General features: G+C 72.4%; 53 protein-coding genes and 5 tRNA genes (1 of these 58 only partly in view). 43 read left to right on the forward strand and 15 right to left on the reverse strand.

Annotation, left to right across the window (positions count from 1 at the left end; all coding sequences use genetic code 11):
* Positions 1-20: 20 nt before the first annotated feature.
* From ACIQVZ_RS08725 to ACIQVZ_RS08735, 3 genes are all read right to left on the reverse strand, one after another.
* A tRNA-Val gene (locus ACIQVZ_RS08725) sits at positions 21-92 on the reverse strand.
* A gap of 38 nt (positions 93-130) precedes the next feature.
* Positions 131-201 (reverse strand) — tRNA-Cys (locus ACIQVZ_RS08730).
* Positions 202-241: 40 nt separating this feature from the next.
* A tRNA-Gly gene (locus ACIQVZ_RS08735) sits at positions 242-314 on the reverse strand.
* Positions 315-622: 308 nt separating this feature from the next.
* On the opposite strand from ACIQVZ_RS08735, the gene ACIQVZ_RS08740 reads away from it, so the two are divergent.
* From ACIQVZ_RS08740 to ACIQVZ_RS08750, 3 genes are all read left to right on the forward strand, one after another.
* Entirely contained in the window at positions 623-1,684 is a 1,062-nt protein-coding gene (locus tag ACIQVZ_RS08740; RefSeq protein WP_402448229.1) for a chorismate-binding protein, read from the forward strand.
* A 38-nt stretch (positions 1,685-1,722) separates the two neighbouring features.
* Complete coding sequence (locus tag ACIQVZ_RS08745) at positions 1,723-2,553, forward strand: aminotransferase class IV (RefSeq protein ID WP_402448231.1); 831 nt, start codon at positions 1,723-1,725, stop codon at positions 2,551-2,553.
* A gap of 91 nt (positions 2,554-2,644) precedes the next feature.
* A complete protein-coding gene (locus ACIQVZ_RS08750; RefSeq protein ID WP_402448234.1) occupies positions 2,645-3,487 on the forward strand; it encodes a GNAT family N-acetyltransferase in 843 nt (280 codons plus the stop codon).
* 12 nt (positions 3,488-3,499) lie between these two features.
* On the opposite strand, the gene ACIQVZ_RS08755 is transcribed toward ACIQVZ_RS08750, so the two are convergent.
* The gene (locus tag ACIQVZ_RS08755) at positions 3,500-4,000 is read right to left on the reverse strand and encodes a DsbA family protein (protein ID WP_402448236.1); all 501 of its coding nucleotides are present in this window, start codon (positions 3,998-4,000) and stop codon (positions 3,500-3,502) included.
* Positions 4,001-4,110: 110 nt separating this feature from the next.
* On the opposite strand from ACIQVZ_RS08755, the gene ACIQVZ_RS08760 reads away from it, so the two are divergent.
* Entirely contained in the window at positions 4,111-4,575 is a 465-nt protein-coding gene (locus tag ACIQVZ_RS08760; protein WP_402448238.1) for a hypothetical protein, read from the forward strand.
* Positions 4,576-4,630: 55 nt separating this feature from the next.
* Here the strand turns inward: ACIQVZ_RS08760 and ACIQVZ_RS08765 are convergent, their stop codons facing one another.
* Positions 4,631-5,200, reverse strand: a complete 570-nt coding sequence (locus ACIQVZ_RS08765) for a CGNR zinc finger domain-containing protein (protein WP_063346822.1) — start codon at positions 5,198-5,200, stop codon at positions 4,631-4,633.
* 383 nt (positions 5,201-5,583) lie between these two features.
* Positions 5,584-5,997 carry an SsgA family sporulation/cell division regulator gene (locus tag ACIQVZ_RS08770; protein ID WP_030056266.1) on the reverse strand — a complete coding sequence of 138 codons (414 nt, stop codon included), beginning with the start codon at positions 5,995-5,997 and terminating at the stop codon, positions 5,584-5,586.
* Between the two features lie 195 nt (positions 5,998-6,192).
* Here ACIQVZ_RS08770 and ACIQVZ_RS08775 point away from each other — a divergent pair, with 195 nt between their 5' ends.
* From ACIQVZ_RS08775 to ACIQVZ_RS08785, 3 genes are all read left to right on the forward strand, one after another.
* On the forward strand, positions 6,193-6,630 hold the full coding sequence (locus ACIQVZ_RS08775; RefSeq protein ID WP_402448239.1) for a TIGR02611 family protein: 438 nt from the start codon (positions 6,193-6,195) through the stop codon (positions 6,628-6,630).
* 78 nt (positions 6,631-6,708) lie between these two features.
* A tRNA-Val gene (locus ACIQVZ_RS08780) sits at positions 6,709-6,780 on the forward strand.
* Positions 6,781-6,991: 211 nt separating this feature from the next.
* A tRNA-Val gene (locus ACIQVZ_RS08785) sits at positions 6,992-7,063 on the forward strand.
* A gap of 78 nt (positions 7,064-7,141) precedes the next feature.
* Here the strand turns inward: ACIQVZ_RS08785 and ACIQVZ_RS08790 are convergent.
* Positions 7,142-7,909 (reverse strand): 3'-5' exonuclease, encoded by a 768-nt coding sequence (locus tag ACIQVZ_RS08790; RefSeq protein ID WP_402448242.1) that lies wholly within the window; start codon positions 7,907-7,909, stop codon positions 7,142-7,144.
* A 151-nt stretch (positions 7,910-8,060) separates the two neighbouring features.
* On the opposite strand from ACIQVZ_RS08790, the gene ACIQVZ_RS08795 reads away from it, so the two are divergent.
* From ACIQVZ_RS08795 to ACIQVZ_RS08810, 4 genes are all read left to right on the forward strand, one after another.
* Complete coding sequence (locus ACIQVZ_RS08795; protein ID WP_350877896.1) at positions 8,061-8,615, forward strand: DUF4365 domain-containing protein; 555 nt, start codon at positions 8,061-8,063, stop codon at positions 8,613-8,615.
* A 44-nt stretch (positions 8,616-8,659) separates the two neighbouring features.
* Positions 8,660-9,859, forward strand: a complete 1,200-nt coding sequence (locus ACIQVZ_RS08800) for a hypothetical protein (RefSeq protein ID WP_402448245.1) — start codon at positions 8,660-8,662, stop codon at positions 9,857-9,859.
* 87 nt (positions 9,860-9,946) lie between these two features.
* Positions 9,947-11,926 carry a threonine--tRNA ligase gene (gene thrS, locus ACIQVZ_RS08805; RefSeq protein ID WP_402448248.1) on the forward strand — a complete coding sequence of 660 codons (1,980 nt, stop codon included), beginning with the start codon at positions 9,947-9,949 and terminating at the stop codon, positions 11,924-11,926.
* Positions 11,927-12,004: 78 nt separating this feature from the next.
* Positions 12,005-12,565 carry an HIT domain-containing protein gene (locus ACIQVZ_RS08810; protein ID WP_350877892.1) on the forward strand — a complete coding sequence of 187 codons (561 nt, stop codon included), beginning with the start codon at positions 12,005-12,007 and terminating at the stop codon, positions 12,563-12,565.
* Between the two features lie 69 nt (positions 12,566-12,634).
* On the opposite strand, the gene ACIQVZ_RS08815 is transcribed toward ACIQVZ_RS08810, so the two are convergent.
* Positions 12,635-14,275, reverse strand: coding sequence for a hypothetical protein (locus ACIQVZ_RS08815; RefSeq protein WP_402448251.1), 1,641 nt, complete (start codon positions 14,273-14,275; stop codon positions 12,635-12,637).
* A gap of 208 nt (positions 14,276-14,483) precedes the next feature.
* On the opposite strand from ACIQVZ_RS08815, the gene ACIQVZ_RS08820 reads away from it, so the two are divergent.
* Complete coding sequence (locus ACIQVZ_RS08820; RefSeq protein ID WP_402448252.1) at positions 14,484-14,909, forward strand: thiol-disulfide oxidoreductase DCC family protein; 426 nt, start codon at positions 14,484-14,486, stop codon at positions 14,907-14,909.
* On the opposite strand, the gene ACIQVZ_RS08825 is transcribed toward ACIQVZ_RS08820, so the two are convergent.
* A complete protein-coding gene (locus ACIQVZ_RS08825; RefSeq protein WP_402448254.1) occupies positions 14,897-16,945 on the reverse strand; it encodes an elongation factor G-like protein EF-G2 in 2,049 nt (682 codons plus the stop codon). The two genes, ACIQVZ_RS08820 and ACIQVZ_RS08825, sit on opposite strands and share 13 nt — an antisense overlap.
* Positions 16,946-17,200: 255 nt before the next feature.
* On the opposite strand from ACIQVZ_RS08825, the gene pgsA reads away from it, so the two are divergent.
* From pgsA to ACIQVZ_RS08905, 16 genes are all read left to right on the forward strand, one after another.
* Positions 17,201-17,848, forward strand: a complete 648-nt coding sequence (pgsA, locus tag ACIQVZ_RS08830; RefSeq protein ID WP_363583060.1) for a phosphatidylinositol phosphate synthase — start codon at positions 17,201-17,203, stop codon at positions 17,846-17,848.
* Positions 17,849-17,864: 16 nt separating this feature from the next.
* A complete protein-coding gene (locus tag ACIQVZ_RS08835) occupies positions 17,865-18,851 on the forward strand; it encodes a phosphatidylinositol mannoside acyltransferase (protein WP_350877887.1) in 987 nt (328 codons plus the stop codon).
* 40 nt (positions 18,852-18,891) lie between these two features.
* The gene (locus tag ACIQVZ_RS08840) at positions 18,892-20,076 is read left to right on the forward strand and encodes a glycosyltransferase family 4 protein (protein WP_350877886.1); all 1,185 of its coding nucleotides are present in this window, start codon (positions 18,892-18,894) and stop codon (positions 20,074-20,076) included.
* A gap of 84 nt (positions 20,077-20,160) precedes the next feature.
* Positions 20,161-20,526 (forward strand): 5-carboxymethyl-2-hydroxymuconate Delta-isomerase, encoded by a 366-nt coding sequence (locus tag ACIQVZ_RS08845; protein ID WP_402448258.1) that lies wholly within the window; start codon positions 20,161-20,163, stop codon positions 20,524-20,526.
* A gap of 74 nt (positions 20,527-20,600) precedes the next feature.
* Positions 20,601-21,101: a hypothetical protein gene (locus ACIQVZ_RS08850; RefSeq protein WP_063350972.1), complete on the forward strand. Its 501-nt coding sequence runs from the start codon at positions 20,601-20,603 to the stop codon at positions 21,099-21,101.
* 128 nt (positions 21,102-21,229) lie between these two features.
* On the forward strand, positions 21,230-22,141 hold the full coding sequence (gene pdxS, locus ACIQVZ_RS08855) for a pyridoxal 5'-phosphate synthase lyase subunit PdxS (RefSeq protein ID WP_350877884.1): 912 nt from the start codon (positions 21,230-21,232) through the stop codon (positions 22,139-22,141).
* Positions 22,142-22,232: 91 nt separating this feature from the next.
* The gene (gene pdxT / locus ACIQVZ_RS08860; protein ID WP_063350971.1) at positions 22,233-22,850 is read left to right on the forward strand and encodes a pyridoxal 5'-phosphate synthase glutaminase subunit PdxT; all 618 of its coding nucleotides are present in this window, start codon (positions 22,233-22,235) and stop codon (positions 22,848-22,850) included.
* An 80-nt stretch (positions 22,851-22,930) separates the two neighbouring features.
* Entirely contained in the window at positions 22,931-23,689 is a 759-nt protein-coding gene (locus ACIQVZ_RS08865) for a YebC/PmpR family DNA-binding transcriptional regulator (protein ID WP_350877883.1), read from the forward strand.
* Positions 23,690-23,855: 166 nt separating this feature from the next.
* Positions 23,856-24,398 carry a crossover junction endodeoxyribonuclease RuvC gene (gene ruvC / locus ACIQVZ_RS08870; protein ID WP_350877882.1) on the forward strand — a complete coding sequence of 181 codons (543 nt, stop codon included), beginning with the start codon at positions 23,856-23,858 and terminating at the stop codon, positions 24,396-24,398.
* A complete protein-coding gene (gene ruvA / locus ACIQVZ_RS08875) occupies positions 24,395-25,006 on the forward strand; it encodes a Holliday junction branch migration protein RuvA (RefSeq protein ID WP_402448262.1) in 612 nt (203 codons plus the stop codon). Before ruvC ends, ruvA begins: the two co-directional genes overlap by 4 nt.
* A 46-nt stretch (positions 25,007-25,052) precedes the next feature.
* Positions 25,053-26,129 (forward strand): Holliday junction branch migration DNA helicase RuvB, encoded by a 1,077-nt coding sequence (gene ruvB / locus ACIQVZ_RS08880; protein WP_402448265.1) that lies wholly within the window; start codon positions 25,053-25,055, stop codon positions 26,127-26,129.
* A gap of 259 nt (positions 26,130-26,388) precedes the next feature.
* Positions 26,389-26,811 (forward strand): preprotein translocase subunit YajC, encoded by a 423-nt coding sequence (yajC, locus tag ACIQVZ_RS08885; protein ID WP_350877879.1) that lies wholly within the window; start codon positions 26,389-26,391, stop codon positions 26,809-26,811.
* A gap of 147 nt (positions 26,812-26,958) precedes the next feature.
* Positions 26,959-28,749 (forward strand): protein translocase subunit SecD, encoded by a 1,791-nt coding sequence (secD, locus tag ACIQVZ_RS08890; protein WP_402448268.1) that lies wholly within the window; start codon positions 26,959-26,961, stop codon positions 28,747-28,749.
* 4 nt (positions 28,750-28,753) lie between these two features.
* On the forward strand, positions 28,754-29,851 hold the full coding sequence (secF, locus tag ACIQVZ_RS08895; protein ID WP_402448270.1) for a protein translocase subunit SecF: 1,098 nt from the start codon (positions 28,754-28,756) through the stop codon (positions 29,849-29,851).
* A 25-nt stretch (positions 29,852-29,876) separates the two neighbouring features.
* Complete coding sequence (locus tag ACIQVZ_RS08900) at positions 29,877-30,428, forward strand: adenine phosphoribosyltransferase (protein ID WP_402448272.1); 552 nt, start codon at positions 29,877-29,879, stop codon at positions 30,426-30,428.
* A gap of 157 nt (positions 30,429-30,585) precedes the next feature.
* Positions 30,586-33,036, forward strand: a complete 2,451-nt coding sequence (locus ACIQVZ_RS08905; RefSeq protein WP_402448274.1) for a RelA/SpoT family protein — start codon at positions 30,586-30,588, stop codon at positions 33,034-33,036.
* Positions 33,037-33,107: 71 nt separating this feature from the next.
* On the opposite strand, the gene ACIQVZ_RS08910 is transcribed toward ACIQVZ_RS08905, so the two are convergent.
* Together ACIQVZ_RS08910 and ACIQVZ_RS08915 are read right to left on the reverse strand one after the other, a co-directional pair.
* Complete coding sequence (locus tag ACIQVZ_RS08910; protein WP_350877875.1) at positions 33,108-34,337, reverse strand: DUF349 domain-containing protein; 1,230 nt, start codon at positions 34,335-34,337, stop codon at positions 33,108-33,110.
* A gap of 266 nt (positions 34,338-34,603) precedes the next feature.
* Positions 34,604-35,446: a peptidylprolyl isomerase gene (locus ACIQVZ_RS08915; protein ID WP_402448277.1), complete on the reverse strand. Its 843-nt coding sequence runs from the start codon at positions 35,444-35,446 to the stop codon at positions 34,604-34,606.
* Positions 35,447-35,720: 274 nt separating this feature from the next.
* Between ACIQVZ_RS08915 and ACIQVZ_RS08920 the strand changes: the two genes are divergently transcribed.
* The 4 genes from ACIQVZ_RS08920 to ACIQVZ_RS08935 all read left to right on the forward strand — a co-directional run bounded on the left by ACIQVZ_RS08920 (position 35,721) and on the right by ACIQVZ_RS08935 (position 40,082).
* Positions 35,721-36,428 carry an MBL fold metallo-hydrolase gene (locus ACIQVZ_RS08920; RefSeq protein ID WP_063346799.1) on the forward strand — a complete coding sequence of 236 codons (708 nt, stop codon included), beginning with the start codon at positions 35,721-35,723 and terminating at the stop codon, positions 36,426-36,428.
* Positions 36,429-36,439: 11 nt separating this feature from the next.
* Entirely contained in the window at positions 36,440-37,702 is a 1,263-nt protein-coding gene (gene hisS, locus ACIQVZ_RS08925) for a histidine--tRNA ligase (RefSeq protein ID WP_350877873.1), read from the forward strand.
* A complete protein-coding gene (gene aspS, locus ACIQVZ_RS08930; RefSeq protein WP_402448280.1) occupies positions 37,699-39,480 on the forward strand; it encodes an aspartate--tRNA ligase in 1,782 nt (593 codons plus the stop codon). The genes hisS and aspS overlap by 4 nt, the downstream gene beginning before the upstream one ends.
* Before the next feature lie 92 nt (positions 39,481-39,572).
* Positions 39,573-40,082, forward strand: coding sequence for a GNAT family N-acetyltransferase (locus tag ACIQVZ_RS08935; protein WP_402448282.1), 510 nt, complete (start codon positions 39,573-39,575; stop codon positions 40,080-40,082).
* Positions 40,083-40,086: 4 nt separating this feature from the next.
* Here the strand turns inward: ACIQVZ_RS08935 and ACIQVZ_RS08940 are convergent, their stop codons facing one another.
* Positions 40,087-41,091, reverse strand: a complete 1,005-nt coding sequence (locus ACIQVZ_RS08940; RefSeq protein ID WP_350877869.1) for a LysR family transcriptional regulator — start codon at positions 41,089-41,091, stop codon at positions 40,087-40,089.
* 209 nt (positions 41,092-41,300) lie between these two features.
* Between ACIQVZ_RS08940 and ppk2 the strand changes: the two genes are divergently transcribed.
* The 3 genes from ppk2 to rpsD all read left to right on the forward strand — a co-directional run bounded on the left by ppk2 (position 41,301) and on the right by rpsD (position 44,482).
* Complete coding sequence (ppk2, locus tag ACIQVZ_RS08945) at positions 41,301-42,134, forward strand: polyphosphate kinase 2 (protein WP_350877868.1); 834 nt, start codon at positions 41,301-41,303, stop codon at positions 42,132-42,134.
* A 59-nt stretch (positions 42,135-42,193) separates the two neighbouring features.
* Positions 42,194-43,543, forward strand: a complete 1,350-nt coding sequence (locus tag ACIQVZ_RS08950; protein WP_350877867.1) for a replication-associated recombination protein A — start codon at positions 42,194-42,196, stop codon at positions 43,541-43,543.
* Positions 43,544-43,867: 324 nt separating this feature from the next.
* On the forward strand, positions 43,868-44,482 hold the full coding sequence (gene rpsD / locus ACIQVZ_RS08955) for a 30S ribosomal protein S4 (RefSeq protein ID WP_063346792.1): 615 nt from the start codon (positions 43,868-43,870) through the stop codon (positions 44,480-44,482).
* 110 nt (positions 44,483-44,592) lie between these two features.
* Here rpsD and ACIQVZ_RS08960 read toward each other — a convergent pair whose 3' ends face one another.
* Together ACIQVZ_RS08960 and ACIQVZ_RS08965 are read right to left on the reverse strand one after the other, a co-directional pair.
* Positions 44,593-44,913: a tetratricopeptide repeat protein gene (locus ACIQVZ_RS08960; protein ID WP_371522589.1), complete on the reverse strand. Its 321-nt coding sequence runs from the start codon at positions 44,911-44,913 to the stop codon at positions 44,593-44,595.
* A gap of 56 nt (positions 44,914-44,969) precedes the next feature.
* Positions 44,970-47,207, reverse strand: coding sequence for an ATP-binding protein (locus ACIQVZ_RS08965; protein ID WP_402448286.1), 2,238 nt, complete (start codon positions 47,205-47,207; stop codon positions 44,970-44,972).
* A 252-nt stretch (positions 47,208-47,459) separates the two neighbouring features.
* Between ACIQVZ_RS08965 and ACIQVZ_RS08970 the strand changes: the two genes are divergently transcribed.
* The 5 genes from ACIQVZ_RS08970 to mltG (ACIQVZ_RS08990) all read left to right on the forward strand — a co-directional run bounded on the left by ACIQVZ_RS08970 (position 47,460) and on the right by mltG (ACIQVZ_RS08990) (position 52,901).
* Positions 47,460-47,939, forward strand: coding sequence for a DUF948 domain-containing protein (locus tag ACIQVZ_RS08970; RefSeq protein ID WP_063346789.1), 480 nt, complete (start codon positions 47,460-47,462; stop codon positions 47,937-47,939).
* Positions 47,940-47,943: 4 nt separating this feature from the next.
* Positions 47,944-48,387 carry a DUF6167 family protein gene (locus tag ACIQVZ_RS08975; RefSeq protein WP_350877864.1) on the forward strand — a complete coding sequence of 148 codons (444 nt, stop codon included), beginning with the start codon at positions 47,944-47,946 and terminating at the stop codon, positions 48,385-48,387.
* Positions 48,387-51,056: an alanine--tRNA ligase gene (alaS, locus tag ACIQVZ_RS08980; RefSeq protein ID WP_402448289.1), complete on the forward strand. Its 2,670-nt coding sequence runs from the start codon at positions 48,387-48,389 to the stop codon at positions 51,054-51,056. The genes ACIQVZ_RS08975 and alaS overlap by 1 nt, the downstream gene beginning before the upstream one ends.
* A gap of 17 nt (positions 51,057-51,073) precedes the next feature.
* Positions 51,074-51,544, forward strand: coding sequence for a Holliday junction resolvase RuvX (gene ruvX / locus ACIQVZ_RS08985; RefSeq protein WP_244293307.1), 471 nt, complete (start codon positions 51,074-51,076; stop codon positions 51,542-51,544).
* 94 nt (positions 51,545-51,638) lie between these two features.
* Entirely contained in the window at positions 51,639-52,901 is a 1,263-nt protein-coding gene (gene mltG, locus ACIQVZ_RS08990) for an endolytic transglycosylase MltG (protein WP_402448291.1), read from the forward strand.
* 160 nt (positions 52,902-53,061) lie between these two features.
* Here the strand turns inward: mltG (ACIQVZ_RS08990) and ACIQVZ_RS08995 are convergent, their stop codons facing one another.
* Positions 53,062-53,577 carry a hypothetical protein gene (locus ACIQVZ_RS08995; protein ID WP_402448292.1) on the reverse strand — a complete coding sequence of 172 codons (516 nt, stop codon included), beginning with the start codon at positions 53,575-53,577 and terminating at the stop codon, positions 53,062-53,064.
* On the opposite strand from ACIQVZ_RS08995, the gene mltG (ACIQVZ_RS09000) reads away from it, so the two are divergent.
* The 3 genes from mltG (ACIQVZ_RS09000) to aroC form a co-directional block, all read left to right on the forward strand.
* Entirely contained in the window at positions 53,539-55,047 is a 1,509-nt protein-coding gene (gene mltG, locus ACIQVZ_RS09000; RefSeq protein WP_402448295.1) for an endolytic transglycosylase MltG, read from the forward strand. The genes ACIQVZ_RS08995 and mltG (ACIQVZ_RS09000) overlap by 39 nt on opposite strands.
* A gap of 34 nt (positions 55,048-55,081) precedes the next feature.
* The gene (locus tag ACIQVZ_RS09005; protein WP_350877859.1) at positions 55,082-55,912 is read left to right on the forward strand and encodes a shikimate dehydrogenase; all 831 of its coding nucleotides are present in this window, start codon (positions 55,082-55,084) and stop codon (positions 55,910-55,912) included.
* A 209-nt stretch (positions 55,913-56,121) separates the two neighbouring features.
* A protein-coding gene (gene aroC / locus ACIQVZ_RS09010) for a chorismate synthase (protein ID WP_350877858.1) crosses the window boundary here: on the forward strand, positions 56,122-56,599 show its beginning. 707 nt of this gene lie beyond the right edge of the window; only the first 478 of its 1,185 coding nucleotides appear in the window; it begins with the start codon at positions 56,122-56,124; its stop codon lies off the right edge, out of view.

Consider the following 56,599-nt stretch of genomic DNA (forward strand, 5'->3'; position numbering starts at 1 on the left):
AGACCCCGAAGGATCCGACGTGCGCGATACTGGGATTGAACCAGTGACCCCTACCGTGTCAAGGTAGTGCTCTCCCGCTGAGCTAATCGCGCGGGGAGGTCTTCCGGTCGGAACCGGTCGAACCTCTCGGAGGTGGAGACGGGATTTGAACCCGTGTACACGGCTTTGCAGGCCGTTGCCTCGCCTCTCGGCCACTCCACCAGGCAACACACGAAGAACGATCTTACACTGTTCTCCATCGAGCGGACGACGAGATTCGAACTCGCGACCCTCACCTTGGCAAGGTGATGCTCTACCAACTGAGCCACGTCCGCCTGTCTCCCGGGACCTTCACCGCTTTTCTTCGGCTGCGCTCCCTGGCGACGTGTTGAACTCTAGCGGATTCCCGGGCCAGCTAAAAATCCGTTCCCGCAGCGTGCCGATGGGATGCCCGCCGAGAGCCTCCCCGCCGACCCCTCGGCCCGGCCACCGGCCGCCACCTGCGGCGCTTCCGGACGATCATCCGCAGGCCACCCGGCGCACACCCGCGCGACGCCGGGCGCTGTTCACACCCCCGCGCCGGGCGCGCACCCCCGACCTACACTTCAGGCACCGCCGCCCAGGACCACCGCGCAGGAGAACCGTGTCCGGCCCCACCGAACCCAGCACCCCCCTCGCCCGTTTCGGCGGCCGCCTGGCCATCGGGCTGCGCGACGTCACCTCGGACCCGGCCGCCCTGGACTCCACCGGCTACTGGGCCGTCGCCTACGACTTCGAGGGCCGGCTGACCTGCGCCCGCTTCGACGACGTCCGTCCCGCCCCCGCGCCGCCCTCGGGCGCCGGCTGGCGCGGACCGGAGGCCGGCGACTGGCGCAGCTCCCTGGACCGCTCCGCCTACACCGCGGGCGTACGCCGCATCCGCGAGCACATTGCCGCCGGCGAGGTCTACCAGGCGAACCTCTGCCGCGTGCTGTCCGCACCGCTGCCCGACCCGGCCCGCAGCGACGTCGACGCCCTCACCGGCCTCCTCGCCCACGGCAACCCCGCCCCCTACGCCGGCACCATCCGCCTGCCCGGCCACGGCGTCGAGATCGCCACCGCCTCGCCCGAGCTGTACCTGCGCCGCACCGGCCGCACCGTCTCCTCCGGCCCGATCAAGGGCACCGGCCGCACCGAGGACGACCTCCTCGACAAGGACCACGCCGAGAACGTGATGATCGTGGACCTGGTCCGCAACGACCTCGGGCAGGTCTGCGCGACCGGCAGCGTCACCGTCCCCGACCTGTGCGCCGTCGAGAAGCACCCCGGCCTGGTCCACCTGGTGTCCACCGTCGAGGGCACCCTGCGCGAGGGCGCCGGCTGGCCCGAGCTGCTCGCCGCCACCTTCCCGCCCGGCTCCGTCACCGGCGCCCCCAAGTCCAGCGCCCTGCGGATCATCGACGCCCTGGAGACCGCCCCGCGCGGCCCGTACTGCGGCGCCGTCGGCTGGGTCGACGCCGACCGCGGCGAGGGCGAACTCGCCGTCGGCATCCGCACCTTCTGGCTCGACCGGACCGACCCCGAGGCGCCCGTGCTGCGCTTCGGCACCGGCGCCGGCATCACCTGGGGCTCCGACCCCGACCGTGAGTGGGCGGAAACCGAACTGAAGGCCGCCCGCCTGGTCGCGATAGCGTCGGGCAGCGACACCGACCCGACGGGCGCGTGAACCGCCCCGCCCCCACCCCGCCCTAGGAGCAGCCCTCGATGCAGAACCCGACCACGAGCTGGGTCAACGGGGCGCTCGTCGACTCCGCCGACGCCGCCGTCTCGGTCCTCGACCACGGACTCACCACCGGCGACGGGGTGTTCGAGACCATGAAGGCCACCGACGGCCGGGCCTTCGCCGTCACCCGGCACCTCGACCGGCTCACCCGCTCCGCCCGCGGCCTCGGCCTGCCCGACCCGGACCACGACCTGGTCCGCGAGGCCTGCGCCCAGGTCCTCGCCGCCAACCCGGCCCCGCTCGGCCGCCTGCGCGTCACCTACACCGGCGGCACCTCACCGCTCGGCTCCGAGCGCGGCACCGCCGGCCCCACCCTCGTCGTCGCCCTCGGCGCGATCAACCGCCGCCCCGACGAGACCGCCGCCGCCGTCGTCCCGTGGCGCCGCAACGAGCACAGCGCCGTCGCCGGCCTCAAGACCACCTCGTACGCCGAGAACGTCGTCGCCCTGGCCGCCGCCCACCGCGCCGGCGCCTCGGAGGCCCTGTTCGCCAACACCGCCAGCCTGCTCTGCGAGGGCACCGGCTCCAACGTCTTCGTCGTCCTCGGCGGCCGCCTGCTCACCCCCACCCTCGGCTCCGGCTGCCTGGCCGGCATCACTCGCCGACTGGTCATCGACTGGTGCGGCGCCGAGGAGACCGACCTGCCGCTCAGCGCCCTCCAGGACGCCGACGAGGTCTTCCTCACCTCCACCACCCGTGACGTCCAGGCCGTGACCAGGGTGGACGACCGCGAACTGCCCGGCATCGGTCCCGTCACCGCCAAGGCCATGGCCGTCTTCGCCGAACGCAGCGGCGACGACCTCGACCCGTGATCCCCGTCCGCCCACGGAAGGGGCCGCCGCACCGGCGGCGCACCGCGGCAACCGGGGCATAGCGGCCCGGGCGCGGGGAATGGACCACCACATGACCACGACGCTGCGCCCCGAGGGCCCGGAGACACCCACCGACGCCGGCGGCCGCACCAGGCGCTGGCAGATCTGCGCCAACGGCCGCCAGATCGGCGCGCTGCGCACCACCGCCATCCCGCACGGCAGTCAACTCTGGGGCGAGATATCGGAGTTGGAGGTCAGGGAAGGCCGCGGTCGGGGCCGCGGCACGTTCGGCGCGCTGGCCGCGGAGGAGGTGCTGCGCGGCTGGGACTGCACCCGGGTGGACGCCAACATCCCCGAGACGGCGCGGATCGCCCGGGGGCTCGCCAGCACCCTCGGCTACACCGAGCGGATGCGGAACCTGGCCAAGCGGCTGACCACCGCCCCCGCCCTGCCCGCAGGCGTCACCGCCGACCGGATCGAGCCCCCGGAGTTCCAGGCCTGGCTCGACCGGGCCGCGCGGGGCTACCTCCGCTCGCTCGTGGAGTCCGGGCTCAGCGAGGAGCAGGCCCGCGCCCGCTCCCACCTGGACCACCGGCGCCAGCTCCCGCAGGGCGCCGACAGCCCCGGGGTCGCTCTGCGCCGCCTGCACGCGGAGGGCGAATCCGAGCCGCTCGGCTCGCTCTGGGTGGACTTCCACCGGCGCGACCTGCCGAACGGCGGGCCGCTCGCCTGGGTGATGACCGTCGAGGTGTCCCCGGCCCACCGGGGCCGGGGACACGGCCGCACGCTGATGCTGCTCGCCGAACGCGAGTGCCTGGCCGCCGGCGTGCGCGACCTCGGCCTCAACGTGTTCGCCGGGAACGAGGTCGCGATCCGCCTCTACGCCTCGCTCGGCTACCGGGTCACCAACCGCATCTACGGAAAGCCGCTGTGACCCGACATGGCGTCAGGAAGCCGCTGCCGCCTCGATGGCGGCCACGATGCGGTCCCGCAGGCCGTCCTGGCTCTGCCCGCCGTCCAGCCGCTGCCCGCCGATCACGTACGTCGGCGTGCCGGTGACCCCGATCGCCCGGCCCTCGGCCTGGTCGGCGTCCACCGTGAGCATGTGCCGGCCGTCGATCAGCGCGGTGTCGACCTCCTCGGCGTCCACCCCGACCGCTCGGGCCGCCTCCAGCAGCACCTGCTGCCCGCGGGCGTCCAACTCCTCGACCCGGGCCAGCAGCGCCTCTACGAACGGCCAGCCCAGCCCCTGCGCGAACGCCTCCTCGGCGGCCTCCGCGGCCGCGTAGGCGTGCTTGTGCTTCTCCAGCGGGAAGTGGCGGACCTCGACGGGCAGCGCGTCGCCGTACCGTGCGCGCAGCGCCCGTACGTCGTCCAGCGCGGTGCGGCAGTCCGGACACTGGAGGTCGCACCAGAACTCGAGCCGGGGGAGGGAACCATCGATCATTCCCCCAGTGTTTCACTAGTGGGCGCCCGCTCCGGCCGACGGTGCGCCCCTGCGAAGGCCGACAGGGAGGCAGTGATGACCAGGACGACCGGAAGCGAAGGAGTACTGCCGTGCTGACGGCGGCGATCAGCTTCGCGCTCACGGCGGGCGGGGTGGCCGTGGCCGGCCTGCGGGCCTACCGGCGGCGGTTCCTGTCCGCGACCCGCTGGCTCGCGGTGGCCCTGGTGCCCGCCGGGCTCTACCTGACCGGCCTGTTCCCGGTGGCCCGGACGATCGGCGGCGAGTTCGCCGACTGGGCGACGAGGCTGGTGTTCGACCCCCGGGTCTGGACCGGCATCGTGCTGCTCGGCCTCTCCGCGCTCCTGCTGGTGACGACCCGCTGGGTGGGCCGCCGGGGCGCCGTGGACGCCGCGCCGGACCGCCCGGCCGCCGCCGGTGCCGCGCCCGAGCGCCCGGCGGTGGCGGCCACCCCGCCGAAGAAGCCGGCGGCGGGCAAGCCTGCGGCGGGCAAGCGGGACGACGGCCTCGGCGACTTCTCCGACATCGAGGAGATCCTCCGCAAGCGCGGCATCTGAGCGGCATCCGAACGCGGTATCCGAACGCGGCATCCGCCCCCCTCGGGGGCCGGCGTCAGGCGGAGGGCACGGCCTCCGCCGAGCGCTGCCGTGCCCGGTAGGCGGCGACGTGCAGCCGGTTGCCGCAGGTGCGGCTGTCGCAGTAGCGCCGGGAGCGGTTGCGGGAGAGGTCGACGAAGACCCGGGCACAGTCCGGCGCCTCGCACCGGCGCAACCGCTCCCGCTCGCCCGCCATCAGGATGAAGGCCAGTGCCATGCCCAGCTCGGCGGCGAGGTGGTCGCCGAGCGCGGCGTGCGGCGCGAAGTAGTGGATGTGCCAGTCGTGGTGGTCGTGGTTGGTCAGCCGCGGCGTCGTACCGGCGGCCGCGACGATCCGGTTGACCAGTTCGGCGGCCTCGGCGGTGGACTCCGTCCCGAACACCTCGCGCAGCCGGGTGCGCAGCTCGTGCACCTTGCGCAGGTCGTTCTCGGTCAGCGAGTCGATCTCGCTGATCTCCTGGCCGACCACGAAGGCGTCCAGTGCGGCCACGTCCGGCAGCCGCTCGGTGCCGCACACCTCGGGCGCGGTGTTGAGCAGCTCGACGAGGATGCTCAGTGCGCACTCGGTGTCATGGGTGATCAGCACGTTGGGGACTCCTCGCGCAGGGGGACTCCGGAACCCCGCGTCCACGGTTACCCCAGACCATACCGGGCCGTGCGGCGGAAGGGCGGCGGGTTCTTTCGAAGGCGTGTACGGATTCCGTCAGAGTGCCGTGAACCGAACGCCGAACCGGACGCCGTCCGGGCGGCCGGGCCCGCGAAGGCCCCCCGAAATGCCGCAGGCGCCCGGCAGCGAGGCCGGCCACCCGTATGGATGGCCGGCCTCGCTGCCGGGCGCCTGCGGTGTCGCGGGCCCCGAGGCCGCGTCGCGCGCGGCTGAGTGCTGCCGTGCCCCCGAGTAGGACGGCAGCGGTGACGGCAGGAGGTACCACCCCGCCGATGGCGGGGCGTGACCGCCTCCGGGCGGGATCAGCTTTCGGCGAGGATGTGGGACAGCTCCCGGTCGAGGTCGAAGTGGCGGTGTTCGGTGCCGGGGGGCACCGCGGCGTCCGTCCGCTTGAGAAATGACTCAAGCGCCCGGGCCGGGGCTTCCAGCAGGGCTTCTCCTTCCGGAGAGCTCAGCGCGATGCAGACCACCCCTTGCCCGTGGCTGCGGGACGGCCAGACCCGGACGTCGCCGGTACCGGTCGGTCGGTGCAGCCCCTCCGCGAGGAGATCTCGGGCGAACACCCACTCCACGGTCTCGTCGGCGCCCGTGTGGAACGTGGCGTGCACGGCGTAGGGGTCGGCGGTGTCGTAGCGCAGGCCCGCGGGGACGGGCAGTGAGGACTCGCTGGACACGATGAGGCGCAGGTGCAGCTCGCAGCTGACCGTGGTGTTCATAAGCGCCATGGCCTTTCGCTCAGTGTGCGCTCGGGGAATCGCACGTCGGCGAACGGACCATCCCACCCCCAAGCCCGATGTAAACCCCTCTGTCCCGATTCGGGCGCGAGTCGTACCCCTTACGGCGCATTGCGGAATCATCCCGGAGTGGCCCGCTCGGGCATTACCGGGCCGCTTCTTGGTTAGTTTCCTGGCATGACTGTGCGAAACGACAAGACGGCCAAGAACACGGGATCGGGTGAACCGGTCACGGCGGATGACGCGGCCGGCTCCCGCGCCCCGGCGTTCGTCCGCCGCTCGCGGCCGCTGCACCTCGCCTGGCAGGTGGCGATCTTCCTGGCCGGCCTCGCCGTGGTCGTCCTCGGCGTGATCATGCTGCCGCTGCCCGGCCCCGGCTGGGTGGTGATCTTCCTGGGCATGGGGGTCTGGGCCACCGAGTTCGACTGGGCCCGGCTGGTGCTGCGGTGGAGCCGCCGCAAGGTCGCCGAGACCGCCCAGCGCGCCCTGGAGCCGCGGGTGCGCCGCCGCAACCTCACCGTCACCGCCATCGGCCTCGCCGCGGTCGTCGGGATCGGCGGCTGGTACTTCGCCCGCTACGGCCTGGCCGTCCCCTGGACGGCGGGCGAGAGCTGAGCGGCCCGGGGCCGGGGGCCGCCGTGACCGGGGTGTTCGGACCACCCTCCGGGATGCGGTAATGTTTTCCCTGCACCCGGGCGATTAGCTCAGCGGGAGAGCACTTCGTTCACACCGAAGGGGTCACTGGTTCGATCCCAGTATCGCCCACCGGAATGCATTGTGATACGTGAGGCCCAGCCGATTATCGGCTGGGCCTCACGTGTATTTCCGGAATCCATCCGAAGAACCATCCGGGAATGCGACTGAGGCTCAGTCATCTTCCGCGTGGAGCGCGAGTTCTGCGGATGCGCCAGCAGTACCCGGAAGGGACGAGTTGTACGACGACCGCCAAATGGTGCTACAGTTCTTCTCGTTGCCCGGGCGATTAGCTCAGCGGGAGAGCACTTCGTTCACACCGAAGGGGTCACTGGTTCGATCCCAGTATCGCCCACCGGACAGCACGCAGGCCCTGACCAGGAGACTGGTCAGGGCCTGCGGCGCGTTCGGGGCCGGCGCCTGCCGGCCGCCGCTACGCCGCCGCCTCGCAGCCGTGTTCGGGTTCCAGCCGGCGGCCGCAGCCGCACCGGGCCGGCCGCAGCGGCCAGGAGGGGTCCACCCGCTCCGGCGTCCCCGACCGGTCGAACCAGTTCTGCAGCCCCCGCGCCTGCGCCGCGTGCCAGACCGCCTGCCGCAGGTGCAGCTCAGCCGCCGTCAGCCCGCCCAGCGCCGCCGGGTAGCGGGCGCCTATCCGCCGGGTCAGCGCCAGCGCCGCCGTCGCGTCCGCCGCCGCGTCGTGCGCCCCGGCCAGCTCCACGCCGTAGTGCGCGCACAGGTCGGTCAGTGTCCGACGGCCCTTGCGGTAGCGGTCCACGTGCTTGTCCAGCACCCGCGGATCCAGCACCACCAGCCCGGCCGTGCCCACCCCGTCGGTCAGCGCCAGCCCGTGATGGCGGCGCAGCTCCCGGTCCAGCAGCGTCAGGTCGTACGGCGCGTTCATCACCACCACCGGGCGCCCGGCCCGTGCCTGGTCCGCCAGCGCGCGGGTGACCTCCGCCACCACCGCGCCGACCGGGCGGCCGTGCGTCCGGGCGTGCTCGTCGGTGATGCCGTGCACCGCCCGGGCGCCGTCCGGGATCGGGACGCCCGGATCGGCGAGCCAGGTGGTGGTCTGCACCGGCCGACCCGGGGCGAGTTGGACGACCAGGGCGGCCGAGACGATCCGATCGGTCTCGACGTCCACGCCGGTGGTCTCGGTGTCGAAGGAGGCGAGTGGGCCGGTGTACCAGTGCTGCTGCATGACTGCCCCTCAGGCGAGCGTTCCGCGCGCCCGGTTGATACCCGGTTCTGACACCCGTTCAACCGTTTGGCGCAAGCCCGACCGGGGATCCTGCCCGTGGGCCCGCCGTTCCGATCCGGACGGGCCCGGAGCAGGGGGAGGCCACGGGGCGATGGCACTGACGCAGCCGCAGCCCGAGGAGGCGGCGGCCGTTCTACGGGGGAACCTGGCGGTCACCGCCTGCATGGAGACGCTGCAGGTCGGCTACCTGCACGCGGTCGCCGCCGCGGCCGGCTGCTCGCTCTCCCAGCCGTTCCCGGACAACGGGATCGACTGGCAGGTCAGCCACGGCTCCCGGGCGCACGAAGTGGACGACGAGGTCACCATCAAGATCCAGCTGAAGGCCACCCAGCAGATCGCGGCCGATCCGACCGGGCCGTTCTTCAGCTTCACCCTCGACAACGACCACCTGCGCAAGCTCGCCCGGGCGAGGGTCGCCGTGCCGCGCATCCTGGTCGTGATGCTGCTGCCGCGACGGGTCGACCACTGGCTGCACGCCCGCCCGGACGCGCTGGAACTGCGGCACTGCTGTTACTGGGTCAACCTGGCCGGCCACCCGGTCACCGGACAGCGGCGCACCAACGTGCGGGTCCCCACCGGCAAGGTCTTCGACGACCGCGCGCTCTGCGACATCATGGCCCGGGTCGGCGCGGGTGGCAGCCCGTGACCGCCCGCCCCGGTCCCGGCCCCCGGCAGCGAGGAGCAGCACCCATGACACCGCCGCACGCACCCGGCGAGCCGGTCCAGGCCCTGCCCGATCCCGCCGCTGTCGACCCGGCGGTGCTCGCCACCCTGCTCGCCCGGCACGGCTGGGTCCGGCGAGGCGGCCCCGCCGCCCGCTACGGCCGCTGGACGCCGCCCGACGACGAGTCCGGCACCAGCGTCCTCGTCCCCGCCGGGGACGGCTTCGACGACGCCGTCGACCTCCTCGCCGACGCCGTCACCGCGCTGTCCCGCTCCTCCACCCCGTCCGCCCGCGCCATCCTGCTCGCACTCGCCGTCCCCGGCGACGAACTGCGCTGGCACCGGGAGCCGGCCGGCCCCGCCGAGGCCGCCACCTGGGACGACGCCGAGCGGCTCCAGCGGGCGGCCCGCGCGATGCTCGCCGCCGGGGCCAAGGCCGGCCGGGCCACGGCCGCCTACTTCGGCGCCCGGCTGGACGCCCACGCCGGGGACTTCCTGGACCGCGTCCTGGTCGTCGAGCAGGGCGCCGCCCTCACCGCCTACACCCCCGCGCCCGAGGGCCGGGCCGCCGTCACCACCCTGGTCCGCGCCCTGGAGGCACTGCGCGACGCCGTCGACTACCGCCGGGTCAGCGGGGGGCCCGAGGCCTTCGAGAACGCCGTCCAGGCCGGAGTCAGCCGGGAACTCGTCCAGTCCGTGGAGGACCTGGTCCGCGGCGCGACGGCGACCAGGCTGACCGTCGCCTGGTCCGCCACCGCCGGGACCCCGGGCGGCTTCGGGGACCGCCGGGTCGTCCTCGACTTCTCGCCCGGCGACCTGCCCGCCCTCACCGAGGCCGCCGAACTGCTCGAACGGATCGAGCCCGCCGTCGCCGTCACCGTCGTCGGCGTGGTCGTCCGGCTCAAGCGCGCCGACCCGGCCGGACCGGGCGCGGTACGGCTGCGCGTCCTCGGCGGCGCCGAAGTCCGCGAGCTCAAGCTCCGCCTGCCCGACCCCGACTACCGGCTCGCCGCCGAGGCCCACCTCGCGGGCCTGCCGGTCCGGGTCTCCGGCCGGCTGGAGAGCCGCGGCGGCTTCCGCCGGCTCACCCGGCCGCAGGGCCTGGAACTGTGCGGCTGGGAGGACGCCGACCGCGAGCGGCTGCTGAAGTCCCTCGGCGAGGGATTCGGCGAAGCGCTCGGCGAAGAGCTCGACGGAGGCCTCGGGGAAGGGGGAGAGGGGGCGTAGGTGCGCGGCCGGGTCGACGCGCTCGGTACCATCGTCACGCGCAGCGCAGTGTTGCGTCCTCTGAATCCAGCACGTCAGGAGAGACCGGTGACGGACGTCCGGGTAATCATCAACCGCGAACCCGATCGGGAAGAGCGCGTGGTGACCACGGGCACTACGGCCGCCGAGCTCTTCGCCGACGACCGCTCGATCATCGCCGCCCGCGTCGGCGGCCAGCTCAAGGACCTCGCCTACGCCGTCCAGGACGGCGACGAGGTCGAGCCGGTCGCGATCGGCAGCAAGGACGGCCTGGACATCCTGCGCCACTCCACCGCGCACGTCATGGCGCAGGCCGTGCAGCAGCTCTACCCCGAGGCCAAGCTCGGCATCGGCCCGCCGGTCAAGGACGGCTTCTACTACGACTTCGACGTCGAGAAGCCCTTCCACCCCGATGACCTCAAGGCCATCGAGAAGCGGATGCAGGAGATCATCAAGCGCGGGCAGAAGTTCTCCCGCCGCGTGGTCACCGACGAGTCCGCCCGCGAGGAGCTGGCCGCCGAGCCGTACAAGCTGGAGCTGATCGGCCTCAAGGGCTCCGCCGCCACCGCCGGCGAGGGCGCCGACGTCGAGGTCGGCGCCGGCGAGCTCACCATCTACGACAACCTGGACGCCAAGACCGGCGAGCAGTGCTGGGGCGACCTCTGCCGCGGCCCGCACCTGCCCAGCACCCGGTACATCCCGGCGTTCAAGCTGATGCGCAACGCGGCCGCCTACTGGCGCGGCAGCGAGAAGAACCCGATGCTGCAGCGCATCTACGGGACGGCCTGGCCGACCAAGGACGAGCTCAAGGCCCACCTCGACTTCCTGGTCGAGGCCGAGAAGCGCGACCACCGCAAGCTCGGCAACGAGCTCGACCTCTTCTCCATCCCCGAGGAGATCGGCTCCGGCCTCGCCGTCTTCCACCCCAAGGGCGGCATCATCCGCCGGGCGATGGAGGACTACTCGCGCAAGCGGCACGAGGAGGAGGGCTACGAGTTCGTCTACACCCCGCACGCCACCAAGGGGAAGCTCTTCGAGAAGAGCGGCCACCTCGACTGGTACGCGGACGGTATGTACCCGCCCATGCAGCTCGACGAGGGCGTGGACTACTACCTCAAGCCGATGAACTGCCCGATGCACAACCTGATCTTCGACGCGCGCGGCCGCTCGTACCGTGAACTGCCGCTGCGCCTCTTCGAGTTCGGGACGGTGTACCGCTACGAGAAGTCCGGCGTGGTGCACGGCCTGACCCGCGCCCGCGGCTTCACGCAGGACGACGCGCACATCTACTGCACCCGCGAGCAGATGGCGGAGGAGCTCGACTCGACGCTGACCTTCGTGCTCAACCTGCTCCGCGACTACGGTCTGACCGACTTCTACCTGGAGCTGTCGACCAAGGACCCGGTCAAGTACGTCGGCTCGGACGAGACCTGGGAGGAGGCCACCGCCGTCCTCGCCAGCGTGGCCGAGAAGCAGGGGCTGCCGCTGGTGCCGGACCCGGGCGGCGCGGCCTTCTACGGCCCGAAGATCTCGGTCCAGGCGCGCGACGCGATCGGCCGGACCTGGCAGATGTCGACGATCCAGCTCGACTTCAACCTCCCCGAGCGTTTCGATCTCGAGTACACGGCGGCGGACGGCTCGCGCCAGCGGCCGGTCATGATCCACCGCGCGCTGTTCGGCAGCATCGAGCGGTTCTTCGCGGTGCTGCTGGAGCACTACGCCGGCGCCATGCCGCCGTGGCTGGCCCCGGTCACCGTGACCGGCATCCCGATCACCGACGAGCACGTGCCGTACCTGCTGGAGGTCGCGGCCGGGCTGAAGAAGCACGGGATCCGGGTCGAGGTGGACACCTCGGACGACCGCATGCAGAAGAAGATCAGGAACGCTCAGAAGAGCAAGGTTCCGTACATGCTGATCGCCGGCAACGACGACGTCGAGGCGGGCGCGGTGTCCTTCCGCTACCGCAACGGCGAGCAGAAGAACGGCGTGCCGGTGGCGGACGCCGTCGCCGAGATCGTGGAAGCGGTGAAGAACCGCATCCAGGTGTGACGCCTTCGGACCACCACGCGCGGGGCGGGCTCTTCATGAGTCCGCCCCGCGCGGCTTTGCAAGCAGCGTTGGGCGAATATGCTGATCAGCATGACGACTGAGCCGGAACTGCAGCGGGGCGTCGGGGAGCCGGACGGCTTCCGCCGCCTGTGGACCCCCCATCGGATGGCGTACATCCAGGGTGAGAACAAGCCCACCGGTCCGGCTCCGGACGACGGTTGTCCGTTCTGCTCGATCCCCTCGCTGAGCGACGAGGACGGGCTGGTCATCGCCCGGGGCGCCGCCGTGTTCGCGGTGCTGAACCTGTACCCGTACAACGGCGGCCACTTGATGGTGGTCCCGTACCGGCACGTGGCGGACTACACCGACCTGGACGAGGCGGAGACGGCCGAGCTGGCCGACTTCACCAAGCGGGCGATGACCGCGCTGCGGGCGGCCTCGGGGGCGCACGGGTTCAACATCGGGATGAACCAGGGCGCGGCGGCCGGTGCCGGGATCGCGGCGCACCTGCACCAGCACGTGGTGCCGCGCTGGGGCGGGGACACCAACTTCATGCCGGTGGTCGGCCACACCAAGGTGCTGCCGCAACTACTGGCGGACACCCGGAAGATGCTGGCCGAGGCCTGGCCGCAGGACTGATCGGGAACGCCGGAGGGGCCCGTCACCGCTGAGTCGGTGACGGGCCCCTCCGGCGTGCGCGGGCCGGGGCTACTCGAACTGGTCGACCTTGTACGGGCGGGTGCCCTGGGCCTCGGACTTGATGATCGAGGCGCGGTTCTTGAAGCGGTCGGTGTCCAGGTCGTGCTCCTCCAGGAACTCCAGGGTGGCGGCGTGCACGGCGCCGAGGACCGGGACGGAGGCGTTGAGCGCGTTGTCGGTCATGAACCGGCTGCCCCACGGCGGGCTCGCCCAGGCGTGCCGGAAGCCGAACGGCTCGGGCAGGCCCAGGCCGCCGCCGAGCCAGGAGAGCAGCCCGGGGAGGCGGGTGAGCGGCGCGCGCAGGGCCTGGCGGACCACCTCGTCGTTGTCGATCAGGGGGAGCTTGACGGTGCGCTCCTCCCAGAACTTGCCGGTCTTCTGGACGGTCTTCTCCCTGGCCGAGGGCTTGTCGGAGAAGACGCCGTTGACCGGGCCGAGCGCGTAGCCGGCGACGGTGACGGTGAGGGTGTTGGCGAGCAGGGTGACGGTGACGGTGAAGGTGATGATCAGCTTGCCGTCGAAGGTGATGAACTGGGTGGCGAGGTAGTGCCGGGGGCCGCCGCCGGCGAAGGTCTGCTTGTCGGCGATGGTCTGGAGGGCGAAGTCGCGCATCCGGTCGCCGTCCATGTCGGCGTTGCCGGGGCGGGAGATCTCGTCGGCGTTCTCGCCGATTTCGAGGACCGCCCACTGCTTGACCGTGATGTTGGTCATCCCGCTGTTGGCGACCTCGCTGACGGCGAGCCCCTTGAGGTGCGAGGAGATCTTCCGGACGAGGTCCCAGGGGTGGAAGGCGCGGAAGTCGGAGTGGCCCGCGGCGGGGCGCATCACGTCGACCAGGCGCCATTCGCCCCAGCGCTTGCCGACGCCGAGGATGCCCTTGGGGCCGGCGTAGTGCTGGACGTTGGTCTCCTGCTCGGCCTCCATGCGGGCGAGCTTGTCGCGCAGGTCGACGGCCTTCTTGTCGAGGTCGTCGCGGGGGACGGCCTTGGACACGGTGGCGGCGACGGAGCTGCCCTCGGCGAGGGCGAGCCAGCGTTCGCGGAGCTCCTTGGTGGAGCGCAGCACGATGCGCCGGGCGAGGATCCCGCCGATGATGGGCGGGATCATGGCGACGCGCAGGTAGACGCCGAGCGGGCCGTGGACGGGGGGCTTGACGAGGAACAGGACGGAGACCACGGCCGCGGCCAGGAGCGCGAGGGCGCCGTAGAGCTCGTCCTGGAGGGCCTTGCCCTTCATGAGGTAGATGCGCAGGTAGAACGCACCGATCCAGATCAGGGTGCCGGGCAGGGCGAGCAGGCCGAAGAGCACGGTGACCACGGTCAGCTTGCGGTCCCGCGCGGCCCGCAACTCCTGCGCGGCCAGGCAGTGTTCGACGATCTGGCGGGTGTCGGTGCCGAACGAGGGCACGATCGGCTTGCGCCCGGCACCGACGGTGCGGGAGATGACGGCGGCGCTGAACGCCTCGCCGAGGTTCGCCTCGAAGAGCTTGAACCGGGGCTTCTTGTGGGTCGCGGCGGTGACCTTGCCGACGAAGTCCTCGATCTTGCCGTCGCGGTACGCGACCGAGGAGAGCGCCGGGGTGACTCCGGTTTGCGGCCCGGCGTCGGTGCGGGGTATCTGCGCACCCGGAGTCATGTCGAGTGTGGTCACGGTGGCGTCCCCTCCTCCCCTTGTCAGCGGCAGGTTATCGTGCCGCGGTGTCGCCGCGCGCATGATCGTCTGAAGTGCCGTCACGATCGGGCCGCGCCCGGGCCTGAGGGGCATGATGCCCAGCTTCGGGCTGGTCGATACCCGGTCGGCGGCGGGTCGTCGGGGTGGTGCAGGATGGCCGTGACGGCTAGGAAGGGAGCCCAGGGCGATGGATCCGGTGCTGGTGTTCGACGGGGACTGTTCGTTCTGCTCGTCCTGCGTGCGGTGGGCGGAGCGCTATCTGCGGCAGACGCTGGCCTCGGGGGGCTGGGAGGCGGTGCCGTTCCAGTTCGAGGACCTGGCGGCGCTGGACGCGCGCGCGGGCGGGCTGGGCGAGGTGAGCGCGGAGCGGGCGGAGCGCGAGGTGCTGTGGGTGACGCCGACGGGCCGGGTGTACGGGGGCGCGCAGGCGGTGGCGCGGCTGCTGATGCGTTCGGGCGGCGCGTGGGCGTACCTGGGGGCGGTGCTGGCGTCGGCGCCGGTGCGGCCGGTGGCGGCCCTGGCGTACCGCTGGGTGGCGCGCAACCGGCACCGGATGCCGGGGGGTACGGCGGCGTGCTCGCTGCCGCGGCGGCAGGGCGCTCAGTCGGTGTAGCGGGTGGCCAGGGCGGTCGGCATGGGTTCGTGGCGCAGGTAGGCGCGGGAGAACTCGGCGGTGCCGTGGGTGAGTGAGCGCAGGTCGACCGGGTAGCGGACGAGTTCGAGTTCGGGGACCTCGGCGCGCAGCAGGGTCAGGCCGGGGCCGCCGGTCTCGGTGCCGAGGACGCGGCCGCGGCGGGCGGAGAGGTCGCCGAGGACGGCGCCGAGGTAGTCGTCGGGCAGCAGGACGGTGACGGCGGCGACGGGTTCGAGCAGCCGGATGACGGCGTGTTCGGCGGCGTCGCGCAGGGCGAGGGCGGCGGCGGCCTGGAAGGCCGCGTCGGAGGAGTCCACGGAGTGGGCCTTGCCGTCGGTGAGGGTGACCCGGACGTCGACGAGTGGGTGGCCGGTGGCGACGCCCTTGGCGAGTTGGGCGCGCAGGCCCTTCTCGACGGAGGGGATGAAGTGCTTGGGGACGGCGCCGCCGACGACGTGCTCCTGGAACTCGAAGCCGGAGCCGGCCGGGAGGGGTTCGACCTCCAGGTCGCAGATGGCGTACTGGCCGTGGCCGCCGGACTGCTTGACGAGCCGGCCGTGGCCGGCGGCGGCGGTGCCGAAGGTCTCGCGGAGGGCGACCTGGGGTTCGACGGTGTCGACGTGGACGCCGTGCCGGGTGCGCAGGCGGTCGAGGACGACCTCGGCGTGGGCCTCGCCGGTGCACCAGAGGACGAGCTGGTGGGTGGCGGGGTTCTGTTCGAGGCGTAGGGCCGGGTCCTCGGCGGTGAGGCGGGTGAGGGCCTGGGAGAGCTTGTCGTCGTCGGCCTTGCTGTGGGCTTCGACGGCGATCGGGAGCAGGGGCTCGGGGACGGTCCAGCCGTCGAGGTCGACGGGGTGGCCGGGGTCGTGGACGGTGTCGCCGGCGCGGGCGGTGGTGAGCTTGGCGATGCAGACGAGGTCGCCGGCGACGGCGTGCGGGACGGGCCGCTGGAGCTTGCCGAAGGGGCTGCTGAGGGCGGTGACGCGTTCGTCGCCGTTCTGGTCGGCGCTGTGGGCGGGGCCGGCGAGGTGGATGCGGGTGTCGGGGCGCAGGGTGCCGGCGTACAGGCGCAGCAGGCTGATCCGGCCGACGTAGGTGTCGCCGGTGACGCGGACGACCTGGGCGGCGAGCGGGGCGTCGGGGTCGCAGTCGGGGGCGGGACGGGTGCGTTCGCCGGGGTCGGGGAAGGTGTGGACGATCAGGTCGAGGAGTTCGGTGGCGCCGAGGCCGTTCTCGCTGGTGGGGACGGCGGGGTGGAGGGCGCAGCCGAGGACTTCGCGGCGCAGGCCGGCTTCGAGGGCGTCGGTGTCGAGGGTGTCGCCGGAGAGGTAGCGCTCCATGAGGGTGTCGTCCTGGCCGGAGATGGCCTCGACGAGGCTGTCGTGGGCCGGCCCGGTGTCGGGCAGCGGGGCGGCCCGGCCGTAGGTGTCGCCGGTGAGGAGGTCGACGCTGCCGTCGGGGCGGCCGTCGTGGAGGACGGGCAGGAAGAGCGGGCGGAGGGTGTCGGGGCCCAGGTCGAAGGCGTCGTGGCAGGCGGTGAGGATGTCGTCGAAGCCGGTGCGGGCGAGGTCGAGTTTGGCGACGGCGATGGCGCGCGGGATGCCTTCGGCGGCGCACTCGCGCCAGAGTGCGCGGGTGGGGGCGGTGACGGGGTCGGTGGCGGAGACGACGAAGACGGCGGCGTCGGCGGCGTGCAGGGCGGCGCGCAGGTCGGCGGTGAAGTCGGGGTGGCCGGGCGGGTCGATCAGGTTGATCTTGACGCCCTTCCATTCGAGCGGGAGCAGCGAGAGCTGGACGGAGCGCTGCTGGTGGTGCTCGATGTCCTCGTGGTCGGAGACGGTGCTGCCGTCGGTGACGCGACCGGCCCGGCCGGTGGCGCCGGCGGCGAGGGCGAGGGATTCGGCGAGCGTGGTCTTGCCCACACCGCTGGAGCCGATGAGGACGACGTTGCGCAGGTCCCGGGGGGAGGTGACGGCGGGTGCCTGGGCGGCTCGTGCCGTGCTGCGGTCGGGCATCGGGGTCTCCTCCCGTCGCGCCGGGGCTGTCCTTCGAAAGTGTAGGTGCGGGTGCTGCGGCGGCGCGTGTCGTACGGGTGGGCGGTGACCGTCCGTGTGTGGGACGTGGCCGGGGTGTCGTCGGGCGGTGCGTGCGACGGAGCGTGCCTCCGGCCTGGCTACGATGGGTGGGCCGGACGGGCTGATCCGTCCGGCCGTCTGCCGCGCGTGTTGCGCCAGGCGGGTACCAGGGAGATCGGAGCGGTCGGGAAGGCCATGCTCAACAAATACGCGCGTGCCTTCTTCACACGTGTTCTGACCCCGTTCGCCGCGTTCCTGATCCGGCTGGGCGTGAGCCCGGACGCCGTGACGCTGATCGGTACGGCCGGTTCGGTGGCCGGTGCGCTGGTGTTCTTCCCCCGCGGGGAGTTCTTCTGGGGCACCATCACGATCACGCTGTTCATCTTCTCGGACCTGGTGGACGGGAACATGGCCCGCCAGCTGGGCCGGAGCACCAGGTGGGGAGCGTTCCTGGACTCCACGCTGGACCGGGTCGCGGATGCGGCGATCTTCGGTGGTCTGGCGATGTGGTACGCGGGCAAGGGTGACGACAACCTGCTGTGCGCGGTGGCGATCTGCTGCCTGGCGAGCGGGCTGGTGGTGTCGTACACCAAGGCCCGGGCGCAGAGCCAGGGGCTGCCGTGCGACGTGTCGGGGCTGGTGGAGCGGGCCGAGCGGCTGGTGGCCAGCCTGGTGGCGGCCGGGGTCGCGGGTCTGCACAAGTTCGGGGTGCCGTACGTGGAGTGGCTGCTGCCGGTGGCGCTGTGGCTGGTGGCGGTGGGCAGTCTGGTGACGGTGTTCCAGCGCATGCTGACCGTGCGCCGGGAGGCGTTCGAGGCCGACCGAGCGGCGGCCGGGAGCTGATGGGGGGCGTCCTGCGGTGACGGACCGACTGGTGTACTGGGCGTACGCGCTGGGCTGGGCGGTGCTGAAGCACCTGCCGGAGCGGGTGGCGCGGGGCCTGTTCGACCGGCTGGCGGACTACGCCTGGCGCCGGCGCGGCAAGCGGGTGCTCCAGTTGGAGGCGAACCTGCGCCGGGTCCGTCCGGGTCTGGACGAGGCGGGCCTGCGGGCGCTGTCGCGGGCCGGGATGCGCTCGTACCTGCGGTACTGGATGGAGTCGTTCCGGCTGCCGGTCTGGAGCCGGGAGCGGGTGGCCCGGGACGTCCGGTCGGAGGGTCTGGAGAACCTGCGCGCGCCGATCGAGGCCGGTCGGGGCGCGGTGATCGCGCTGCCGCACATGGGCAACTGGGACCTGGCGGGCACCTGGGTGGCGCAGCTGGGCTTCCCGTTCACCACGGTCGCGGAGCGGTTGAAGCCGGAGCGGCTGTTCGACCGGTTCGTGGAGTTCCGGGAGGGCCAGGGCATGGAGGTCCTGGCGTTGACCGGGGGCGGGGTGAACGTGATCGGCACGCTGGCGCGACGGCTGCGCGAGGGCCGGCTGGTCTGCCTGGTGGGGGACCGGGACCTCTCGGAGGCGGGCGTGGGGGTGTCGTTCTTCGGGGAGGCGACCCGGATGCCGGCCGGTCCGGCGGCGCTGTGCCAGCGCACCGGGGCGGCGCTGCTGCCGGTGACGCTCTGGTACGACGGCCCGGTGATGCGGGCACGGATCCACCCCGAGGTGCCGGTGCCGCAGGAGGGCGACCGCAAGGAGCGGGCGCAGGTGATGACGCAGGCGCTGGCGCGGGTGTGGGAGCAGGCGATCCGCGAGCACCCCGAGGACTGGCACATGCTGCAGCGGTTCTGGCTGGCCGACCTCCCGGTCCGTGAGACGGTGGAGGAGGCGGCCGAGCCGCACTCCGAGGCGGCCCGGGCGGCCGCGCCGGAGCCGGCCGGCGAGCCGGCGGCCGAGGCCTCCGGGTCCTGATCCCGGCCAGCAGGAGTACCCGAAGGAGCATGAGGAACCCGTGAAGATCGGCATCGTCTGCCCGTACGACTGGGACGTCCCCGGTGGGGTGCAGTTCCACATCCGGGACCTGGCCGAGCACCTGATCGGTCTGGGCCACGAGGTCTCGGTGCTGTCGCCGGCCGAGGACGAGGAGGCGCTGCCGCCGTACGTGGTCGGTGCCGGGCGGGCGGTGGCGGTGCCGTACAACGGGTCGGTGGCGCGGCTGAGCTTCGGCGTCCTGTCGGCGGCGCGGACGCGGCGGTGGTTGCACGAGGGCCGGTTCGACATCCTGCACGTGCACGAGCCGGCGGCGCCGAGCGTGTCGATGCTGGCCGCCTGGTCGGCGTCCGGGCCGATGGTGGGGACGTTCCACACCTCCAACCCGCGCTCGCGGGCGATGATCGCGGCCTCGCCGATCCTGCAGCCCGGCCTGGAGAAGATGCGGGCCCGGATCGCGGTGTCGGAGTACGCGCGGCGGACGCTGGTGGAGCACCTGGGCGGCGACGCGGTGGTGATCCCGAATGGCGTGGACGTCGGCTTCTTCGCGGACGCCGAGCCGGACGAGCGCTGGTGCGGCGGTGCGGCGGCCGGGGAGCCGGGCACGATCGGCTTCGTCGGCCGCATCAACGAGCCGCGCAAGGGCCTGCCGACGCTGCTGGCGGCGCTGCCGAAGATCCTGGCCGAGCGGCCGGGCGTGCGGCTGCTGGTGGCGGGCAAGGGGGACGAGGAGGAGGCCGTCGCCGGCCTGGCGCCGGAGGTCCGCCGCCAGGTGGAGTTCCTCGGCATGGTGAGCGACCGCGACAAGGCCCGGCTGCTGCGCAGCGTGGACCTGTACGTGGCGCCGAACACCGGTGGCGAGAGCTTCGGGATCATCCTGGTCGAGGCGATGTCGGCGGGCGCCCCGGTGCTGGCCAGCGACCTGGACGCGTTCAAGCAGGTGCTGGACGGCGGGGAGGCGGGCGAGCTGTTCCCGGTGGAGGACGCGGACGCGCTGGCCACCGCGGCGCTGCGGCTGCTGGGCGATCCGGAGCGGCTGGGGGAGCTGAGCAAGGCCGCCTCGCGGTACGTGCGGCGGTTCGACTGGTCGACGGTCGGCGCGGACATCCTGGCGGTGTACGAGACGGTGGCGGCGGGGGCCGCGGCGGTGGTCGAGGAGGACGTGCGCAGCGGCCGGCGCGGCCGGTTCGGCCTGGCCCGGGACTGAGCCCGGCGGCCCCGGGACTTTTCCGGGGTGTCGGCGGCGTTAGGGTCGGTCGACCGTATTCGGGCACGACGCATGGGGGCACCGATGCCGCAGATCTCCGTCGACTACTCGCCGAGCCTGGCCGGCTCCTTCGACCGCCGGGCGCTGGGCGTGGCGATCAACCGGCTCGCGGTGGGGACGATCGACGCGAAGCCGGAGGCGTGCAAGACGCTGTTCCGGCAGAACGACGACTTCGTGGTGGGGGAGGGCGAGGGGGCCGCCGCGCAGGTGTACGTCGAGTTCCAGATCTTCCCGGGCCGTACGCCGGAGGCGAAGGCGGCGCTCAGCGAGGGCGTGCTGGCGCTGCTGGCGGAGCACGTCGCGCCGGCGCCGGGCACCCGGCTGCACACCGCGGTGAACGTCTCCGACGTCGACCGCGGGTCCTACCGGAGCGCGAGCGCGGAGGGCTGAGCCGGTGACACCCGGTAGCGTTGCGCCCCGTGACTACCTGGATCTGGGCCGGCGTGGCCGTGGTGCTGTTCGGCATGTACCTGAGTTGGACGGCCGGTCGGTTGGACCGGCTGCACGCCAGGATCGACGCCGCGCGGGCGGCGCTGGACGCGCAGCTGGTCCGGCGGGCCTCGGTGGCGATGGAGCTGGCCACGTCCTCGCTGCTGGACCCGGCGGCCTCGCTGCTGCTGCTGGACGCGGCGCACGCGGCCCGGCAGGCCGAGGACGACCAGCGTGAGGTGGCGGAGAGCCAGCTGAGCCTGGCGCTGCGGGCGGTGTTCGCCGAGCCGGAGCAGGTGGCGGCGCTGGTGGCGGAGCCGGGCGGGGAGGACGCGGTGCGCGATCTGACGGCGGCGGTGCGCCGGGCGCCGATGGCGCGCCGGTTCCACAACGACGCGGTGCGGGCGGCCCGGGCGGTGCGCGAGCACCGTCTGGTGCGGTACTTCCGGCTGGCGGGGAAGGCCCCGTTCCCGCTGGCGTTCGAGATGGACGATGCCCCGCCGCCCGCGCTCACGCCCGAAGGGGCACCCGCCTAGGCTGTGCTCGGATACGGCCCGTTTGTCGCATCCCGTCGTCCGGGCTGGACTTGGTGGCGCATGGTTGCGTCACCCGTTCCGCCTACCATAGGGCGATAGCACTGGTTCATCTTCGAGTGAGGTCTCACGTGTCCACCACCCCCACCACCGCAGACCAGCCGCAGATCGGTACCGCCCGGGTGAAGCGCGGCATGGCCGAGCAGCTCAAGGGCGGTGTGATCATGGACGTGGTCAACGCCGAGCAGGCCAAGATCGCCGAGGACGCCGGCGCGGTGGCCGTCATGGCGCTGGAGCGGGTTCCGGCCGACATCCGCAAGGACGGCGGCGTGGCCCGGATGTCCGACCCGAACATGATCGAGGAGATCATCGAGGCGGTCTCCATCCCGGTGATGGCCAAGTCGCGGATCGGTCACTTCGTCGAGGCCCAGGTCCTCCAGTCGCTCGGTGTCGACTACATCGACGAGTCCGAGGTGCTGACCCCGGCCGACGAGGTCAACCACTCCGACAAGTGGGCCTTCACCACCCCCTTCGTCTGTGGCGCCACCAACCTGGGCGAGGCCCTGCGCCGCATCGCCGAGGGCGCGGCCATGATCCGCTCGAAGGGCGAGGCCGGCACCGGCAACGTGGTCGAGGCCGTCCGCCACCTGCGCCAGATCAAGAACGAGATCGCCAAGCTGCGCGGCTTCGACAACAACGAGCTGTACGCCGCCGCCAAGGAGCTGCGCGCCCCGTACGAGCTCGTCAAGGAGGTCGCCGAGCTCGGCAAGCTGCCGGTCGTGCTGTTCTCCGCCGGTGGCGTGGCCACCCCGGCCGACGCCGCGCTGATGCGCCAGCTCGGCGCCGAGGGCGTCTTCGTCGGCTCGGGCATCTTCAAGTCGGGCGACCCGGCCAAGCGCGCCGCCGCCATCGTGAAGGCCACCACCTTCTACGACGACCCGAAGATCATCGCGGACGCCTCCCGCAACCTCGGCGAGGCCATGGTCGGCATCAACTGCGACACCCTGCCGGAGACCGAGCGCTACGCCAACCGCGGCTGGTAGTCGCCCCCCTGTGCCGGCCCGTCGCAGCGCCCTGGCGCGCGGCGGGCCGCGTCACGTACATCCGTAGAACGATCGAACGAGGTTGAAGACCGTGAGCACTCCAGTCATCGGCGTCCTCGCCCTCCAGGGTGACGTCCGCGAGCACCTGGTCGCGCTGGCCGAGGCCGACGCGCTCGCCCGCCCGGTGCGCCGTGCCGAGGAGCTGGCCGAGGTCGACGCGCTGGTGATCCCCGGCGGGGAGTCCACCACCATGTCCAAGCTGGCGCTGCTGTTCGGCGTGATGGACCCGCTGCGCGAGCGGGTCGCCGCCGGGATGCCGGTGTACGGCACCTGCGCGGGAATGATCATGCTGGCCGACAAGATCCTGGACGGCCGGGACGACCAGGAGACCGTCGGCGGCATCGACATGACCGTGCGCCGCAACGCCTTCGGCCGTCAGAACGAGTCCTTCGAGTCCGGTGTCGCCTTCGAGGGCCTGGGCGACGCGCCGGTGCACGGCGTCTTCATCCGGGCCCCCTGGGTCGAGGGCGTCGGCGCGGGTGTCGAGGTGCTGGCCGAGCTGCCCGCCGCGGACGGTCCGGAGAGCCGGATCGTGGCCGTGCGCCAGGGCAACCTGCTGGCGACCTCCTTCCACCCGGAGCTCACCGGCGACCACCGCGTGCACGCCTACTTCGTCGCGATGGTCGAGGAGCACCTGGGGCGGCGCTGACCGTGTGCGCCTTTCCGGTGACGACACCGGTAAGATCTCATCTGTTTCATTTCCCTTTGGCGACGTAAAGGAGCTGGCGAATGTCCGGCCACTCTAAGTGGGCTACCACCAAGCACAAGAAGGCCGTGATCGACGCCAAGCGCGGCAAGCTCTTCGCCAAGATGATCAAGAACATCGAGGTGGCGGCGCGCACCGGCGGTCCCGACCCGGCCGGCAACCCGACCCTCTACGACGCCATCCAGAAGGCGAAGAAGAGCTCGGTCCCGATCGACAACATCAACCGTGCCGTCAAGCGCGGTGGCGGCCTGGAGGCCGGCGGCGCCGACTACCAGACCATCATGTACGAGGGCTACGGCCCGAACGGCGTCGCCGTCCTGATCGAGTGCCTCACCGACAACCGCAACCGCGCCGCCTCCGACGTGCGCGTCGCGATGACCCGCAACGGCGGCTCGATGGCCGACCCGGGCTCGGTGTCGTACCTGTTCACCCGCAAGGGCGTCGTGATCGTCCCCAAGGCTGACGGCGTGGACGAGGACAAGCTCTTCGAGGTCGTCCTCGACCAGGAGCCCGAGGAGATCAACGACCTCGGCGACGCGTTCGAGATCGTCTCCGAGGCCGCCAAGATGGTCGCCGTGCGCACCGCGCTGGTGGACGCCGGTGTCGACTACGACTCGGCCGAGGCCAACTTCCTCCCGAGCATGCAGGTCGAGCTGGACGTCGACGGCGCCCGCAAGATCCTCAAGCTGATCGACGTGCTGGAGGACAGCGACGACGTGCAGAACGTCTTCGCCAACTTCGACATCTCCGACGAGGTCGGTGCGCAGCTCGACGCCGAGTGATCGTTCTCACTCCCCGGCCCGGCGGTCTCCCGACCGCCGGGCCGGTGTCTTTGCGGGCGCTGTCGGACCCGGACGGTAGCCTTCGCAGGTCGCCCGCCGTCGGGCCGGAGGGCCTGTTCGGGCCGGAGCGCCCGGAGGCGGACGGCGACCAACGAGAGGCGGGGCTGTGGTACGGGTACTGGGCGTGGACCCGGGGCTGACCAGGTGCGGGATCGGCGTGGTCGAGGGCGCGCCGGGGCGGCCGCTGCGGATGGTCGGGGTCGGCGTCATACGCACCCCCGCCGAGGACGAGATCGGGCGGCGGCTGCTGCTGGTGGAGCAGGGCATGGAGGCCTGGCTCGACGAGCACCAGCCGGAGCTGGTCGCCGTCGAGCGGGTGTTCGCCCAGCACAACGTCCGGACGGTGATGGGCACCGCCCAGGCCAGCGCGGTCGCGATGCTCTGCGCCACCCGGCGCGGCATCCCGGTCACCCTGCACACCCCGAGCGAGGTCAAGGCCGCCGTCACCGGCTCCGGCCGGGCCGACAAGGCGCAGGTCACGGCCATGGTGCAGCGCCTGCTGCGGCTGGACGCCCCGCCCAAGCCCGCCGACGCCGCCGACGCGCTGGCGCTGGCCATCTGCCACATCTGGCGCGGCGGGGCGGTCAACCGCCTGGAGGCCGCGGTACGGGCGGCCCGCGCCACCCCCCTGAAAGGAAGCAGCCGGTGATCGCCTTCGTGCAAGGGCCCGTGGCGGCCATCTCCTCCGGGCTCGCCGTGGTCGAGGTCGGTGGGGTCGGCATGGCCGTGCAGTGCACGCCGAACACGCTGGCCGGGCTCCGGCTGGGTGAGCCCGCCCGGCTCGCGACCTCGTTGGTGGTCCGGGAGGACTCGCTGACCCTGTTCGGCTTCGCGGACGACGACGAGCGCGCCGTCTTCGAGATCCTCCAGGCCGCGCCGGGCGTCGGCCCGAAGCTGGCGCAGGCGATCCTCGGGGTGCACAGCCCCGACGCGCTGCGGGCCGCGGTGGCCGGCGGCGACGAGAAGGCGCTGGTGGCCGTGCCCGGCATCGGGAAGGCGAAGGCCGCCAAGCTGCTGCTGGAGTACAAGGACAGGCTGGGCGCACCGCACGGCGCGGTGCCGGCGCAGAAGCCGATCGCGAGCGGCCCGGCCCCCTGGACCGAGCAGCTGCACTCGGCGCTGACCGGTCTCGGCTACGCTCCGCGCGAGGCGGACGACGCGGTCGTGGCCGTCACCCCCGAGGCGGAGGCCCAGCAGACGCCGGACGTCGGCGCACTGCTCCGGCTCGCCCTGCGCGGCCTCAACCGATCCCGCTGAAGCCATCTGGCGATCTGTCCTCTTGTCGACTTTGGAGCATGTGCTGATGAGTCCGTACGACTCGGACCCGGGCGACCGGCTGGTGACGGCCGCCGCCGACGGGGAGGACCAGGCGGTCGAGGCGGCGCTGCGCCCCAAGCAGCTGGACGAGTTCATCGGTCAGGAGCGGGTGCGCGAGCAGCTGTCCCTGGTGCTCCAGGCGGCCCGCAAGCGCGGCAGCGCGCCCGACCACGTGCTGCTCAGCGGGCCGCCCGGGCTGGGCAAGACCACCCTGTCCATGATCATCGCCGCCGAGCTGGGCGCCCCGATCCGGATCACCTCCGGCCCGGCGATCCAGCACGCGGGGGACCTCGCGGCGATCCTCTCCTCGCTCGCCGAGGGCGAGGTGCTCTTCCTCGACGAGATCCACCGGATGTCCCGTCCGGCCGAGGAGATGCTCTACATGGCGATGGAGGACTTCCGGGTCGACGTGATCGTCGGCAAGGGCCCGGGCGCCACCGCCATCCCGCTGGAACTGCCGCCCTTCACCCTGGTCGGCGCCACCACCCGGGCCGGCCTGCTGCCGCCCCCGCTGCGCGACCGCTTCGGCTTCACCGGGCACATGGAGTTCTACGCCCCGGCCGAGCTCGAACGGGTGGTGCGCCGCTCGGCCACCCTGCTGGACGTGGAGATCGACCCGGCCGGCGCCGCCGAGATCGCCGGCCGCTCGCGGGGGACGCCGCGCATCGCCAACCGGCTGCTGCGCCGGGTCCGCGACTTCGCGCAGGTGCGGCACGACGGCCAGGTCACCGCGGAGATCGCCGCCCGGGCGCTGGACGTCTACGAGGTGGACGCCCGCGGACTGGACCGGCTGGACCGCGCGGTGCTGACCGCGCTGCTGCGGCTGTTCGGCGGCGGTCCGGTCGGTTTGTCGACTCTCGCGGTCGCGGTGGGGGAGGAGTCCGAGACGGTCGAGGAGGTGGCGGAGCCCTTCCTGGTCCGCGAGGGCCTGCTCGCCCGGACCCCGCGCGGCCGGATCGCCACCGCGGCGGCCTGGCAGCACCTGGGGATGACCCCGCCGGTCCAGACCACCCGGGGCGCCGTACCCGCGCAATCCGAACTCCTGCGGGCCGACGAGGGCTGAACGGGTGATCGTCGCCCGCCGGTTCCCGGGAGGCGTCCGATGCGCCACCCCGGTGAGCGGCCCGCGTGCGGGCCGGGGGCGAAGTCCGGGGAAACTGTGCAGGCGGAGGGTCGCCACTTTCGGCGGCAGGATGCGATGCTTGGCGTTGTCCGATCAGTTCGGGGTCGCCTAGACTCCGCCGGACCGCCCCGCTCACCTGACGGGCCGACCAATACCACACAGGCCGCCGGTCGGCGGCCCGTAAAGGACCCTGGCTGCAGTGAACTTCATCATCCTTCTCCTCCCGATCATCGCGATCGTGCTCATGTTCCGGTCGCAGAAGAAGCGCCAGTCGCAGATGCAGCAGATGCAGACCTCGCTGGAGCCAGGGGCGGGGGTGCGCACCATCGGCGGCCTGTACGCCCAGGTGAAGGCGGTCAACGAGGAGACCATCGAGCTGGAGATCGCGCCCGGCGTGGTCACCCACTTCACCAAGAGCGCGATCGCCGCTGTCCTGGACCCCCAGGAGTACGACGCGATCATCAACGGTCGCCCCGCCGATGACGAGCTGGCCGAGCCGGAGGCCGAGGACGCCGACGCCGAGCCGGTCGAGGACAAGCCGGCCGAGGACAAGCCGCTGACGCTCACCAAGGACGGCGGCGCCAAGGGCGACGTCGAGGGCGGGGCTCCCGCGAGCAAGTAGTACGGTCGGGCACCAGCCCGGCCGCGCGGCCCAGTGCCGCGAGCCCACAGGACCTCAGGGCCGCAGAACCGCCATGCCCCCGTCCCGCCACAAGCCGGACGGGGGTCCGGTTGGGGGGAGTGGCATGGACAGGGAGAAACGAGCAAGGTGGCAACACCCAAGTCGCGCCCGCGCGACGGCTACCCAGGGCGGGCGCTGGCCCTCATCCTGGTCGTCACCGTCGGACTGGTCGCCCTCATGTTCGGGACGGGCCACACCAAGCCCCGGCTCGGAATCGACCTCGCCGGTGGCACCAGCATCACGCTGACCGCGAAGTCGACAGACCCCAAGGCGATCAGCAAGTCCAACATGGACATCGCCACCGGGATCATCGAGCGCCGCGTCAACGGCATGGGTGTCTCCGAGGCGGAGGTGCAGACCCAGGGCGACAACACGATCATCGTGAACATCCCCAAGGGCGGCAACCAGCAGAACGCGGCGGACCAGGTGGGTACCACCGCCAAGCTGTACTTCCGCCCGGTCCTCGCGGTGGCGCCCAGCGGCTTCACGCCGCCGGCGCCCACCGCCTCCCCCTCGGCCACCGGCACCCCGAGCGCGGCCCAGTCCGCCGGGTCCACCGCCTCGCCCGGCGCGAGCGCGTCCGGCACGCCCAGCGCGAGCGGCACCAAGCAGGGCCGCCCGGCCGGTGAGGCGCTGGCCGCCGACGCCAGCCCGAGCGCCGCCGCCACGGGCGCGAGCACCGCCCCGAGCGCCGCCACCACGCCGTCCGCGCCCGCCACCCCGCCCAGCGCCGCGGACGTCAGCGCCGCGATGACCCAGGGCACCGTGCCGCCGGAGCTGGCCGCGGCCTTCACCGCCCTCGACTGCACCAAGCCGGAGGTCCGCTCGGCGCAGACCGGCCCCGAGGACAAGGCCGTCGTCGCCTGCTCGCAGAAGCCCGAGAACGGCTACTACGAGAAGCTCGCCCTCGGCCCCGTCGCCGTGAAGGGTTCGGACGTCTCCAAGGCCCAGCCGAGCCTCGACACCCAGACGGGTGCCGGCTGGCAGGTCCAGCTGCAGTTCAACGGCGCCGGCACCGACGCCTTCACCAAGGTCACCGGCCAGCTCGCCACCCAGACCCCGCCGAACAACCAGTTCGCGATCGTGCTGGACAACCAGGTCGTCTCGCACCCCGAGGTCAAGAACGTGATCCCCGGCGGCAGCGCCGTGATCACCGGCCGCTTCAGCCAGACCGAGGCGCAGGACCTGTCCAACGTGCTGGGCTACGGCGCCCTGCCGCTGGAGTTCACCAAGAGCGACATCACCACCGTCTCCCCGGCGCTCGGCAGCGACCAGCTCGAGGCCGGTATGGTCGCCGGCGCGATCGGCATGCTGCTGGTGGTGCTCTACTCGCTGGTCTACTACCGCGGCCTCGGCCTGGTCTCGATCGCCGGTCTGCTCGTCTCGGCGGCTCTGACCTACTCGATCATGAGCCTGCTCGGCGCCGGGATCGGCTTCGCGCTGAACCTGCCCGCGGTCTGCGGCGCGATCGTCGCGATCGGCATCACCGCCGACTCCTTCATCGTCTACTTCGAGCGCATCCGCGACGAGGTCCGCGAGGGCGCCCCGCTGCGCCCGGCGGTCCAGCGGGCCTGGCCGCGCGCCCGGCGCACCATCCTGGTGTCGGACTTCGTGTCCTTCCTCTGCGCCGCCGTGCTCTACGTGGTCTCGGTCGGCAAGGTCCAGGGCTTCGCGTTCACCCTGGGGCTGACCACCGCGCTGGACGTCGTGGTGATCTTCCTCTTCACCAAGCCGGTCATCACGCTGCTGGCCCGGCGCAAGTTCTTCGCCAACGGTCACCCGTGGTCCGGCCTGGACCCGAAGCGGCTGGGCGCCCGCCCGCCGCTGCGCAGCAGCCGTCGTCGTAGCCCCTCCTCTGCCGCCGTGAAGGAGGCCTGACACCGTGTCACGCTTCTCCAATCTGGGACACCGGCTCTACCAGGGCGAGGTCAGCTTCGACTTCGTCGGGCGCCGCAAGCTCTGGTACTCCATCTCCGGCGTGATCGTGCTGATCGCGGCGATCGGTCTGGCGATGGGCCTGCACCTGGGCATCGAGTTCAAGGGCGGCTCGGTCTACACCGTGAGCAAGCCGGGGCTGACCGTCTCGCAGGCGCAGGAGACGTCCAACCAGATCACCTCCTCGCACCCGCTGGTGCAGTCGACCGACAACGGCAAGATCCGCATCCAGGTCAGCACCGAGGAGCCGAAGAGCTCGGACGAGATCCGCGCTCAGCTCTCCGAGAAGCTGGGCGTGCCGCTGGACACCGTCGAGGCCCAGGTGATCGGCCCCAGCTGGGGCAAGCAGATCTCCTCGAAGGCACTCACCGGCCTGATCATCTTCATGGTCCTGGTGACGGTCTACCTGGCGATCGCCTTCGAGTGGCGGATGGCGGTGGCGGCCCTGGTCGCCCTCATCCACGACCTCCTGATCACCATCGGCGTGTACGCCCTGGTGGGCTTCGAGGTCACCCCGGGTACGGTGATCGGCTTCCTGACCATCCTCGGGTACTCGCTCTACGACACGGTCGTCGTCTTCGACACCGTGAAGGAGAACACCAAGGACCTCACCAAGCAGAACAAGCGCACCTACAGCGAGGCGGCCAACGCGGGCCTCAACCAGACCCTGGTGCGTTCGCTCAACACCACCGTGGTCGCCCTGCTCCCGGTCGCCGCGCTGCTGTTCATCGGTGGCGGCCTCCTGGGCGCCGGCACGCTGAACGACATCTCGCTGGCGCTGTTCATCGGCCTCGCGGCCGGTGCCTACTCGTCGATCTGCGTCGCCACCCCGCTGCTGGCGCAGCTCAAGGAGGAGCAGCCGGAGATGAAGGCACTGCGCAAGCGGGTTCTGCAGCACCGGGCCGCGGCCGCGGCCAAGGCCGCCGGCGAGGTGCCGGCGGACGAGGAGATCGCGGACGAGGACCTGCCTGCGGGTATGGTCGGTCAGCGCGGCCGGGCGGCCGGCACCACGCGTGCCAAGGGCCGTCCGTCCACCAAGCGCTGAACCGACCCGACCGTAAGGACACGCCGTGACCACCGCCGACACCGCACTGGCCGAGCTGTTGAACAGCCGGATCCGGGACGTCCCGGACTACCCGAAGCCGGGTGTGCTGTTCAAGGACATCGCGCCGCTGCTGGCCGACGCCGAGGCCTTCGGCGCCCTCACCAGGGCGCTGGCGGACCGGGCGCGGGAGCTCGGGGCGACCAAGGTGGTGGGCCTGGAGGCGCGCGGCTTCGTGCTGGCGGCTCCGGCGGCCTTCGCGGCCGGGCTGGGCTTCGTGCCGATCCGCAAGGAGGGCAAGCTGCCCGGCGAGGTGTTCCGGCGCTCGTACGAGCTGGAGTACGGCTCGGCGACGCTGGAGGTGCAGTGCGACGCCTTCGTGCCCGGTGAGCGGGTGCTGGTGGTGGACGACGTGCTGGCCACCGGTGGCACCATCAGCGCCTCGCTGGACCTGGTGAAGGAGGCCGGCGCCGAGCTGGTGGGCGTCGTGGTGCTGATGGAGCTGGGCTTCCTGGACGGCCGGGAACGGCTGTCCGGGCACCTGAACGGCGCCCCGCTGGAGACGCTGGTCACGGTCTGAGGGACCTGAACGAAGGGCGGCGGTCGGATCATCCGACCGCCGCCCTTCCGTTTCCGGCCCGGGCGGATGAACGCCCGGGCGCCCGGCTCGGTACCATGAAGATTCATCCCCTCCCGGTTGCGTCCGACCGTACGGGCCGCGGCAGGGGTCGGCCCCGGTGCCCCGAGGAGAGTCCTTGCCCGACGAGGTTGTGCCCACGGCCGAAGCGGCCGCCCCCGACAACCGTCCCACGCCCTCGGGGGCCACCCCGGCACGCCCGGCGCCGACCTCCTCGCGACCGACCGCCCCCACCGGGCGCGGCTCCTCCTCGGGTGGCATGCGCGCCCGCCTGGCCCGCCTCGGCGGCCAGCGCTCCAGCGTGCTCAACCCCGTGCTGGAGCCGCTGTTCCGGTCCATCCGGGCGAACGACCCGAAGGCCGATCCGGCGCTGCTGCGGGACATCGAGCGGGCCTACGCCGTCGCCGAGAAGTGGCACCGCGGGCAGAAGCGCAAGAGCGGCGACCCGTACATCACCCACCCGCTGGCGGTGGCCACCATCCTGGCCGAGCTGGGGATGGACGCCCCGACCCTGATGGCCGGGCTGCTGCACGACACCGTCGAGGACACCGACTACGGCCTGGAGACCCTGCGCAAGGACTTCGGCGACTCGGTGGCGCTGCTGGTGGACGGCGTCACCAAGCTGGACCGGGTCAAGTTCGGCGAGGCCGCGCAGGCCGAGACCGTCCGCAAGATGGTCGTCGCGATGGCCAAGGACCCGCGGGTCCTGGTGATCAAGCTGGCCGACCGCCTGCACAACATGCGCACGATGCGCTACCTCAAGCGGGAGAAGCAGGAGAAGAAGGCCCGCGAGACGCTGGAGATCTACGCCCCGCTGGCGCACCGGCTGGGCATGAACACCATCAAGTGGGAGCTGGAGGACCTCGCCTTCGCGATCCTCTACCCCAAGATGTACGACGAGATCGTCCGGCTGGTCGCCGAGCGCGCCCCCAAGCGGGACGAGTACCTGGCGACCGTCATCGACCAGGTCCAGGGGGACCTGCGCGGCGCCCGGATCACCGCCTCCGTCACCGGCCGGCCGAAGCACTACTACTCGGTCTACCAGAAGATGATCGTCCGGGGCCGGGACTTCGCCGAGATCTACGACCTGGTGGGCATCCGGGTCCTGGTCGACACCGTCCGCGACTGCTACGCGGCGCTGGGCACCATCCACGCGCGGTGGAACCCGGTGCCGGGGCGGTTCAAGGACTACATCGCGATGCCCAAGTTCAACATGTACCAGTCGCTGCACACGACGGTGATCGGCCCCGGCGGCAAGCCCGTCGAACTCCAGATCCGCACCTTCGACATGCACCGCCGGGCCGAGTACGGCATCGCCGCGCACTGGAAGTACAAGCAGCGCGCGGTGGCCGGCGCGTCCAAGGTCCGCACCGACACCCCGACCCAGGTCCGCAAGGACGACAAGGCCGGCGCCGTCAACGAGATGGCCTGGCTGCGGCAGCTGCTGGACTGGCAGAAGGAGACCGCCGACCCGGGCGAGTTCCTGGAGTCGCTGCGCTTCGACCTGGCCAGCAACGAGGTCTTCGTCTTCACGCCCAAGGGCGACGTGATAGCCCTGCCGGCCGGCGCGACCCCGGTCGACTTCGCCTTCGCGGTGCACACCGAGGTGGGCTACCGGACGATAGGGGCCCGGGTCAACGGGCGGCTGGTACCGCTGGAGTCGACGCTGGAGAACGGCGACGCCGTCGAGGTGTTCACCTCCAAGGCGGAGAACGCCGGCCCGTCCCGGGACTGGCTGGGCTTCGTCAAGTCGCCGCGCGCCCGCAACAAGATCCGCGCCTGGTTCTCCAAGGAGCGCCGCGAGGAGGCGATCGAGCACGGCAAGGAGGCGATCGTCCGGGCGATGCGCAAGCAGGGCCTGCCGATCCAGCGGATCCTGACCGGCGACTCGCTGGTCACCCTGGCCCACGAGATGCGCTACCCCGACATCTCCTCGCTCTACGCCGCGATCGGCGAGGGCCACGTCACCGCGCAGAACATCGTGCAGAAACTGGTCCAGGCGCTCGGCGGCGAGGAGGGCGCCACCGAGGACCTCGCCGAGACCGCGACCCCGACGCACGACAACCGCCGGGCGGTGCGCCGCCGGGCCAAGGGCGACCCGGGCGTGATCGTCAAGGGCGTCGAGGACGTCTGGGTCAAGCTGTCCCGCTGCTGCACCCCGGTGCCGGGCGACCCGATCGTCGGGTTCGTGACCCGCGGCAACGGCGTATCGGTGCACCGCGCCGACTGCGTCAACGTCGAGTCGCTGAGCCAGCAGCCCGAGCGGATGATCGACGTCGAGTGGGCCGCCACCCAGTCCTCGGTGTTCCTGGTGGCCATCCAGGTCGAGGCGCTGGACCGCTCCCGGCTGCTCTCGGACGTCACCCGGGTGCTCTCCGACCAGCACGTCAACATCCTGTCGGCGGCGGTGCAGACCTCCCGCGACCGGGTCGCGATGAGCCGCTTCACCTTCGAGATGGGCGACCCGAAGCACCTCGGCCACGTGCTCAAGGCCGTGCGCGGCGTCGAGGGCGTCTACGACGTCTACCGCGTCACCTCGGCCCGCAAGTAGCGCCCCCGGGCACGAGAGCACGAGAGAGGGCCCCGGGAGATCCCGGGGCCCTCTCTCGTGCGTTCGGCGGATCAGCCGCTGAACTCCTCCTGGCTCCGGTGCGCCTGCTCCAGCAGGGTCTGCACGCCGGCCAGCTCGTTCTCCAGCTTGGCGATCCGGCCGGCGTTGCCGGCGGCGCGGGCCTTGTCCAGGTCGGCCTGGATCTTGTCGGCCTTCGCCTCGAACAGGCCGACCATGCCGGCGGCGCGCGCCTTGGCCTCCGGGTTGGAGCGCTTCCACTCGGCGTCCTCGGCCTCGCGGATGGCCCGCTCGACCGTGTTCAGCCGGCCGTCCAGCTTCGGACGGGCGTCGCGCGGCACGTGCCCGATCGCCTCCCAGCGCTCGTTGACCTCGCGCAGCGCCGCCTTGGCGGCCTTCAGGTCGGTGATCGGCAGGATCGCCTCGGCCTCGGTGGCCAGCGCCTCCTTGAGCTTCTGGTTGGCCACCTGCTCGGCGTCCCGCTCGCTGAACACCGCGGAACGGGCCTGGAAGAAGACGTCCTGCGCGCCGCGGAACCGCGCCCACAGCTCGTCCTCGATGTCCCGCTGGGCCCGGCCGGCGGACTTCCAGCGCGCCATCAGGTCGCGGTAGGCGGCCGCGGTGTCGCCCCACTCGGTGGACGAGGACAGCGCCTCGGCCTCGGCGACCAGCGCCTCCTTGGTCTGCCGGGCCTGCTCGCGCTCGGCGTCCAGGGTCGCGAAGTGCGCCTTGCGGTGCTTGGAGAAGACCGAACGGGCGTGCGAGAAGCGGTGCCACAGCTCGTCGTCGCTCTTGCGGTCCAGCCGGGGCAGGCCCTTCCAGGTGTCCACCAGGGCGCGCAGCCGGTCCCCGGCCTCCCGCCACTGGGTGGACTCGGCGAGCTGCTCGGCCTCGGAGACCAGCGCCTCCTTGGCGGTGCGGGTCTCGTCCTGGGCCTTGGCGCGGGCGGCCTTGCGCTCCTCGCGCCGGCTCTCGATCTCGCCGGCGAGCGTGTCCAGCCGCTTGGCCAGGGCGGCCAGGTCGCCGACCGCGTGCCCCTCGGTCACCTGGGCGCGCAGGTGGTCCAGCGCGGCCTGGGCGTCCTTGGCGGCCAGGTCGGTGGTGCGCACCCGCTTCTCCAGCAGGCCGATCTCCACCTCGATGCCCTGGTACTTGCGCTCGAAGTAGGCGAGGGCCTCCTCGGGCGAGCCGGCCTGCCAGGAACCCACGACGCGTTCGCCGTCGGCCGTCCTGACGTAGACCGTGCCCTGCTCGTCGACACGGCCCCACGGGTCGCTGCTCATAGCGCGTCCTCCACATGACGTCGCGCCCGCGCCGGGGCGGCGCGCGTCCGTCGTCCACAGTTGATGTGCGGCGGACCGATGAGTCCGCCGTCCCCGTCCGCCGTGACTTGCTGCCGAGGGTGACGGCCAGGCGGGTGCGGGCACCCTGAATACAACGCCAACATAGGCGACCAGCCCCGGTGCTGTCCGCATCCGGGCCGGGCGATTTCGGGCCGGGGCCGCGCCGAGGCGCTTCGGGCGCCTCTTGCGGGCGGCCCCGGGAGATGTCAACTCTTTGTCGTGGTCACCGAGTTGAAGGTGACGTCGGCCATCGGGTGGCCGTCCGGGGCGCCCTCCAGGGTGCCCGCGGCGGCGATCTTCTGCACCGCGTCCAGGCCTCCGGTGATCTTGCCGAAGGGGGTGTAGTTCGGGGGCAGCTGGGTGTCCTTGTAGACCAGGAAGAACTGGCTCCCGTTCGTGCCGGGGCCGGAGTTGGCCATCGCCACGGTGCCCGCCGGGTAGGTCGCGCCGGTCAGGTTCTCGTCCGCGAACTTGTAACCGGGGCCGCCGGTGCCGCCCGGGACGGTCGCGCTGGCGGTCGGGTCGCCGCACTGGAGCACGAAGATACCGTCGGTGGTGAGCCGGTGGCACTTGGTGTGGTCGAAGTACTTCTCCCCGGCCAGGAAGACGAAGGAGTTCACCGTGTGCGGGGCCTTGGCCGCGTCGAGCGCGAGCGTCACCTTGCCGCAGTTGGTGTCCAGCGTCGCGGTGTACGAGCCGCCCGCGTCGATCGCCATGGCCGGCTCGGCCTGCCACTGCTTGCCGTTCGGCGCGCCCGGCGCCGGATCGGCGCAGCCCTCGACCGGCTTGCGGGTCGGGGTGGTCGGCTCGGCGCCCTGGCTCGGCGCGGCCTGGGCGGAGGAGGCGGCCGAAGCCGACTTGTCCTTGTCCGAGCTGAACGCCCCGGTGCCGACCAGCGCACCGCCGCCGGCCAGCACCACGACGGCGAGCGAGGCGCCCAGGATCGTGTTGCGGCGCCTGCGCGCGGACCGCGCGGCGACCCGCCGCTCCATCTGGCGCTCGTACTTCTCTCGGGCGAGCTGCCGCCGCCGCTGTTCGCTGCTGACCACCGGCCGTGTCTCCTACGGATGTGCTGGGAAAGTGGATGGGTACCGAAGCGGATCATCGCATCCATCGGCGGCCAAGTGTAGGGACCGGGCCTGTAAGAACGCGGTGAACCTGTCAGCGCGAACCGCGCGCGCCACCCCTATCTGGTTCGCAACCGCACCCGCACCGCCGGTAGGCTGCCTTTACCTCACTGGTGTGCTGCATGACTGGTGGCTGCATCCGACCCGGCAGCCGCGACCGTAGCCGCCACTGCCGACCGCATCACGAAGGACGCGCGTGTTCATCGCCGGATTCCCCGCTGGAGCCTGGGGCACCAACTGCTACCTGGTCGCCCCGGCGGCGGGCGAGGAGTGCGTCATCGTCGATCCCGGCCACCAGGCGGCGCGCGGTGTCGAGGAGATGGTTCGCGAGCACGGGCTCAAGCCCGTCGCCGTGGTGCTCACGCACGGCCACATCGACCACGTGGCCTCGGTGGTCCCGGTCTGCGGCGCCCGCGGCGTCCCGGCCTGGATCCACCCCGAGGACCGGTACATGATGTCCGACCCGGAGAAGGCCCTCGGCCGCGCCCTGGGCACCCAGCTGATGGGCGAGCTCACCGTCGGCGAGCCCGACGACGTGCGCGAGCTCACCGACGGCGCCGTGCTGGAGCTCGCCGGCCTGCAGCTCACCGTGGACCACGCCCCGGGCCATACCGGGGGGTCGGTGACCTTCCGGACGCCCGGTGCCGAGGACCTCCCCCCGGTGCTGTTCTCGGGCGACCTGCTGTTCGCCGGCTCCATCGGGCGTACCGACCTCCCGGGCGGGGACAGCGAGGCGATCATGCGGTCGCTGGCCCGGGTGTGCCTGCCCCTCGACGACACCACCGTGGTCCTCTCCGGCCACGGCGGACAGACCACCATCGGCCACGAGCGCGCCACCAACCCCTACCTCCGACAGGCAGCAGGGGCGGCCGGCGCCCAGGCTTTCCCGCGACGAGGAATGTGACGGAAGAGAAGTTGAGCACCTTCACCGCCCCCAAGGGCACCTACGACCTGCTGCCCCCCAGCTCCGCGACCTTCCTGGCGATCCGCGAGCGCATCGCCGCGCCCGCCCGCCGGGCCGGCTACGGCTACATCGAGACCCCGGTCTTCGAGGACGTGAAGCTCTTCTCCCGCGGCGTCGGCGAGTCCACCGACATCGTCAGCAAGGAGATGTACAACCTCACCACCCGCGGCGGCGACGAGCTCGCGCTGCGCCCGGAGGGCACCGCCTCGGTGCTGCGCGCCGCCCTCCAGGCCAACCTGCACAAGCAGGGCAACCTGCCGGTCAAGCTCTGGTACTCCGGCTCGTACTACCGCTACGAGCGTGCCCAGAAGGGCCGCTACCGCCAGTTCTCCCAGGTCGGCGCCGAGGCGATCGGGGCCGAGGACCCGGCCCTGGACGCCGAGCTGATCATCCTCGCCGACGACGCCTTCCGCTCGCTGGGCGTGCGCGACTACTCGCTGCTGCTCAACAGCCTCGGCGACAAGCAGTGCCGCCCGGTCTACCGCGCCGCCCTGGTCGAGTTCCTCGCCGGCCTGGACCTGGACGAGGACACCCGCCGCCGCGCCGACATCAACCCGCTGCGCGTCCTGGACGACAAGCGCGAGTCCGTGCAGGCCCAGCTGGTCGACGCGCCCAAGCTGCGCGACTACCTGTGCGAGGAGTGCAAGGCGTACGACGAGAAGGTCCGCGAGCTGCTCACCGCGAACGGCGTGGCCTTCGTCGACGACCCGAAGCTGGTCCGCGGCCTGGACTACTACACCCGCACCACCTTCGAGTTCGTGCACAACGGCCTCGGCGCCCAGTCCGCGATCGGCGGCGGCGGCCGCTACGACGGCCTGTCCGAGATGATCGGCGGCCCGGCGCTGCCGTCCGTCGGCTGGGCCCTCGGCGTGGACCGCACCTTCCTGGCGATGGAGGCCGAGGGCATCGTCCTCGACCTGCCCGCCGCGACCTCCGTGTACGCCGTCGCGCTCGGCGAGGAGGCCAAGAACGTCCTGTTCGCCAAGGTGGTCGAGCTGCGCCGGGCCGGCGTCGCCACCGACCTCGCCTTCGGCGTCAAGAGCATCAAGAACGCCATGAAGTCCGCCGACCGGTCCGGCGCCCGCTTCGCCCTCGTGGCCGGGGACCGGGACCTCGCCGACGGCGTCGTCCAGCTCAAGGACCTGACCACCGGCGAGCAGAACCCCGTCGCCCTCGACGCACTCGTCACCACCCTGAAGGAGAAGCAGCTGTGATCCGCACGCACGACGCGGGCACGCTCCGCCCGGAGCACGCAGGCACCACCGTCACCCTGGCCGGCTGGGTCGCCCGCCGCCGCGACCACGGCGGTGTCGCCTTCATCGATCTGCGCGACGCCTCCGGCACCGTGCAGATCGTGGTCCGCGACCTCGACTCGGTGCACGGCCTTCGCGCCGAGTACTGCGTCAAGGTCGTCGGCGACGTCCGGGTGCGCCCCGACGGCAACGAGAACCCGGACATCCCGACCGGCGCGGTCGAGGTCGTCGTCAGCGAGATCGAGGTCCTCTCCGAGGCCGCCCCGCTGCCCTTCCCGGTCGCCGAGTACGAGCCGGGCACGGTCAACGAGGAGGTCCGGCTGCGCTACCGCTACCTGGACCTGCGCCGCGAGGGCCCCGCCAAGGGCCTGCGACTGCGCTCGAAGGTCAACAACATCATCCGCCGGGTGATGGAGGAGAACGACTACCTCGACATCGAGACGCCGTACCTCACCCGCTCCACCCCCGAGGGCGCCCGCGACTTCCTCGTCCCCGTCCGCCTGCAGCCCGGCCACTGGTACGCGCTGCCGCAGTCGCCCCAGCTGTTCAAGCAGCTGCTGATGGTGGCCGGGATGGAGCGCTACTACCAGATCGCCCGCTGCTTCCGCGACGAGGACTTCCGCGCCGACCGGCAGCCGGAGTTCACCCAGCTCGACATCGAGGCCTCGTTCGTCGACCAGGAGGACGTCCTGGCCCTCGGCGAGAAGATCGTCGGCTCGATCTGGCGCGAGGTGCACGGCTACGAGCTCCCCAACCCGCTGCCCCGGATGACCTACGCGGACGCCATGGCCCGCTACGGCTCCGACAAGCCGGACGTCCGCTTCGGACAGGAACTCACCGACCTCACCGAGTACTTCAAGGGCACCGGGTTCCGCGTCTTCCAGGCCCCGTACGTCGGCGCCGTGGTGATGCCCGGCGGCGCCTCGCAGCCCCGCAAGGCGCTCGACGCCTGGCAGGACTGGGCCAAGGCGCGCGGCGCCCGCGGCCTGGCCTACGTCGTCATCGACGCCGAGACCGGCGAGCTGCGCGGCCCGGTCGCCAAGAACCTGTCCGAGGAGCACCTGGCCGGCCTGGCCGCCGCCGCGGGCGCCAAGAACGGCGACGCGATCTTCTTCGCGGCCGGCAAGCAGCGCCCCTCGCAGGAGCTGCTGGGCGCCGCCCGCCTGGAGATCGGCCGCCGCTGCGAGCTGATCGACGCGTCGCAGTGGGCCTTCCTCTGGGTCGTCGACTTCCCGATGTTCGAGCCGATCGAGGACGACAAGGGCGAGTTCCAGGGCTGGCACGCGGTGCACCACCCGTTCACCGCCCCGACGGCCGAGTCGCTCGCCACCTTCGACACCGACCCGGGCTCGGCCCTGTCCAACGCCTACGACCTGGTCCTCAACGGCTCGGAGCTGGGCGGCGGTTCGATCCGTATCCACCAGCGCGACGTGCAGAAGCGGGCGTTCGACGCGATCGGCCTCTCCGAGGAGGAGGCGGCCTCGCAGTTCGGCTTCCTGCTGGACGCCTTCAACTACGGCCCGCCGCCGCACGGTGGCGTCGCCTTCGGCCTCGACCGCATCGTCACCCTGCTCGGCGGGTACGACACCATCCGCGACGTCATCGCCTTCCCGAAGACGTCCACCGGTGGTGACCCGCTGACCGGCGCCCCGACCCCGATCACCCCGGCCCAGCGCCGGGAGGCCGGCGTGGACGCCAAGCCGAAGCTGCGTGAGGACGCCGCGAAGTCCGAGGCCTGACACCGGATCCGCTAACCTTCAACGGCCCCGGACGGTCCACCCACCGTCCGGGGCCGGTCCACAATGACGTGTGACACAAGGAGGGTTGACTCATGCAGGTGATCACAAGGGTCGAGTGTCCGGATGACGCCCCGGCGACCAGACGCGTTCACATGGCCGCGTTCCCCGGCCCGGACGAGGCGGACCTGGTCGACGCGCTGCGCCGCGATCCGGCCTGGCTGCCCGGGCTGTCGCTGGTCGCGGTCGACGAGACCGGGCTGGTGATCGGGCACGCGCTGCTGACCCGGCTGCGGGTCGGCGAGGACGGCACGGGCCTCGCGCTCGCGCCGGTCGCCGTCGCGCCCGAGTGGCAGCGCAAGGGCGTCGGCGAACTCGTCGTCCGGGCCGCGCTGTCGGCGGCCGAGGAGGCGGGGGAGAAGCTCGTGGTCGTCCTCGGCGACCCGGAGTACTACGGGCGGTTCGGCTTCAGCGCGGCCGGTCGGCACGAGGTCAGCGGGCCGTTCGAGGTGCCGGACGCCTACTTCCAGGCGCTGCCGCTGCCCGCGTACGACGGCGCTCCGCGCGGGCTCTGCCGCTACCCCGAGGCCTTCGTGGCGGTGTAGACCGTCAGGTCGGTTCCACCGGCCGCGTTCCCACCCGGGGCCCCGTCCCCATCCGAGGCCCCGTTCCACCCGACGTTCCCACCCGGGGCTCCGTCCCACCCGACGATCCCAGCCGGCCGAAGGGGACCGTGACCCGGCAACTGCGCACGAACGCGGCCATCGCCGGCGTGAGTTCGCGGTCCTTCGGCCAGTACAGCCCGACCAGGCTCGGGCTGAGCCCCCGCACCGGCCGGTACGCGACGTCACCCCGTACGGCCAGCCGGCTCATCGTCTCCGGTGCGAAGCCGACGCCCTGACCGCACACCACCGCGGCCAGCCACTCGTCGGTGTTGTGCGCCACCGCGCCGATCCGCACCGGACGCCCGCCCCGCTCCCGGCCCGCCAGCCAGTACTCGCGCCAGTGCCCGGCCTCGTGCGGTATCGCCACGAACGGCTCGTCCAGCAGGTCCTCGACGGACAGCCCGGCCCGGTCCGCCAGCCGGTGCCCGGCCGGCAGCGCCACGACCCGCGCCTCCTCGCCGAGCACGGCGACGTTGTAGTGCTCGACCAGCCACGCCGGGCCGTGCCAGAGCGTCAGGTCGATCTCGCCGGTGGCCAGGCCCGAGGTCGGGTCGAACCAGTTGTTCTGCCGCAGCTCCACCTGCCAGCCGGGCATCCGCCGGGCGAAGTCGGCGACGGTGCTGCGGGTCATCAGGTTGATGATGCCGCCCTCGAACCCCACGCGCAGCACCGAACCCTGCTCGGCCGCGGCCGCCCGGGTGGCCCGCAGCGCGTCCTCCCAGCCGGCCAGCATCGCCCCGGCGTAGTCCGCCAGCGCCCGCCCGGCCCGGGTGGGCGCCATGCCGCGCCGCGAGCGCTCGAACAGCTCGACCCCGAGCAGCGATTCCAGCTGGCGGATCTGCTTGGTGAGCGTCGGCTGGGAGACGAACAGCCGGGCCGCGGCGGCGGTCAGCTGACCCTCCTCGCAGACCGCGGCGAAGCTGCGCAGCAGGCGGGTGTCGACATCCATGCCCCAAGGTTATGGAACCGGATATTGGACCCGTCCGGCAGGTGTGGGCCAAGGTTGGTCGTTCGGCGTTCGCGCCGACCGGACGGGGGAGCGCGGCAGCGGCGGTTCAGGGGGCCGCCGCTGCCGCCCGCCCGTCCGCCGACCTGCGGGGGCGGCCTCCAGCGCCTACGGTGAGTGCTCATCAGCAGCAGCCGGACGGAGGACCCCAGGTGGCCGAGGAGCAGCGGACCGCGAAGCCGGAACGACTCGCGAGGAAGCCGTACGAGCGGGAACTGCTGAGGCTCCAGCAGGAACTGGTGAAGCTCCAGGAGTGGGTGCGGGTCGAGGGCGCCCGGCTGGTGGTGGTCTTCGAGGGGCGCGACGCCGCCGGCAAGGGCGGCGCGATCAAGCGGGTGACGGAGTACCTGAACCCGCGCATCGCCCGGGTCGCGGCGCTGCCGACCCCGACCGAGCGGCAGAAGACCCAGTGGTACTTCCAGCGGTACGTCGAGCAGCTGCCGGCCGCCGGGGAGATCGTGCTGTTCGACCGCAGCTGGTACAACCGGGCCGGCGTCGAGCGGGTCATGGGCTTCTGCACGGACGAGCAGTACTGGCAGTTCCTGCACCAGTGCCCGACCTTCGAGCGGATGCTGATCGAGGCGGGCATCCTGCTGCGCAAGTACTGGTTCTCGGTGAGTGACACCGAGCAGGAACGGCGCTTCCGGGACCGGCTGGAGGATCCGATGAAGCGCTGGAAGCTCTCCCCGATGGACGTCGAGTCGATCACCCGTTGGGAGGACTACTCGCGGGCCAAGGACGAGATGTTCGTCTACACCGACACCCCGGACTCGCCCTGGCACGTGGTGGAGAGCGACGACAAGCGGCGGGCCCGGATCAACATGATCGCCCACCTGCTCTCCACCGTGCCGTACCGCGAGACCACCGCCCCGCAGATCGACCTGCCGCCCCGCCCGGCCCCGCGCGGCTACCAGCGGCCCCCGCGCGACCTGCAGAAGTACGTCCCGGACCACGCGGCCCGCCTCGATCGGCCGGACCGGGCCTGAGCACGATGATGCCGGGCGGCCCCGGCGGGTGTGTCGGCGGCCTCGCATAGGCTTCCGGTGTGGACGAACCGGACCTCTTCACCGCCGCCGCCGAGGAACGCCAGAGCAGGGAGCCCGGCCGGGCGCCGCTGGCCGTACGGATGCGTCCGCGCACCCTGGACGAGGTGGCCGGGCAGCGGCAGCTGCTGAAGCCCGGGTCGCCGCTGCGGCGGCTGGTCTCGGGCTCGCGCGGCCCGGCGGCGACCAGCTCGGTGATCCTCTGGGGCCCGCCCGGCACCGGCAAGACCACCCTCGCGCACGTGATCAGCCAGGCCGTGGAGGGCCGCTTCGTCGAGCTGTCCGCGATCACCGCCGGGGTCAAGGAGGTCCGGGCGGTGATCGACGGCGCCCGGCGGGCGGTCGGCATGTCCGGCCGCGAGACGGTGCTGTTCCTGGACGAGATCCACCGCTTCTCCAAGGCCCAGCAGGACTCGCTGCTGCCGGCCGTGGAGAACCGCTGGGTCACCCTGATCGCGGCGACCACCGAGAACCCGTACTTCTCGGTGATCTCCCCGCTGCTGTCCCGCTCGCTGCTGCTCACCCTGGAGTCGCTGACCGACGAGGACGTCCGCGCCCTGCTGCGCCGCGCGACGGCCGACGAGCGCGGCCTGGGGGGCGCGCTGGAGCTGACGGCGGAGGCCGAGGACCACCTGGTGCGCCTCGCCGGCGGTGACGCCCGGCGGGCGCTCACCACGCTGGAGGCGGCGGCCGGGGCGGCGCTGGAGAAGGGCGAGGCGAGCATCACGCTGGCCACCACGGAGACGGCCGTCAACCAGGCGGCCGTGCGCTACGACAAGGACGGCGACCAGCACTACGACGTGGCGAGCGCGCTGATCAAGTCGATCCGGGGCAGCGACGTGGACGCCACCCTGCACTACCTGGCCCGGATGATCGAGGCGGGGGAGGACCCGCGGTTCATCGCCCGCCGGCTGATGATCTCGGCCAGCGAGGACGTCGGCCTGGCCGACCCGACGGCGCTCCAGACGGCGGTCGCGGCGGCCCAGGCGGTGGCCCTGATCGGCTTCCCGGAGGCGCGGATCATCCTCTCCCAGGCGGCGATCGCGCTGGCCCTGGCGCCCAAGTCCAACGCGGCCTACCTGGCGATCGACGCGGCGCTGGCGGACGTCCGGCAGGGGCTCGCGGGCGCGGTGCCGCCGCACCTGCGGGACGCGCACTACGGCGGCGCGGGCAAGCTCGGCCACGGCCAGGGCTACCAGTACCCGCACGACCTGCCGGAGGGCATCGCTGCCCAGCAGTACGCGCCGGACGCGGTGCACGGCAAGGACTACTACCAGCCGACCCGGCGCGGCGGCGAGGCCCGCTACGCGGACGTCGTGGAGTGGACGCGGGGCCGGCTCAGGGGCGAGTGAGAAGGGGCGGTCGAGCACCCGGTACAATCGGTCGGAGTGCCACGTCCCGGGACGGCGGCGGGGGAGACCCCACCGACCGGCCACACCAGCGGGGCATCGGCCGTAGGCCTCCTCCGGGAGGCCCGCACCAGGAGCGTCGCGCACCGTTTCGGTGTCGCGGACGGCCCGGATTTCCGGGCTGTTCCGTGTGACCAGCACTTTCGTGCCCGGCTCCGGAGAGCGGCTGACCGCATCGCCTCGGCGATGGGTTGTCTCCGGGTCGCGAGATGCGACCTCCGTCAACACCTGGTGAAGCCGTATTCGTAAGCAAGGAAGGTTTGGTTCATGGCGAACCAGAAGCGTCCCAAGGTCAAGATCGCGCGTGCGCTCGGCGTGCCGCTGACCCCGAAGTCCGTCAAGTACTTCGAGGCCCGCCCGTACCCGCCCGGCCAGCACGGCCGTGGTCGCAAGCAGAACTCGGACTACAAGGTCCGTCTGCTCGAGAAGCAGCGTCTGCGCGCCCAGTACGACCTGAGCGAGAAGCAGATGGCGCGCGCGTTCGACCGCGCGAAGAAGGCCGAGGGCAAGACCGGTGAGGCGCTCGTCGCCGAGCTGGAGACCCGTCTGGACTCGCTGGTGCTGCGTTCGGGCATTGCCCGCACCATCTACCAGGCCCGCCAGATGGTCGTCCACGGCCACATCGAGGTCAACGGTGGCAAGGTCAACAAGCCGTCGTACCAGATGAAGCCGGGCTTCGTGGTGACCGTCCGCGAGCGCAGCAAGGAGAAGGTCCCGTTCCAGGTCGCCCGTGAGGGTGGCTACGCGGGCGAGGGCCAGACCCCGAAGTACCTCGAGGTCAACCTGAAGGCCCTGGCCTTCCGCCTGGACCGTGCGCCGCAGCGCAAGGAGGTCCCGGTGATCTGTGACGAGCAGCTGGTGGTCGAGTACTACTCGCGCTGACCCGCGGCGGTTCCGCATCCGCGGTACCTCAGCGAGCCCCCGTCGCCTTTCGAGGCGGCGGGGGCTCGCCCCTTTTCCGGTGGCAGCTCCCGGTGCCGGTCGGACGGGATTTACCGGCTCTCGCCGGTCATCGCCGCGGCCAGCCGCAGGTGCGGGCGGGCCTCCTCGGCGCGGCCCTGGCGCTCCAGGGTGCGGCCGAGCATCAGCCGGGCGTAGTCCTCGGCCGGGTCGGTGTCCAGGATCCGGAGCAACTCGGCCTCAGCGCGCCCGAGTTGGGCGGAGTGGTAGTAGCTGCGGGCCAGCAGCAGCCGGACCGAGAGGTTGGCCGGCTCCTCGGCCAGCACGCCCTCCAGCATGCGGGCGGCGTCGGCGTAGGCCTTGGACTCGAAGTGGAACGTCGCGAGGCGGTACTCGTCGGCGGCGGTGGTCACGGCCACGGGGTGCTCCTTCCGGGTGGTTCCTTGCCTCCTCAAGCAATCAGCAAGCTTCAGCTATTCCTGGCCGGCGCGGGCGTCGGTGCGGACGGCACCGAGCAGGGCCCGGCCCCGGGCTCCGGGCCGCCCGCCGACCCGCTGCCGCCCAGCGCCCGGGAGACCGCCGCGTCCAGGTCGAGCCGGGCCCCGGCCTGGTAGCACCGCTCGTACTCCTGCGCGGTCAGCCCCGCCCGGGCCCGCTCCGCGCACTCCCGGTGCGGGCCGAAGAAGGACCGCGAGCCCAGGAAGGGCAGGCCGACCGCGCCCCAGATCCGGTGCGCGGCGCCCTGCAGCACCCGGGCCTCGCCCAGGTCGCCCGGCGCGCCCGGGCCGCCCGGCTCGGTCTCCAGTAGCGCCAGCAGGTCGATCGCCAGCGCGATGCCCAGCAGGTCGTGGAACAGGTGGTTCAGCCGCAGGCCCTCCCGGGCCAGGGCGCGGGCCGCCCGGACGGCGCCGTCCAGCCAGTGCGCGTACGCCATCGCGTACAGCACGTACGCGTACGCCCACTGCTCGCCGTGCTCCTCGCACAGCTCGCGGGCCTGGCCGAACCAGAGCTCGCCGCTCTCCGGATCCCCCTGGAAGAGGTACGCGAGGCCCAGCTCGAACATGGCCAGCACGACGGTGCTGTTGAGCTCGCCGATGGTCCGGTAGTGCCAGAGCGCCTCCTCGAACAGTTCGGCGGCGCGGTCCGGCTCGTCGCCGATCAGGGCCACGCTGCCCTGCCGGTGGACGGCGTAGGCGAGCGCCCGGTCGTCGCCGGTGTCCAGGGCCTGGCGGCGGCACTCCTCCAGCGCCGGGCGGGCCGCCTCCAGATCGCCTTGCAGGGTGGCCAGGTGGCCGGTCGCCCAGAGGGCCTTGGCGCGGGCCTCGGTCGGCTCGCGGTCCAGGGCGAGCGCGCGGTCCAGCCAGTGCCGCCCCTCGCCGAGGTGGCCGCAGCCGACCCAGTAGAACCACAGCGTGCCCGCCAGCAGCAGGGCGATCTGCTCCTCACCGGGCTCGGCGAGGCAGAACTCCAGCGCCGCGCGGAGGTTGGGATGGGCGAGTTCGGTGCGCTCGGCGGTCTCGGCCTGCCGGGGTCCGAACCACTCGACCTCGCCCCAGGTGGCCACGCCCAGGTACCAGTCGCGGTGGCGGCGCAGCAGCCGCTGCTCCTCGCCGGCGGCCCGCAGCCACTGGCCGCCGTAGTCGCGCAGGGTGTCCAGCAGCCGGAAGCGGACGCCGAAGGCGCTGTCCTCGCGCAGCACCACGGACTTGCCGACCAGTTCGTCGAGCAGGTCGAGCACGTCCTCGGCCTCCAGGCCGTCACCGGCGCAGACGTACTCGGCGGCCTCCAGGTCGAAACTGCCGGCGAAGACCGACAGGCGGGCCCAGAGTAAACGTTCCTGCACGGTGCAGAGCTCATGGCTCCAACCGATCGTGGTGCGCAACGTCCGGTGCCGCGGCAGGGCCGTCCGGGAGCCGCCGGTGAGCAGCCGGAACCGGTCGTCCAGCCGGGCGCTGATCTGCTCCACCGACAGCGCGCGCAGCCGCCCGGCCGCCAGCTCCACCGCCAGCGGGATGCCGTCCAGACGGCGGCAGAGCAGGCCCACCGCCTCGGCGTTGGCCTCGGTCAGCGCGAAGGAGGGCAGCACCGCCCGGGCCCGCTCGGCGAACAGCCGCACCGCGTCCGGCAGCCCGCCCGGACCGCCCGGACCGCCCGGACCGCCCGGCCGGGGGTCGACCGGCAGCGGGGCCAGGGTGAGCAGGTGCTCGCCCGAGGCCCGCAGCGCGGCGCGGCTGGTGGTCAGCACCCGGAGGCCGGGCAGCGCCCGCAGCAGCGCGTGCGCCAGTTCGGCGCAGGCCTGCACCAGGTGCTCGCAGCCGTCCAGCACCAGCAGCGCGCGCCGACCGGACAGCCGCTCGGCGAGCAGGTCCAGCGGCGGGCGGGCCGCGTCGTCGTCCAGCCGCAGCGCCTCCAGCACCGCGCGGCCGAGCCGCAGCGGATCCTGCACCGGGGCCACCTCGACCAGCCAGGTGCCGTCCGGGAAGGCGTCGGCCGCCCGGGCGGCGGCGCGCAGGGCCAGCCGGCTCTTGCCCACCCCGCCCGGCCCGGTCACCGTCACCAGCCGGGCGCCGGCCAGCAGGCCCGCCAGCTCGGCCAGCTCCCGCTGCCGCCCGACGAAGCCCGTCACCTCGGCCGGCAGCCGGCCGGGCTCCGGCTCGCGCGGCCACGCCGCGGGTTCCCCGGGCTGTGCTCTCCAGTCGCCGGCCAAGCGCTGCTCCCCGTGTTCCTGGCCCGGACCGTCGGGGCCCGGACGTTCGTCGGGCCGTACGGGCGACGGCCCGCCTGGCAGAACGAGGTGACCGGCCGGTAGGTTACGCGCGCGGTTCGCACATCCGACCGGTTCGGCCGGGTGTCGACGCGACGGCGGACCCCGGAGCCCGGCGACAACCCGGTCCGGAAACCGGGCGTGGGCGCGATAGGGTTCCCTTTGGAGAACAGCAAGGCGAGGGAGCGCGCAAAGGTGTCCGTGGGAGAGCTGGCCGGGTTGCTCGTCGCCGTGTTCTGGGCGGTCCTGGTCACCCTGCTCGCCGTGGTGCTGGTCCGCCTCTCGCGAGTGCTGAAGGAGGCCACCGTCCTCGTCTCCGCCGTCACCGAGCAGGCCGTCCCGCTGCTGAGCGACGCGGGCGCCGCCGTGCGCAGTGCCAACCAGCAGCTGGAGCGGGTGGACGAGATCACCGCCAACGTGCAGGACGCCGCCGCCAACGCCAACGCGCTCTCCTCCACCGTCGCCGCCACCCTGGGCGGCCCGCTGGTGAAGGTCGCGGCCTTCAGTTACGGCGTCCGCAAGGCCGTCGCCAAGCAGCAGGGCGGCCAGCCGTCCGTGCCGTCGCAGAGCGGCGAGCGCGAGGAGCTGGCCCGGCTGATCCGGGCCGAGGTGCGCGCCGCGACCGCGCCCAGGAACGGCCTGCTCTCCCGGGTCCGGCGCGCGGTGAGGGGCTGACGGCATGGTGCGACGCGTCTTCTGGATGGCGGTCGGCGCCGGTGCGACCGTGTGGGCCATCAACAAGGCCAACGAGGCCGTGCACCGGCTCACCCCGGACAGCCTCTCCGGCACCGCCACGCGCGGTGCGCTGCACCTGGGCGACCTGGCCAAGCAGTTCGCCCAGGACGTGCGGGCCGGCATGGCCGAGCGCGAGGAGCAGCTGAAGGACGACCTCGGACTGCACGGCACCGCCGTCGTCGAACCCGGGAGCACCCGCCGGGTCCTGCGCGGCGAGCCGCAGTACCGAGCTATCTCGGCGGCGCCCGGCAGCCCGGCCGCCGCCCTGCCCCCGTCCGGCCCCCGCCCCGTATCCCGTGGGGCCCGCACCACCACCCGAGCCATTGAAGAAACGCCCCGCCGCGCCCTGCCGCAGCGGGGCGGCACCCCGAACCGGAAGGACCAATAATGGAGTCGGCTGAGATCCGCCGCCGCTGGCTGCGCTTCTTCGAGGAGCGCGGCCACACCGTCGTTCCGTCGGCGTCCCTGGTCGCCGACGACCCCACCCTGCTGCTGGTCAACGCCGGCATGGTGCCGTTCAAGCCCTACTTCCTGGGCGAGGTCAAGCCGCAGTTCGCGCGCGCCACCAGCGTCCAGAAGTGCGTGCGCACCCTGGACATCGAGGAGGTCGGGAAGACCACCCGGCACGGCTCCTTCTTCCAGATGTGCGGCAACTTCTCCTTCGGCGACTACTTCAAGGAAGGCGCCATCAAGTTCGCGTGGGAGCTGCTCACCAGCTCCGTCGCGGACGGTGGCTACGGCCTGGAGAAGGAGAAGCTCTGGATCACCGTCTACCAGGACGACGACGAGGCCGAGCTGATCTGGCGTGACGTCATCGGCGTCCCGTCCGAGCGCATCCAGCGCCTCGGCATGAAGGACAACTTCTGGTCGATGGGCGTCCCCGGCCCCTGCGGCCCGTGCTCGGAGATCAACTACGACCGCGGCCCCGCGTACGGCGAGGAGGGCGGCCCGGCCGTCAACGGCGAGCGCTACCTGGAGATCTGGAACCTGGTCTTCATGCAGTACGAGCGCGGCCACGGCGACGGCAAGGACGGCTTCGAGATCCTCGGCGACCTGCCGAGCAAGAACATCGACACCGGCCTCGGCCTGGAGCGCCTCGCCGCCATCCTCCAGGGCGTCGACAACCTCTTCGAGATCGACACCAGCCGGATGATCCTCGACCGCGCCGCCGAGCTCACCGGCCACACCTACGGCGCCGACCACAAGTCGGACGTCTCGCTGCGCGTGGTCACCGACCACATCCGCACCGCGCTGATGCTGATCGGCGACGGCGTCACCCCCGGCAACGAGGGCCGCGGCTACGTGCTGCGCCGCATCCTGCGCCGCGCCATCCGCAACATGCGCCTGCTGGGCGCCACCGGCGTGGTGGCCAAGGACCTCACCGACATCGCCATCAAGGCGATGGCTCCGCAGTACCCGGAGCTGGAGAGCGACCGCAAGCGCATCGAGACGGTCGTCGTCGGCGAGGAGGCGGCCTTCCTGCAGACGCTCAAGGCCGGCACCAGCCTGCTGGACGCCGCGGTCACCGAGACCAAGCAGGCCGGCGGCGTGGTCCTCTCCGGGGACCAGGCCTTCAAGCTGCACGACACCTACGGCTTCCCGATCGACCTCACCCTGGAGATGGCCGAGGAGCAGGGCCTCCAGGTGGACGAGGCCGGCTTCCGCCGCCTGATGCAGGAGCAGCGCAACCGGGCCAAGGCGGACGCCAAGGCCAAGAAGATGGGCCACGCCGACGTCGCCGCGTACCGCGAGGTCGCCGACACGTCCGGCGCGAGCGTCTTCACCGGCTACAACCTCACCGAGGGCGAGGCCAGCGTCGTCGGCCTGCTGGTGGACGGCGTTCCGGCGCCGGCCGCCTCCGAGGGCGACGAGGTCGAGATCATCCTCGACCGCACCCCGTTCTACGCCGAGGGCGGCGGCCAGCTCGCCGACCACGGCCGGATCCGGCTGGAGTCCGGCGCGGTGGTGGAGATCCGTGACGTGCAGCAGCCCGTCCCGGGTGTCATCGTGCACTCCGGTGGGGTGCTGTTCGGCGAGGTCGTGCTCGGCGCCTCGGCGTACGCCACGATCGACACCGAGCGCCGCCGGGCGATCGCCCGCGCCCACTCGGCCACCCACCTGACCCACCAGGCGCTGCGTGACGCGCTCGGCCCGACGGCCGCCCAGGCCGGCTCCGAGAACGCCCCCGGCCGCTTCCGCTTCGACTTCGGCTCGCCCGCCGCCGTCCCGGGCACCGTGCTGGTCGACGTCGAGCAGAAGATCAACGACGTGCTGGGCCGCGAACTCGACGTCACCGCCGAGGTCATGACGATGGATCAGGCCCGCAAGGCCGGCGCCATCGCGATGTTCGGCGAGAAGTACGGCGACGAGGTCCGGGTCGTCACCATCGGTGACTTCTCCAAGGAGTTGTGCGGTGGCACGCACGTCGGCAACACCGCCCAGCTGGGCCTGGTCAAGCTGCTCGGCGAGTCCTCGATCGGCTCCGGCGTGCGCCGCGTCGAGGCGCTGGTCGGCGTCGACGCGTACAAGTTCCTGGCCCGCGAGCACACCGTGGTCTCCCAGCTGACCGAGCTGGTCAAGGGACGCCCGGAGGAGCTGCCGGAGAAGATCTCGGGCATGCTCGCCAAGCTCAAGGACGCCGAGAAGGAGATCGAGCGCTTCCGCGCCGAGAAGGTGCTGGCCGCCGCGGCGGGTCTGGCCGACTCGGCCGAGGACGTGCACGGCATCTCGGTGGTCGCCGCGCAGGTCGCCGACGGCGTGGGCGCGGACGAGCTGCGCAAGCTGGTGCTGGACGTGCGCGGCCGCCTCGGCTCGCGCCCGGCCGTGGTCGCCGCCTTCACCGTGGCGAACGACCGCCCGCTGACCGTGATCGCCACCAACGAGGACGCCCGCGCCCGCGGTATCAAGGCCGGCGAGCTGGTCCGGGTCGCCGCCAAGACCCTCGGCGGCGGCGGTGGCGGCAAGGACGACGTCGCCCAGGGCGGCGGCTCCAACCCGGCCGCGGTCGGCGAGGCCGTCGCCGCGGTGCGCGGCCTGGTCGCGGAGCGCGCCAGCTGATGGTCGAGGAGCCTCAGGTGGAGCGGCCCTTCCGGCGGGGGCGGCGGATCGCCGTCGACGTCGGTGACGCCCGGATCGGGGTCGCGTCCTGCGACCCCGACGGGGTGCTCGCCACGCCCGTGGAGACCGTTCCGGCCGGGGTGAAGTCGCAGGCCAGGATCGCCGCCATCGTCGAGGAGTACGACGCGGTGGAGGTGATCGTCGGGCTGCCCCGCTCGCTGAGCGGCAAGGAGGGCCCGGCGGCGGAGAAGGTCCGCGCCTACGCGACGCGGTTGGCCAACCGGCTGTACCCGGTGCCGGTCCGGCTGGTCGACGAGCGGATGTCGACCGTCACCGCCACCCACGGGCTGCGCGCCTCGGGCGTCAAGGCGAAGAAGGGCCGCTCGGTGGTCGACCAGGCCGCCGCGGTGGTGATCCTGCAGACCGCCCTTGAGTCCGAACGGGTGAGCGGGAACCCGCCTGGTGAGAGCGTCGAGGCGGTCGGCTGACCGGCCTGATCTAACGTCCCGTCGAGGGGTCCGTGCGGACGCGTCCGCACGGACCCCTTTCGAACGTTTCGGCACTGCCGAGGGGACGCGAGCGATGACCGACCAGGACTTCCACCCGGGGCTCACGCCCGGGCACCTGGGTGCGCCGGTGCTGGAGCCGGAGGGCCGCCCGCCGGGCGCGCCCCGCATGCGCTCCGATGCACCCGATCCGCACCGACGGCGTAACGGACTGGCCTGCGGGCTGACCGCGCTCGCCCTGGTCGCGGTGTTCGGCGGGGCGGGCCTCGCCGGGTACACCTGGTTCCAGGGGCAGCGCACACCCCCGGCCGCCGCCGACTTCGCGGGGCAGGGCACCGGCAGCGTCCAGGTCTCCGTGCCGGAGGGCGCGGGCCTGTCCCAGATCGCGTCCACCCTGGTCCGCAACGGGGTGGTGGCCAGCTCGATCGCCTTCACCCGGGCGGCCAAGGGCAGCGCCGCGGCCGCCGGGCGGATCCAGCCCGGCACCTACACCCTGAAGCAGCGGATGTCGGCCGCGGCCGCGCTGACCGTGCTGATCGACCCCGCCAACGCCAACGGCCTGACCATCCCCGAGGGCTGGCGCGGCTACCAGATCTACGTGGCCATCGACCACAAGCTGCGCCTGCCGGAGGGCACCACCCAGCGCACCGCCCAGGAGCAGGGCGCCGAACTGGGCCTGCCGGACTTCGCCAAGGGCAGCCCCGAGGGCTACCTCTTCCCCGCGACGTACAGCGTCACCGACGGGACCACCGCGATCGACCTGCTGAAACAGATGGTGGAGCGGGCCGGCAAGGAGTTCAGCCGGGACGACGCGAACGTCGTCGCGCAGAACCTCGGGCAGAGCCTGTACGGGCTGGTCACCGTGGCCAGCATGGTCCAGGGCGAGGCCGACAACAACGAGGACATGGGCAAGGTGGCGAGGGTCATCTACAACCGGCTCGCCAAGGGCATGCCACTGCAGCTCGACTCCACGATCAACTACGCGCTCGGCCGGTCGACCCTGAACACCACCGTCACCGACACCCGGCTGGACTCCCCGTACAACACCTACCTGCACCCCGGGCTGCCGCCCACGCCGATCTCCAACCCGGGGCGGCAGGCGATCATGGCGGCGCTGGACCCGGCGCAGGGGGACTGGCTCTACTTCGTCACCGTGAAACCGGGGGACACCCGCTTCACCGACAGCTTCGACGTGCAGCAGCGCAACGTCGCCGATTTCAACGCCAACCGGGCGTCGGCGAAGCCGAGCGCCTCGGAGCTGCCGTCGGCTTCGGCCGGTGCGTCGGCCCCGGACTCCGGGCCGGCGGCGCCGGCGCCCGAGCCGAGCGAGGGTGGATGAGGTCGGACACTGACGGCACGTCCGCCCTGCCGGGGGGACGTGTGCGGTACGGTAACGTCTCCTCCCAGGCGCTGCGCTAGCACGCCGGTTCGAGAATCAGCCGGGACCGCGTCCCGGACGGCCGGTCCGATCCTCCGGCCGTCTTCGTCGGTTAAGGGGATCAATGACCGATCTGGGTCGGGGCTACGGCCCCCAGGGCTCTGAGCCGTGGCACCCCGGTGACCCCGGGTACGTCGGCCAGCAGCCGGTCCCCGGCCAGCAGGACGGCCAGTGGCAGCAGTATCCCCAGCAGGGCGAGCCGGTCCAGCAGTATCCCCAGCAGCAGGGCGAGCCGGTCCAGCAGCCGTACGGAGACGTGCAGCAGCAGGGGTATCAGCAGCAGCAACAGCAGCAGATGCAGCAGATGCCGCAGCAGGGGTACCCGCAGGGGTATCAGCAGCAGGGGTTCCCGGGGGGACAGCAGCAGTACCCCCAGCAGCAGGTGCCCCAGCAGCAGATGCAGCAGGGCTACCCGCAGCAGCAGATGCCGCAGCAGGGGTATCAGCAGCAACAGCAGCAGATGCCGCAGATGCCGCAGCAGGGGTACCCGCAGGGGTATCAGCAGCAGGGGTTCCCGGACGGTCAGCAGCAGCCGGGCATGGCGCAGCAGCAGGGGATGGCACCGCAGCAGCCCCAACAGTCCCAGCAGCCCCAGCAGCTTCAGCAGCCCGGGGCGCAGCAGCAGCCGGGCATCCCGCAGCAGGGCGCGCAGCCCGGGCGGCGGCGTCGCGCGGCGCCGGAACCCGAGCCGGTCGCGCCCGTCAGTGGCCCCGGCCCGGACGGCATCGACTGGGAGGCCGAGGCCGCCGCGCTGGAGGCCGGCGCCGACCCGGTCGGCGGGCACGCGCCCGAGAGCGACGAGTGGGACGGCCACCCGGACGGCTTCCAGGAGGACGGCCGTCACGAGGACGGCCACCACGAGGACGCCGAGTACCGCGACGAGGACGGCCACGTCGAGCAGGAGGGTTTCCTCGGGGAGGAGGACTCCTCCCGCGACGCGCAGAAGAAGCGCAAGGAGAAGGGCAAGAAGTCCGGCCGCCGCAACGGCGGGGCCTGCCTGCTGGTCGCGCTGGTGCTGGTCGGCGCCCTGGGCGGGGCCGGCTGGTGGGGCTACGGCTTCTACCAGGACCACTTCGGCCCGCCGCCGGACTTCACGGGCGAGGGCGGCAGCCCCGTCCAGGTCGAGGTCAAGTCGGGTGCGGTCGGCGGTCAGATCGGTCTGGCCCTGAAGAGCGCAGGCGTGGTCAAGAGCGTCGACGCCTTCAGCAAGGCCTGCGACGCCGAGCCGAAGTGCAAGACCATCCAGCCGGGCTTCTACTCGCTGAAGAAGGAGCTGCCGGCCGCCACCGCGCTGAGCGAACTGCTCAACGGGGCCGGCGGTGCGGGGCTGGTCATCCCGGAGGGCAAGACCGCCGCCGACATCTACACCCTGATCGACGGGAAGCTGAAGCTGCCGCAGGGCACCACGGCGGGTGTCGCCAAGGCCCAGGTCGGGAGTCTCGGCCTGCCGGCGTACGCGAACGGCAACGTCGAGGGCTTCCTCTGGCCGACCCGGTACAACATCGCCGACGGCATGAAGCCCGAGGACCTGCTCAAGCAGATGGTGAAGAACGCCACCGACAAGTACGCGACCCTGGACGCCGACGCGTCCAAGGCCGGCCTCAAGAACGCGTACGAGGTGGTCATCGAGGCGAGCATCCTGCAGCGCGAGGGCAACAACGTCGAGGACTTCGGCAAGATGGCCAGGACCATCCAGAACCGGCTGGCGAGCGATGCCGTGCGCCACACGCTCGGCATGGACACCACGCTGCAGTACTCGCTGGGCCGCAAGGAGCTGGACAAGAAGGACATCAACGACGGGTCCAACAAGTACAACACCTACATCAACCCGGGCCTGCCGCCGACGCCGATCTCCAACCCCGGCGACGACGCGCTCAAGGCGGTGCTCAACCCGGCGGACGGCAAGTGGCTGTACTTCATCGCGATGTCCCCGATCAAGACCCTCTTCGCCGAGACGGACAAGGAGCACGCGGCCAACGTCGAGGCGTACTGCCGGGCGGCGGGTCAGGGCTTCGACAAGGTCGGTCTCCACTGCACCACCAAGTAGCCGCCACCGCACCGCCGTTCACGGAGGAGCAGCGTTGACCAGCAAGCACCGGGCCGCCGTTCTCGGCTCGCCGATCGCCCACTCGCTCTCGCCGGACCTGCACCGGGCCGCCTTCGCGGCGCTCGGGCTGGACGGCTGGCGCTACGACCGCTTCGAGGTCGACGAGGCCGGCCTGCCCGGCTTCCTCGCCGGGCTGGACGAGGCCGAGTGGGCCGGGTTGTCGCTGACCATGCCGCTGAAGCGGGCGATCATCCCGCTGCTGGACGAGGTCAGCGCGACGGCCCGCGCGGTGGACGCGGTGAACACCGTGGTGTTCACCGCCGACGGGCGGCGCACCGGGGACAACACCGACGTCCCCGGGCTGGTGAACGCGCTGCGCGAGCGGGGCATCACCGAGGTGCCGGCCGCGGCCGTGCTGGGTGCCGGGGCCACCGCCTCCTCGGCGCTGGCCGCGCTGGCCCAGGTCTGCACCGGGGAGGTGACCGTCTACGTGCGCAGCGCGGAGCGGGCCCGGGAGATGGCCGAGCTGGGCGAGCGGCTGGGCGTCGCCGTGCGCACCGCCGACTGGGAGCTCGGCGCGCAGGCGCTGGCGCGGCCGCTGACCGTCTCGACCACGCCGGTCGGTGCGACCGACGCGTTCGCCGGGGCGCTGCCCGCCGTGCCGGGGGCGCTGTTCGACGTGCTGTACCACCCGTGGCCGACGGCGCTGGCCGCCGCCTGCGCCGCGCGCGGGGCGACCGTCCTGGGCGGGCTGGACCTGCTGGTGCACCAGGCGGTGCTGCAGAGCGAGGCCTTCACCGGGCGGGCGCCGGGGCCGCTGGCGGCGATGCGCGAGGCGGGCGAGAAGGCCCTCGCCGGGCGCTGAGGCCGTGCCGGTGGCCGGATCGCGCCGACCACCGCCCGGCCGGGTGGCCGGAATCGTGCCGACCACCGTCCCGCCGACTGACCGGTTGCCGTCCGTCACGCGGACTGGGCCTCCGGGTGCCGCCGGGACGTGAAAGGATTCAGGGGAAAAGGCACGCCCGGGCGGGCCCCGGCAGGTGCCGAGGCCGGTCCGCTGATGAAGGAGCTCCGTTGGGTACGTTGCGCTGGCTGACGGCGGGGGAGTCGCACGGCCCCGCACTCGTCGCGACGCTGGAAGGCCTGCCCGCCGGTGTACCGGTCACCACCGCGGTGGTGGCCGACGCGCTGGCGCGCCGCCGGCTCGGTTACGGTCGCGGCGCACGGATGAAGTTCGAGCAGGACGAGGTGACGTTCCTCGGCGGCGTCCGGCACGGCGAGACCATGGGCAGCCCGGTGGCGGTCATGGTCGGTAACACCGAGTGGCCGAAGTGGGAGCAGGTCATGTCGGCCGACCCGGTCGACCCCGAGGTGCTGGCCGGTCTGGCCCGCAACGAGGCGCTCACCCGCCCCCGGCCCGGCCACGCCGACCTGGCCGGCATGCAGAAGTACTCGATCGACGAGGCCCGTCCGATCCTGGAGCGCGCCAGCGCCCGTGAGACGGCCGCCCGGGTCGCGCTCGGTGCCGTCGCCCGCGCGTACCTGAAGGAGA

Source organism: Kitasatospora sp. NPDC098663 (genome assembly GCF_044760075.1).
In the GTDB taxonomy this organism is placed as follows: Bacteria; Actinomycetota; Actinomycetes; order Streptomycetales; family Streptomycetaceae; genus Kitasatospora.

Bases quoted from the DNA above. Each gene is read 5' to 3' on its own strand.
- rpsD (WP_063346792.1), top strand. From the start codon at position 43,868: ATGGCGAACCAGAAGCGTCCCAAGGTCAAGATCGCGCGTGCGCTCGGC.
- ACIQVZ_RS08910 (WP_350877875.1), bottom strand. From the start codon at position 34,337: ATGAGCAGCGACCCGTGGGGCCGTGTCGACGAGCAGGGCACGGTCTAC.
- ACIQVZ_RS08975 (WP_350877864.1), top strand. From the start codon at position 47,944: ATGGTGCGACGCGTCTTCTGGATGGCGGTCGGCGCCGGTGCGACCGTG.
- ACIQVZ_RS08810 (WP_350877892.1), top strand. From the start codon at position 12,005: ATGCTGATCAGCATGACGACTGAGCCGGAACTGCAGCGGGGCGTCGGG.
- mltG (WP_402448291.1), top strand. From the start codon at position 51,639: ATGACCGACCAGGACTTCCACCCGGGGCTCACGCCCGGGCACCTGGGT.
- pgsA (WP_363583060.1), top strand. From the start codon at position 17,201: ATGCTCAACAAATACGCGCGTGCCTTCTTCACACGTGTTCTGACCCCG.
- ACIQVZ_RS08800 (WP_402448245.1), top strand. From the start codon at position 8,660: ATGACACCGCCGCACGCACCCGGCGAGCCGGTCCAGGCCCTGCCCGAT.
- ACIQVZ_RS08790 (WP_402448242.1), bottom strand. From the start codon at position 7,909: ATGCAGCAGCACTGGTACACCGGCCCACTCGCCTCCTTCGACACCGAG.
- ACIQVZ_RS08775 (WP_402448239.1), top strand. From the start codon at position 6,193: ATGACTGTGCGAAACGACAAGACGGCCAAGAACACGGGATCGGGTGAA.
- ACIQVZ_RS08750 (WP_402448234.1), top strand. From the start codon at position 2,645: ATGACCACGACGCTGCGCCCCGAGGGCCCGGAGACACCCACCGACGCC.
- ACIQVZ_RS08795 (WP_350877896.1), top strand. From the start codon at position 8,061: ATGGCACTGACGCAGCCGCAGCCCGAGGAGGCGGCGGCCGTTCTACGG.
- ACIQVZ_RS08755 (WP_402448236.1), bottom strand. From the start codon at position 4,000: ATGATCGATGGTTCCCTCCCCCGGCTCGAGTTCTGGTGCGACCTCCAG.
- ACIQVZ_RS08865 (WP_350877883.1), top strand. From the start codon at position 22,931: ATGTCCGGCCACTCTAAGTGGGCTACCACCAAGCACAAGAAGGCCGTG.
- ACIQVZ_RS08850 (WP_063350972.1), top strand. From the start codon at position 20,601: ATGTACCTGAGTTGGACGGCCGGTCGGTTGGACCGGCTGCACGCCAGG.
- ACIQVZ_RS08940 (WP_350877869.1), bottom strand. From the start codon at position 41,091: ATGGATGTCGACACCCGCCTGCTGCGCAGCTTCGCCGCGGTCTGCGAG.
- ACIQVZ_RS08845 (WP_402448258.1), top strand. From the start codon at position 20,161: ATGCCGCAGATCTCCGTCGACTACTCGCCGAGCCTGGCCGGCTCCTTC.
- ACIQVZ_RS08770 (WP_030056266.1), bottom strand. From the start codon at position 5,997: ATGAACACCACGGTCAGCTGCGAGCTGCACCTGCGCCTCATCGTGTCC.
- ruvB (WP_402448265.1), top strand. From the start codon at position 25,053: ATGAGTCCGTACGACTCGGACCCGGGCGACCGGCTGGTGACGGCCGCC.
- ACIQVZ_RS08825 (WP_402448254.1), bottom strand. From the start codon at position 16,945: ATGCCCGACCGCAGCACGGCACGAGCCGCCCAGGCACCCGCCGTCACC.
- mltG (WP_402448295.1), top strand. From the start codon at position 53,539: ATGGCGCAGCAGCAGGGGATGGCACCGCAGCAGCCCCAACAGTCCCAG.
- ACIQVZ_RS08820 (WP_402448252.1), top strand. From the start codon at position 14,484: ATGGATCCGGTGCTGGTGTTCGACGGGGACTGTTCGTTCTGCTCGTCC.
- ACIQVZ_RS08935 (WP_402448282.1), top strand. From the start codon at position 39,573: ATGCAGGTGATCACAAGGGTCGAGTGTCCGGATGACGCCCCGGCGACC.
- ACIQVZ_RS08745 (WP_402448231.1), top strand. From the start codon at position 1,723: ATGCAGAACCCGACCACGAGCTGGGTCAACGGGGCGCTCGTCGACTCC.
- alaS (WP_402448289.1), top strand. From the start codon at position 48,387: ATGGAGTCGGCTGAGATCCGCCGCCGCTGGCTGCGCTTCTTCGAGGAG.